Genomic DNA, 54,809 nt, shown 5'->3' with positions numbered 1-54,809 from the left:
TGAGTTCGATCAGTTCACGCGCCAGCTCGTAGGTTCCATCCTCGTCGTCGCCGGAGGCTTCGTCGATCATCTCGGCGGCGGCGCGATAGACTTCCCGCTCTTCTTCGGGAGAGAGCAGGCCCTTGTTGCCAAGCACGGAGATGAGCGAGTTTAAAACGGCAGCGGCCGATAGTGTCATTGCCTCGGATGTGAGACGCGTGGACTCTGAAGACATTTCTATTCCTCGATCGGTAGAACAACGCCTAAATAATACGTTGGGCCTTCAACAAGTTCCAAGTCGAGGTTACAGGTTCGGCCCACCGGTAGATCGGGTTGATCTTATCGCGACAATAATGCCTGCACCACCCCTGATGATTGCAAGAATTGGGCTAAGCCGTTTTGGTAGATTTTATCTTGAGGATACCATCATTCGGGCTATCCTGCCGGGGAGTTTCACTGGTATGCAACTTGACCTGCGCGGGAATGGCACAGTAGCTGACAGTGGATTTATGTCATGAATCCTGTGACATCCCTTGTGTCAGCGCGAGGGTACAGGAATCAAGGAAGTTGAGATTGACGGCGCCTCATCCGGATATCTGATCCAACCCTCATCCTCGACTCTGATCACCCGCCTGCCCGCCATCCAGCCCTCGCGCAAACGCCTCGAACCGCGCATCATACGCCCCGAACGCCCCCTCCCCATCGAAAATCCCCCAATATTTCCGGAACGACGGCTTCTCGATCTGCCGCTTGAGAAACGTCTCCCAGCCGGGCCAGAAATGCTCCGTTATCTCGGGCGTCTTGTGCCGCTCCAGATAGGCGCGCTCGAAGATCGAGATCATCATCTCGTAGAAAATGTCGCGCCTGACGAGGTCGTCGGGTGAGAGGTCGGCGGGTTCTTCCTGCCAGGGGAAGATGCCGAGGTGGGGATGTTCGACGGAGAGTTCGAGCAGCCGGTGATAGGCATCGCTGATCGTGAGGTACGAGCTGTTGAACTCCTGCTCCTTCTCCTTCACATGGGCGCGTCGCGCCTTGATGAGTTCGACGACGCCGGCGACGATCGCGACGAAGGTGCCGACGGCCGTCAGCAGCGAAATGAGATCGGCATATTCGATCAGCGCGTTGTGCATGGGCGCAGGCTACATCTTCGCCTTGGCAGGTCAATCGCCGGGGCGCCGGCATGGATCAAACGCGATTGAGGAACGCGAGCACCCGGATAGTGAGCAGCGCGGTTGCATCCGCGTCATAGGATGGGAGCGAGCTGTCGGCGAAGTAGTGCTGGTCGCCGGGATACAGGAAAAGCTCCGCGTCCTCGACCTTCTCGACGATCTCGCGGGCGGCGTCGATATCGCCCTCGCCGACGAAGACCGGGTCGTTATCCATACCGTGAATCTGGACCGGGACGCCGTCCGGCCAGGGTCCGAAGGCCCACGTGCCGCTGATCGGCAGGCAGGAGTAGAAAAGCAGGGCTCCGCGGGCTCCTGGCCGTGTCTGCGCGAGCTTCTGCGCCGGCAGCACGCCGAACGAGAACCCGGCATAGACGATCCCCGAGGGCAGTTCGTCGGCGAAGCGGACGCCGCGCTCCCGCATGTCGTCAAATCCGGTCTCACCGATATAGGCGAGACCCTGATCGATGCTCTGGAACGTGCGTCCGTCGAAGAGGTCAGGCGTGTGCACGATGTGGCCGGCGGCCCTGATGTCGTCGGCGAAGGCGCGCACGCCCGGGGTCAGCCCCTGTGCGTGGTGGAACAACAAGACCTCGGCCATAGCGAGCCTCCGGGTGAGATGGTCTGGCACACGTTCGGCCAGTTTACAGGGTCATCGCTTCGCCGGAAAGAGTGCGGACGCGGTACGGAAGGAACCCCGGCCGGCAAGATCGAGGCTTAGCCGACCTATTCGGCAAGGCGGCCGCTGCGCATAGGCGTCGAGTGCCAGGATCGCTTGACACCAGCATCTGCAAATTTAATCTCCGTTCGGTTGCAATAAACTGGGAGAATGCCGATGCTTCGTACCATCCTGCTTGCAGCGATCACCATCGCCATGACCTCCGCCAATCCCGCCTCTGCGGCAGCCTGCAGGAACGCCGCCGGCCACGCAGCCAAGTGTCCGGCCAAATCGGTGCAGCAGAGGTCGGTTGGGCAAAGCAGCAAGCTGCCGCGGGGAAAGGTGCGCACGCACACGTCGGATACGTCCGGCCGAGTGAGTTACAAATGGTGACGGCCGCCTAGAGCAATTCCAGCAAAAGTGCGCAGCGGTTTTGCGTCCGGAATTGCGTGAAAACAAAGAGTTAGAGAATTTCCGTGATTCGGAGAAGAACGGAAAGACTCTAGCGCCTCATCCCTGCCCGAGCTTGCCGGTGAAGAAATCAACCAGCCCATAGGGCGCGCGATCGCCGACGCAGAGATCCAGGATAAAGCGGGCGCCTTCCGCCTCCGTGGCGCTGCGGGTAAACATCGGCTCTTCATAGGCGGCAAGCGCTGCTTCGATATTGTCGGGCTGCGCGGCGATTGCCTTTGCGAGCTCCGCGCCGTCGAACATTGCAAGGTTTGCCCCCTCGCCCGATGGCGCCATCAGATGGGCGGCGTCGCCGATAAGCGTCACGCCAGGTAGACGCGGCCACCGGTGCGCATCCGGCAGCGCATGGATCAGGCGCGGGGCGAGCGCCGTATCGCTTTCGGTGATCAGTGCGGTGAGCGCCGGCGCCCAGCCTTCGAACTCCACGGCGATCCTGGCCTTTGCAGCGGTGGCATCGGAAAAGTCGATGCCGGCGATCCACTCGGGCGAGCGGTTCATCTGGATATAGGCGTGCAGCACGCCGCCCGCCTCGCGATGGGCGACGATGCCCTTGCCCGGCGAAAGCGCAAACATCGCGCCGCGGCCGACCACCTCCGCCGCGGCCGTGTGGCGGATATCGGCATCATAGAGATAGGCCTCGACAAAGGCCGTGCCGATATAGGCGGGCTTGGCATCCGAAAGCAGCGGCCGCACCTTCGACCACGCGCCATCGGCCCCGACAAGCAGATCGCTGACGACGCTGGTTCCGTCCGCAAAGCGCAGTTCATGCCGGCCGGCGCCAAGCGCCGCAACACCCGTGAGTTTCTTGCCCCACTGGATCATGCCCGCAGGCAGGGAGCTGATGAGGATGCGCCGCAGATCACCGCGCAATACTTCCGGGCGCGAGAGCGTACCATCATCGGCCTTCTCCAGCAGCACCGTACCATGCTGGTCGAGCGCGCGAGCGGCCTGGGCGCCGTGATGGATGATGGCGCGGAACGCCTCGGTGAGGCCGGCAGCCTCCAGCGCCCGCTGGCCGTTATGCGGGTGAATATCGAGCTGGCCGCCCTGTGTGCGTGCCTCGGCCGAAGGCTCCGCCTCGTAGATCGTGGCCTTTATGCCGTTGACGGCGAGGACGCGGGCAAGCGTGAGGCCGCCGAGGCCTGCCCCGACGATCGTGACTGTTACAGTCATTGTCTTCCTTTCCGAAGATGATTGGAACGACGTTCCATAGATAGTAATTGGAACGTCGTTCCATCCATGTCAAGATGAGGCCCATGAAAATCAAGATTCGGCAAATCAGGACTCAGCAAATCAAGGCTCAGCGGGCCAGAACCCGGAAAAGCGAGCGGCGCACCGACGCCCTCTCGAAGGAAAGGATCGTCGAAGCGGCGATCGGTATCCTCGATGCCGAGGGCGAAAATGCCCTGACCTTCCGCGCGCTTGCGGCGCGTCTCTCGACGGGCAGCGGGGCGATCTACTGGCATGTCGCCGACAAGAACGAATTGCTGACCGCCGCCACCGACGCCATCATCGGCCGCGTCCTGACCGATGTCGCTGATGATGCCGAGCCGGGCCAGGCGATCCGCACCTTTGCCCTCGGCCTGTTTGACGCCATCGACGCCCACCCCTGGGTCGGCACCCATCTTTTTCGCGAGCCGTGGCAGGCGGCGATGCTGGAGATCTTCGAAGCGATCGGCGGAAGGCTGCAGGCGCTCGGCGTTCCCGAGGAGGCGCTGTTTAATGCCGGATCGGCGCTCGTCAATTACATCCTCGGCGTTGCCGGACAGAATGCCGCCAATGCCCGCCTGCTGCCGCAAGGCACGGACAGGACGGCCGCCCTCGGCACTATTGCCGCAAGCTGGACCGAGCTCGACCCAGCGCGGTATCCCTTCGTGCATCATCTGGCGACGAAGCTCAGCGACCATGACGACCGCGAGCAATTCCTCGCCGGCATCGACCTGATCCTCGCCGGCATCGGCACGATCGGCCGGACAGATCAAGGGAGCTGAGACCGCGGAACGGGCGGCTCTCGCCCTATCGAGGTCTCAACGCAGCCTTGAACCGCATCAACGCCATGGCAAGGCCAGTTACTCCACGATCCCCGAGGCGCGCAGCACTGAAGACAGCATCGACCGAGCCCGGTCGCCCGCAGTCGCCAGCCAGGCTCCCGCCGCGGCAGGACCGGGCTTCTGTTTGGCCGCCTCGCCTGCGCAGGACCTGATGTCGCCGGCCAGGCGGGACACCGCTGAAGGTGGGCCTGTTCCGTCGCTCTGCGCCTTTTTGGGCGCGCCGCAGGGGACGAGATAGCCCTGCTCCGGATCGACCGCGTTCAGAAGGAAAAGGTAGGCGAGCGCGGGAGACATGCTACGGTCGGGGAAATAGGAGGCAAAGAGCGCCGTTGCCGTCGAGCGGTGGGAAAAGATCTGGTAGACGCGCGTCTGCACGAATTGCACCAGCGCCGGATCGCTTATGTTGACCAGCAGGGCATAGGGCTCATAGGTCAGATATTCGGCGCCGGTCGGCTGCTCCACGACGCATGGCGCATTCCTGGCGTTCCAGCTGCCGAGCTTGCCGAGGATAAGCTCCCGATCGCCCATGAAGATCGGCCGCACTCCGGGGTTCGGCGTGCAGAACCACTGGATGAGCTGCCCATAATCCTCCATGGGGCAGAAATGATATTCACGCCAGGACTTCTTGTCCTTGTCCTCCTCCCTGACCGCCTTCTTTTCAGCAGGCTTGGATGACGGACACAGGGGATCGGTAACGGCGGTTTCCAGCTTGGTCGGATCGGCCTTCAGCGCCTGTGCCGCATCACACATGGCGGTCGGCAGGTCTGCCTGCTCGCCCTCCTTCTTCGGCACGGGGGGACAGACCTTCTCCATCGTATCCAATAAATTCCGCGCCATCTCCTGGGACGGCAGGGGGAGAAACGTTGCGGCCTCTGCCGTCGACTGGATGCGGAGGCTCGCGAGAAGCCTGGCGCTCTGCAGCGCTTTCTCAAGCGACGCCTCGGCGGAAGCACGCAGCGCGGGATTGTCGGGAAGCATCTCGATCTTGCGCTTCACCGCAGCTGCCGCATCGAGAAAACGGCATCGCTCATAGATCGCCTTTCGCTGGGTCGGCGCAAGCGCCTTGAAAAGGTCGACCTGGCAGCTCTTCAGGGCGACATCGGCGGCGGTCGTCGCCGAGACATAACCGATCGCGACATCGCCGCTGCGCGTCGTCGCATCCCGCGAGGAACGGTCGAGATAGGAGACGCCGGACGCAAAGACGATGGGCGAGTAGATACTGTTCCAGTTGCGCTCGGACCGACCACCCGCACTATCGCTCGCATCGCCATTGGCGCTGAGCGACGACCCCGCAAAGCGCATCGTCACCGTATCGCAGAGAACCTCGACGGGTTTCTTGTCCCCGACCGCCTCCCCGTTCACAAGCTTGAAGCGCTCGGCGGCCGTGACCGACACTTCCTCGATCGTGTATTCCCCGCCCGAAAATATCTCGTGGCATAGATCGGCCAGGTAGCCGATATGGTGGGGCTTTCCGTGCCCGTCATCGACGAGATACGAAAACGGCTCGACATCGTCGCGGAAGCCGACGCGGACCTCCCTGGCGAAGACAGGTGTGCTGAGCGCAAAACTGGCGGCCATAAGGACGGCGCAGGCGAGCTCCACCCTCCTCCGGTCGATCTGCCGGCGCGTCCGGCTGAAGCCGGGCTGGCCGAGGTTCCAGCTTGCCAGGAAGGCCAGAACCGTCAGGATCAGACGACTGAGCGTGTCCGACCGCCGGCTGCATTCGGCGGTCGCAATCGTCGTCATCTTGAAACACGCGTCCGGCCAGCGCGGATCCCAGAACCAGCTATGGGCGATGGACAGCACCAGCACCGAGGCAGCGCAGAGCAAGGCATGACCAAGCACGGGCCTGTCATGAGCCCGCGCATCGGCTGCCGCCAGGCATATCGGCACCATGGGAAGAACGGTAACGGCAAGTGTGGGATAATAGAGAATGAAGGGGCTCGATCCGCCGACCAGCAGGGCATTGAAATAATTCGCGTTCTGCGCCACGGCGAAGGCGCGCAGCATCGCAACGCCGGTCAGTCCGATTGCCGATGCGGCAAGCGCAAGCGCAAGGCAGCCCATCATCTGCGACAGGCGCGAGGAGCTTCTATATTCCCGATCCTGCTGGGCGCCCACCCAATCCTTCGTGTCCCACCGGTATTGACGCAGTGAAAATGCCGCCAGAAGCGGCAGCCAGGTCAGCGACGCGATCTTTAGTGTTTCAAGAAGTGCGGTCAGCAGCACGCCGGCGAGATTCGTCGTTTCCACATATTGGCCGACAAGCTCCTGCACGCCCTGCCAGGCACTGGCGGCAAACAGGATGAAAACCGGAATGAGCGAGAGCAGAAGCCCCGCTTCCGGACCGCTGCCGACGGCATCCGGCCGGTCCGTTTCCAGCAGCAGATCGGCAAGCGCATCGATCGCGTGAGCCTGGCCGGGCTCGGGCGCCTTGTCAGGCCCGCGAAAATCCGGATCGCGCTCGAGGAAGATCGCAAGCAGCGTCACCAGTTCGAAACGAACGTCGGTCGCCTGCTTCATGGTCTGCGACAGGTAATCGTCAAACCGGGTTTCAATGGCATGACGATCAGGATTGGCGGGATCGGCGGCCGTGGGATCCGCGACTTCCTGCAACCTGCTCTGAAAGCCGTTCAGCAACGTATCTGCCCGATCAACGAACTTGTTTTCCGCCTCCCGCACGCGGGCTGAAACTTCCGCGCCCGGCCAGCTGCCGCGGGTAGTCTTCGCCCAGGCGATCAACAGTTCCAGTTCTGACAGGAGGCCAAACAGCTCCCTCTTTCGGGAGGTCCGGTTTTCCAAGAGCCGCTTGACGCGCGGATTTGCTTCAATCTGGGCCTTCCAGTTCCTGCGGTGGCGCTGCAGCATCTCGGCAAGCGCGCCCTTGCACTTGTTGCGCCAATGTTCCTCGACCTCGCCGACGGGGTGGGCCGGCGGTTCCTCCAGCGTGGTGATGAGGCTGCGTGTGGTCTGTTCGATCCGCACCGGGATGCCGGCCGCCCGGTAGGCGCGGTTGCGCAGCCACTCCTCGGCAATGCGCACCGGCGGCAGCAGATCCGCCAGCCCCGCGAAGGCAAAGGCAAGGGTCAGCGGCCATTGCGGGCTGTCGAATTTCAGTTCGGCAATATCGACGGAGATGCCGGCAACGGGGATCATCTGCGTTGCCTGGAAGATCAGCTTGCCGAAAAAGGTGAGCGACACATAGAGGATGAGCATCGCGCCGGCATAGATGAAATAGGCCCTGTGCAGCGAATTCTGACCGCCGAGGTCAGTGGGATCGAAATCGCGCAGCGCTTCCGATGTGGCGTTGATGTTCCTCCCCTTGGCCTTGAACCGCGGCCAAGAGAAGAAGACCACGAAAAGGCAGCCGAAGGCGAAGGCGTACAGGAAAGACGGATCGAACCTGACGCCCATCATGGGAAGCTGCGGCATGTCGCTGAGGCTCAGGCCCTGGTACTTCCACAGCGACCAGGGGATATCCGCCGGCCAAGGATTATCCATCCGCCCCTCCAGAAATCGTGGCGTTCGCAGGTTCTCAAGCGGAACCAGTCAGTGCCGGTGGATCCGGATTTCCTTGTTAGCAGCGGCTCACGTCGGGGTCGCACGGGCCCGCCACCGCGGCAGGCGGAACGACTACCATGGTCGATACGCTTAGGCCTATGGCGATGAGCAGAACGAAGATACGCATGTTACCCTCCCTAACTCCCTTTATAGTAGCATATTTGAAATAACGGGGAAAGAGCGCCTGCCGCGAGCGACAGTCGAGCGCAAAGAAAGACGCTGTGAAATAGAGATTTACAGCTTTGTTAGGCTGCCTTTTCACTTTGGCAGAATGCTATCTATCATTGAATTAGCATATTCGTAACTATAGGCGGCCCGCATTTCAGACCTGGCCGGAGGGCGGGTTCGGCGTCGCCCAGAACCCCAAAAAGCGCCGCCACCAGTTCGCATTTTTCTTCCTCTCGCCCCTAACCACCTGAAAATGAATAAGAATTTGGAATAGTGCGGCAAAAACGGCCAAAATTCAGGCTAAGTCATTGATCCTGAATAAGTGATCCACTTACCCCTAAAAATACGCGTAAAGAGATTCAAATCAGGAGAGAGCGCCAAATGACGGAGAAAAATATAAAAGTTTTTTCGCTTTCCTGGATCACTTATTCAGGATCAATGACTTAGCCCCGTTTGCAGCCGTGCCTGCAGCATCGGCCCCCTCATCGGGGCGCGGCTTCGACGGTCTGCCTGTCTCAGTGATGATGGCTGCGGGAGAAAAGCCGGGGGAAGGAAAAGTGGCGATGGGGTTCGTCGTCGTCGCGGGGGAAGGCGTCGCGGATGTGCTGCGTGTAATACCAGCCGGGCGATGGCGCGGTGATCAGATTCAGGACAACGGCGGGAGGCACGTTGAAATATCGGCGGCGGCGGTTCAGGCGGTGCTCGACCTCGAGGATCTGTGTCGCGGGATCATAGGTGATCTCCTTGATCAGCCGCGATGCGAGTTCCAGCGTCGCCACCCTCGGGCGGGTGCCGGGATCCCCGGAGATATCTTGAGACTGCGCCCCGCGCTGGCCGGGCGCGGCAGCAGCACCTGCCGCGTAGTCATGCCGCCCCCCGTGCTCGCCCCCTTGCCCGTGATGATTTGGGCTCATCTGCGCCCTGCACCTTCGGCTTCCAACGGGCGGTTCGACGGCTCGATCTGGGATTCGTAGAAATCCAGCTTGTCCTCGGCAATGCGCAGGCCGACAATGTGCCCTTCGATGACATCGACATGGGTGTGCAGGCTGCCGTCGGAAAATTCGACGACGAGCCTCGAAGGCTCTTCGCTATAGCCAATTCTGCTGATTTCCCTGTCTCGGCGCGCCTTTTCAGATGCACCGATAGCATTCTTAAGTTTCTCAAGCATCAGCAAGCTCCTCTATTCTAATAAATCGCTGGTCAATTCAATGCTTCACGCAACGAATATCTTGTCGTTCAAAAGATCAGGTGGTTAGGGTTTGGATTTACGCGTGACAAACGTATTCCGTGGGGAGTTTCTTACTTTGAGATAGGCAGATCGATCCATTTTCCTCCGGAATGGCGTGGCACGAAAAGCGGCTGAGGCACGAAACGCATAGGCTCCCGAAAGGTTCCCGCCCGCCGTTCACAATTCTCCGTTGCCTTTCCGTTCATTGCACCAACCATTATCAGGTTATCTCCTCGGCAAACCGAGGTGTGATGGCATGAGCGAACTGACAGCGCGGCAGCAGCGCTTTGTGGAGGAATATCTCGCCGATCCCATCGGCGCGCAGGCGGCGATAAGGGCGGGTTATTCGGCGCGCGGAGCGAAGGAGAGTGCCTGCAGGCTCTTAAAGAACCCTGATATCGCCGCAGCCATAGCAAGGGCGAAGGCGGAGCCCTCCGAGCGCACGAGGATCGATGCGGACTGGCTGCTGACGCGGCTCGCAGCGGAAGCGGAAGCCGATCTCGGCGATCTCTATGACGAGAATGGCGATCTCCTGCCGATCAAGGAATGGCCTGCCATCTGGCGGCAGGGGCTGGTGACGGATGTCGAAATCTCCGCGCTCTACGAGGGCACGGGCAAGGAGCGCCGCGAAATCGGCCATGTGAAAAAGGTGAAATTCGCCGAGCGGCTGCGCCGGCTGGAGCTGATCGGCAAGCATATCCGCATCAATGCCTTCAAGGAGATCGTCGAGCACAAGGGCTTGAGCGCGCTCGCCGAGCGGCTGGAGCGGGCGCAAAGGCGCAGCGAAGGGCGACATGAAGGGGGCAATGATGGCGAGGCGCAATAGGCCCATGATGCCGCGAAAGCCCCTGCCCTCATCCAACGAGAGCCGCGATCCCAATGACGAGATCATCGAGCTCGCCGCCGCCTGCCGCTTCAGCCCGAAGCGCTGGAGCCGGCTTGCCTGGGACTGGGGCATGGGCGAACTCTCAGGCTACGATGGCCCGCGCCCCTGGCAGGATGAGATCAACGAGGTGATCGGCGCCCATCTCGCCGACCCCGAAACCCGCTACCAGCCGCTGCAGATATCCGTCGCCTCCGGCCACGGCATCGGCAAATCGGCGGAAATGGGCATGCTCTCCAACTGGGCCATGTCCTGTTTTGCCGATTGCAAGATCGTGACAACAGCCAATACCGAGGGCCAGCTGCGCACCAAGACGGCGCCCGAGATCGGCAAATGGTTCCGGCTTTCGATCACCGCGCATTGGTTCGATGTGCAGGCCATGTCCATCAAGTCGCGCGACCCTGATCGCAGCGAAAGCTGGCGGCAGGATTTCATCTCCTGGAGCGAGCACAATACGGAAGCCTTCGCCGGCCTGCACAACAAGGGCAAGATCATCCTTTTGCTCTTCGACGAGGCTTCGAAGATCCATGACAAGGTCTGGGAAGTGGCCGAAGGCGCGCTGACGGATGAGGACACCGTCATCATCTGGATCGTCTTCGGCAACCCGACCAGAAACAGCGGCCGCTTCCGCGAATGCTTCCGCCGTTTCCGCCACCGCTGGACCGGACGGCAGATCGACAGCCGCTCGGTGCCGGGCACCAACAAACAGTTCCTTCAACGTCTCGTGGACGATCACGGCGAGGATAGCGATATCGTCAAGGTGCGCGTGCGCGGCCAGTTTCCGAGCCAGTCCGCCATGCAGTTCATCTCCGCCAACGATGCCGACCGGGCGCGCAGCGTCCATCTTCGCTCCGAGCAATATGCCTTCGCGCCCGTCATATTGGGCGTCGATCCGGCCTGGACGGGCGATGATCCGACGGTGATCATGCTGCGCCAGGGGCTTTATTCGAAGCGGCTCGCCACCATTGCCCGCAACGACAATGATATCGAGGTCGCCAATCTCATCGCCAGGCTGGAGGATGAGTATGAGGCCGATGCGGTCTTAGTGGATGCCGGCTACGGCACCGGCATCGCCAGCGCCGGCACGGTGATGGGCCGCTCCTGGCAGCTCGTCTGGTTCGGTTCCACCAAGGTGTTGGACCCCGGCTATTACAATATGCGCGCCTATATCTGGGGCCAGATGAAACGCTGGCTGAAGGCCGGCGGCGCGATCGATCCCGCCAATGAGGTTCTCTATCAGGATCTGGTAGGCCCGGAGACCGTGGCGCGGCTGGATGGCAAGATCCAGCTCGAAAGCAAGGAAGACATGAAGGACCGCGGCCTGCCCTCGCCCAACGAGGGCGATGCGCTGGCGCTGACATTCGCGCAACCGGTGGTCAAGAAGATTCGTCACCGGGCGGAGACAGGGGTGAAGGCTGCGGTGGATTATGATGTCTATGGATAGGTGGCGTGGCGGAGTGGTTGCGCATTTTGCGCGACATACTCAAGAGACTACTTCAGGGCTTCGTCATAGGAGCGACGATGCTCTTCGATGACGGGCAGATTGTCCCGGACCCACAGGTTGATGCTCTCAAGAGCGTGCAGAACGCCGGCGCCCATATCGGTCAGTTTATATTCGACGCGCGGCGGCACTTCGGGAAAATAATGACGCATCACCATGCCATCGCGCTCCAGGTTGCGCAGTGTCAGCGTCAGCATTCTCTGGGTGATACCGTCGATCTCTTTCCTGAGCGCTGAAAAGCGCAGCCGTTGCTCATCTGCCAGAGACAGCCGCCATAGAACATGCACAGTCCACTTATCGCCCAGCCGTGTGCAAATCCCGTTTGACGGGATCGGCCTGAATTGTGGTTTGTCCTCTGGTCCCTGAAGGGAACCGGGCCCGATACCATTGTCCAAGCGTATCATCCTTGTGCCTGACGCTGAAAAATGTGCCGTCTTCCGGCGATTTTCTACTCGTATATATGGACGGTCACTGTTCAACGCGAGGGTTCTCAATGACCAATGACAAGCATCCAATTCTCGTTTTCGGCGCCACCGGTCGTCAGGGCGGATCGGTCGCCAAAGCCTTGCTGAAAGCGAAGCGACCTGTACGCGCACTTGTATTGAATACCGGGGCCCCAGCCTCGATCGCCCTGCAGGACGCCGGCGTCGAAATCGTGCCCGGATCGTTCGAGGACGAGGATGCCATCCGAGCGGCGATGCAAGACGCATATGGCGTTTTCAGCGTGCTGCCGGCCAACCTGTCGGCAGAGGAGGAAGAACGCCTGGGGACTTCGATCGCCGACCTGGCCGTCGAAAGCGGCGTCACGCATCTCGTTTATTCCTCGGGCGCCAGCGTCGGCGACAAGCCGACGGGTGTGGCGCGTTTTGACGCCAAGCCTCGCATAGAGGCGCATATCCGCAAATCGCCTGTCACGGCCACGATCGTCAGGCCGATGATCTTCATGGAAATGCTGGTGCGGCCCGGATTCGGCCTGAACAAGGGGCAGTTGTTCTCGCTCATCAGGCCAGAGCATTCGATCCAGCTGACCGCTGTGGACGACATCGGGAAATTCGTTGCGGCCATGTTCGCCGATAAGGCCCGGTTCGGCGGCGTCACCTTGAAAATCGCAAGCGACAGGCTTACCGGCTACGAACTCGAAGCCGCCCTGAGCGAAATCGCCGGCCGCACGATCGCCTATGCGCGCTTTCCCGACGATGTTCTCGCAGCCAATGCCGACCTCGCGCACATGGCTAGCAGCCTGGAAGATGGTCCACTGGCAGAACGTGTGGATCTGGATCTCATGCGCGAGATCAATCCGGAAATCCTCACTTTCCGCGCCTGGCTTGCCGGGATCGGCCGCAAGGCGCTCGACGAAGCCTTGGGGTAGAATGCGGCAGACGACGACTTCTGATGTCTGCAACGGGCCGACGGCGGCGTTGGTGGCATTTACTCGCCGGCCGCATCAATTCACGCTTCGCGTCCTGCACCGATGGTAAAACACGCACATCACCGGGTGCGGACAGGGGTGAAGGCGGCGGTGGATTACGATCCGTATGGGTAGTGTGGCGATACCGGGGCGGGATTAACCAGTGGTCGCGGCAGGCTAATCACAATGCACGGTTCCAATTTTATCCACAGGTTTATTTTCGGCTTCCGGGCGAAAAAATCCCGCAGAAGCTGGGATTTTCAGGCTCGAACCGCCGAGTTAATCCAACTGGTCGAATTGCTGCGCGTCATGCGCAGGCGTCTAATCGCATTGTCACGGTGAAGGGCGCAGATGAGACAAGCACCGGGGCTGGGGCTCGTCTTGGTGCTGGGTGGCGAGCCCCGATGTCTTCACCAGCCATCTGACGAAACTGCGTCAGAACAGACTGCCTCGGGGGACGCTTAAGGATGAACTCCATCTTCAGAAGGTCCGCCAATGCCGCCCTTGCTCGATGCCGACGACCCGAACAGCCTCGATATTGTATGCGATGTCATCCTGGTTGACTGGTACAACGCAGGCGTAGACACCTTCGATATCAGAGACTTTCGGGAAGAAATGGAGCTGCATTACAAGGAGATGGGCAGACCCGTCCCTGCAGAGATTGCCGATCCCCAAAAGCTCGTCCCAACGCTGCGGCTGCTGCAGGCGCGCATGCACATCGTCAAGCCGACGCGCATTACCGGTATCGAGTGGCAATTCCAGCGAAATGGTAACAATGGTAACGGGGATTGAAGGCGCCAGGGCCATGCGCGGGCGGGTGCCCAAAGGACGGTCTGCCTCTTTGACGATCGCATCAGGCTGTCCGAGAATCGCCCGAAAATCGATTGCGATTTCCGGGCCGATGCTTGAGGCGCCGCGGGCCGTCTCTAAAGCGCGTCGCGATCTCCAAGATTCGCTTGTCGCGCTTTAGATTCTTGTTTTCGCATGTCGTTATCGCAAAACCGCTGCACACTTTTGCGCGACACGCTTTAGGCCTCGGACTTCAGCTTGCCGCCGACCGCCCAGGAATCCTTGCCGATCTCCGTTATCAGGATTTCCAGCGATTCAGGCGGGCACGCCAGGGTTTCGACGGCGGCCCTGGTGGCTTCGCGCACGAAGGCGCGTTTCTGATCGTCGGTGCGGCCGGGATGCATCTGCAGGTGAAGAATGGGCATGTTTTTTCCTTGGTCACGTTGGCAATGTCCCGTCGCCTTGGCTCGGGCATGACGACTATGTTGTAAATGCCGGGGTTGATAAATAAGCTGCAGGTATCGTCATTCGAAACCTGCAGGTAGGCAATCATGGACAAGCTGGCCGGCATGGCAATGTTCGTCAGGGTTATCGACGCCGGCAGTTTTGCGGCGGCGGCAGAGACCGCGCGCGTGTCGCCTGCCATGGTTGCCAAGCATATCAAGACGATCGAGGCCCGGCTCGGGGCGAAGCTCATCCATCGCACCACGCGGCGCCATCAGCTGACGGAGATTGGCCAGCTCTACTACGAGCGCTGCAAGCGCGCGCTTGCCGAAGTGGCGCTGGCCGAGGCTTCGGCAAGCGAGCTCCAATCGGCGCCGCGCGGCCGGCTTCGGCTGGTTGCGCCGGTGAGCTTCGGAACACAGAACCTCGTGCCGGCGCTGATCGACTATCAGAACGCCTATCCCGACGTCAGCATCGAGCTATCGCTCGACAACAACGTCCATGACCTCGTTGGCGAGGGTTTCGAGCTCGGCATCCACATCGGCCCGCTGTCGGACAGCAGCCTGGTCGCCCGCCCGCTGACCCCCTATCGGCGGATTCTCGCAGCCTCGCCTGATTACCTCGCCCGCCATGGCCGGCCGGCCTCGCCGGAGGATCTCGCGAACCATCTCTGCCTCGGCCACTCCTATTGGCGCATGCAGGATCGCTGGCACCTGATCGGGCCGGGAGACGAAATGCGCGATGTGCTGATTTCCGGAAAATTCTCGACCAACCAGGGCGCGGCGCTGCGCATGGCAGCGCTCAGCGGCGCGGGAGTGGCGCTTCAGCCGGAACTGCTGCTGGCCGCCGACATCGCCGAAGGGCGGCTTGAGCAGGTGCTTCCGGAATGGTCCTACCGGCCTGTCCCGATGTACCTCGTCTACGCGCCGAACCGGCGGCCGACGGCGATGTTGCGGACGGTGATCGATTTCCTGGTGGAACGGTTCGGCTAATGCAGCTCGGTCCTGGCCGGCATCGAAGATATGCGTGGCCCTGCCCTTCTCACGTTGCGACAGCGCCCTTCCCTGGCGACACCGCCTAACTCGGCGCGGCGTCATGCCCGCCGGCGGCTCTTTGAACCAGGCGGGCGACCACTTCGGTACGGTTCTGCGCCTGCAGCTTGCCCGTGATGTATGGAAAAATCTGCCACAGTCTCCTATCATTCGGAAACCCAACACGAATTTTGGAGAAAATCTTAATGCGTCCGCTCGTCGTAGTACCGACGCGCCTTGGCTCGACAAGGCTCCCTGGCAAAGCTCTGACTGATATCAATGGGCAACCAATGATCGCTCATGTCTGGCGCAGGGCAATCGAAGCTGATGTGGGGCCGGTTGTCGTCGCCTGTGGAGACCAAGAGATCGTTGATGTCATCAGGGACTTGGGAGGCGATGCTGTCTTGACCGACGCGGCGCTTCCAACTGGGTCGGATCGGGCTTTCGCAGCAACGAGCTTGGTCGATGCGGAAGGGAAATATGACGTTATCGTTGTTCTCCAGGGTGATTTGCCGACCATTGATCCTGCGACTGTGCGGGCTACGTTGACGCCTTTGGCGCGAGAGGCACATTGCGAGATTGCGACACTTGCCACAGAGATTGAGAATCCTCTTGAGCTCCACGCCCCCAAGTTGTGAAGATAGCTCTGGCCATCCACCCGGGTGAGACGATTGGGCGTGCCCTGTACTTTAGCCGTGCAGCAATTCCCGCCGGAGCCGGCAAACACTACCACCATGTTGGCATGTATACCTATCGGCGGGAGGCGCTTGCGCGGTATGTTCACCTTCCACGTGGCATTCTTGAACAGCGGGAGAGCCTGGAACAGCTCCGCGCCATAGAAGCGGGCATGCGGATCGACGCAACGGTTATTCAGACCGAACCGTTGGGCGTCGATACCTTGGCTGATCTGGAGCGGGCAAGGACCCTTCTGGCTCGATAGCCGCGACACGCTCGAGCTTTTGCGGTCAGCCACCGCAGACTTGGAGGCGTCCGCGTGTTTGGCCCCTCACACCGACCGTCTCCCTGATGGGTATAGAGGACGTGGCATACGCCGGCTTTGAGAGTGCGAATACGTTGCGACAGCGCCCTTCCCTGGCGACCTCGCCTAACTCGGCGCGGCGTCATGCCCGCCGGCGGCTCTTTGAACCAGGCGGGCAACCACTTCAGTACGGTTCTGCGCCTGCAGCTTGCGCATGATGTGCTGCAGATGCATCTTCACCGTATGCCCCGACAGATTGAGTTTTCCCGCAATCACCTTGTTTGAGCAGCCGCTTTGCAGCTCTGCCAGCACATCCGCTTCCCGCGGAGTGAATTCGGCAATCGCCAGGTACTGCATCCTGTCGTCCAGCCTTCTTTCGGCCTCGGTTCTGACCGGGATATGCTCGTTCGAGCCGTTTGTAACAGCTCCCATGAGCTGCGGGAAAAATGTTCCCCCTGCCAGAACAAGACGAAGACCGGCAAGGGCAATGTCAATGGGCAGTGAAGTCGTGAAAAAGCCGCGGATGCCCATCGTGAGCGCCTGACGGGCTATGAAGGCGTCATCCGTACCTGAGAGCAACGTGATAGGAGCCTCAGGAAAACGTGCAGCAATGGCCGCAAGGTCATCACGCAGGCTAATGCTCTCGATACTTCTGCCGGCCAAATCCAATGCAATCAAACGCACCTCAGCTCCAAGAGCTCGGTCGAGACTCTCGGTCGAGATCAAATCGATAAAGTTCCAACCGGCGAGTTCATGCTCAAGAAGCTTCACCACGGTGGTGCGCGCCAGTGTAGAATGCTCGATTATGATCACAGTTGGTGCAGTGCGCCCCATTCGGCGCTTAGTCTTGGCACTGTCGGACACTTGCGTGCTCCCCAGAAGATTTGCAACCCAACAGCTATTCACAATATTCCTGTTCTCGCTTCATGTCATGATAAAAAATGAGTGTATTACGGCCATCAATAGTCTGATCTCTCATGATAATTCTTATAGTCTATAAGAATCCGGTGAGAGACAACTGGACCCGTAGAGCAGTTTTGAAAGCTTATCTATGAGGCGCTGTTGAAGCGACTTGTCGCTGCAGACTTACCAGTCTTCGCCGAATTCACGTATGGCAAGCGCGTCAACAAAGCTTTCAAAGGCACTGAAAAGGCAGGCGATCTGCTACAGATCCATTCAGGAAAGAGCCGTTGGATATAGTGAGCTGCCGATCGGCCCGGCTTTGTGTCCATATCTCGGTTCAAATCACTCGCCGACCTCTCCAGCGAAACGACCAGCGCGAAAAGCAACAAAAGAACAAGATTACTGATAACTCGTTATGATTACTGAATAACTCGGCCCTATCGACGCATTCATGCCAGCGGGCATCTCAATCCAGATTGATAGGTCCTGAACTTAGCCGAAATAGACATGAATGGATGTTTCGCTCGCCGGTTTTGGCGACGCGTTGTCGGACCGGTCCGGTTTCAATCGTCTCTCGGATAGCACGCCAAAAGGAGACGACGATGACCCGCAGGATTGCCCCCACCATTACCGTCTTTGAACGGTCGCCTGATCGCGGCCAGGGACTGGCGCGTGACATGCCCGTTCGCTGGGCGCTCGAAGAAGTGGAACAGCCTTACGAGGTTCGCCTTGTTTCGTTCAAAGCGATGAAGGAGCCGGCGCACCGCGCGCGTCAGCCCTTCGGGCAGATCCCGACCTATGAGGAAGGCGATCTCGCCCTCTTCGAGTCCGGGGCGATCGTGTTCCATATCGCAGAGCGCCATACAGGCCTGCTGCCACACGATGCGAATGCCCGCGCACGCGCGATCACCTGGATGTTCGCTGCGCTCAACACGGTGGAGCCGCCGATCATCAACCGCGGCCTCGACGAGCCCTGGTACGAGCAGCGCCGGCCTCTCGTCGAGGAAAGCATCCGTGATCGATTGGGCGACCTTTCCAGCCGGCTTGGCGATGCCGACTGGCTTGAAGGTGCCTTCACCGCCGGCGACCTGATGATGGTGTCGGTGCTGCGCAGGTTGAAACGATCGGGCATTCTGGAGGAATATCCGAACCTCTCGGCCTATGTCGCCCGCGGCGAAGCGCGGCCCGCCTTCGAGCGTGCTTTCGATGCTCAGTTGGCGGTTTTCACCGCCGCATCGGCCGGCTGCCCATGACTGGCTGATCGAGATCCGTCGGAGGCTCGCAGTCGTCTTGCGAGATTTTGTTCGGTTGATGGGTCGTGATCCCTAACTATGCATGAAGCCCAGAATGTCGTCGACGAGAGCCGAATGGGCGTCCGTGAGGTTGCCCTCTCCGCCGTGGCCCCCGATGCCGGCCATCTGGAGCGCATGCTGGTCATAGAGAACATGATCGATCTGTTGGGCCTCCGCCGTCCCGCCGGCGGGAACGGCAATGTTGATGGGATGGAAATAGGCGAAATTGACGTCGACCATGTTGCCGGTTGACGATCCGACCCCGCCACCGCCGCCCGCATGGTTGCCGGTGAAAATCGTGTCCGACGACAGGTTGAAGCCACCGCCATTGCCGCCGATGCCTGCGATCTGCACAGCGCCCTGATCGAAAATGACATTGTTTGTCTGATGCGCCTCAGCCGAGCCGCCTGCGGCGCCGATCGCGATGTTGATCGGTGAGAATATGGCAATACTCACGTCGACGATGCTGCCGACGAAATATCCATTGCCGCCATGGCCCGCATAAAAGTCGCCGTTCAATGTAAGCGACGTTCCCGGGCTCAACGCGTCATGGCCCGCAGCATTATGGTCTCCGCCCGAGCCGCCCATGCCGCCGATCTGGGTTGCGCCCTGCAGGAACAGCGCGTTGTTCGTTTGCAGGGCGTGAGCTTCCGCGCCAGGGCCCACCGCCACGGCCGTATTGACGGGGACAAACACCGCGGTTTCGGTGCTGACGAGCCCACCATAGAAGAGACCATTGCCGCCGCTGCCGGCATGACCGGCGCCCTCGCCGCTGCCGATGGCAACATTACCGCTTCCACCATTCCCGCCTATCCCGGCCATTTCGGTGGGATGCTGATTGATGAACGCATCATTGCCCTGGACGGCGTCGGCACTCGAATGCGGTCCTGCAATAGCGGCATTGGACGGCATGAAGACGGCCAATGCATTGCTGCTGATCACGCCGTCGCTTATTCCATCACCGCCGCTGCCGGCTGAGCTATAGCCTGGACCGGAAGCAACATCCAATGGAAGCCAGGTCGGCACCAATGCCAGATGCCCCGCGGCCACGTTGGGGGCGAGGTGTTGATCGGAGCCTGACTTGGGCAGGTCTTCCGACAAGGGACGAGTTTCCGTCATTACCGTCTCCATTCCGCGGACAACCGCACGGCAACCGAGCGTGCAGCGGTATGCAGGCTGAATTGTTCAGGCATTGTGCATCTGAACGGACGAAAAGCAGAGCCTGCAATTCGGCTACATCCCCTCGGCTAGATCTGTAGCCATTTGGCTGTCATGGCCGCAGCGCCCGTTATGCGCGTTTGCGAGCGCTAAATCCGCCTTCGGGTTGGAGGCCTCACATCTTGCCCCCCCGTTCTCGCGGCGTGTCATGAGAGTCTTTCAGCCCCACGCAGGGTCTTCTTTGCCAGGCGCAGCCTGATCAGAACCCCGCAACAGAGCCGGTTCGCCTGGGCGGCCGTGCTTCGAAAAACGGCGTCGCTTCGGTGAGGTCGCAGACATGATCGTAACAATGCTATCCGACGCCAAACTACCAAAGAACAGTCCAAAACAACGCTCCGTCACTTCCAAGTATACAGCCAAAAGAACGTCACCGAATATCTAGATGGCTCAAAGATTAAATCAGAGGCAATATTCGCCCGCGGTTGTATTGGCTGGCGGTGGCATCCTGAATACCCACACCGTAGGGGGAAACACCGTAGAATAAACCCGGAAGAAACGAAGTAGAAGGAGCGACATCAATGCCTATTCCTCAAATGTCTGACACGATCTATCTCCACAACCCGGATGCAGGCGACGCCAATGCCGGCAACGGCGGCGATGGCATCAATCATGGCAATATCGACTACAACCCGGTTGCTTATGTGGACCCCACGCAAAAGGTCTACGGGGCAGATACTGATGTGCACAACGGCGATCACGTCTGGCAGGGGGCAGATTGGGAGGCCGGCGGCGGTGGACCCGGTGGCTTCAGCCAGGCCCAGAACGGCTTCCTGGCATCGCTCACCAGCGGCGCAGGCGGCGCAGGGGGAGCGGCTACCTCCAACGGCAGTCAAGGAAATACGAGCGGCGGCGACACGGCGACTGTGAATGCGGCTACGACCGCAACACAATACACCCAGCTCGTGGCTGACCAGCATGCCACCATCCTGGCAGGCGTCGGCGGCAACGGCGGCAACGGGAACAATGCTCTCGGCGGCGATATCTCGTCGGCAGTGGTTCACACCAATCCCGAAACCGAAACGACGACGGTGAACAATGCTCTCGATCATTTCATAAACGCCTTCGGCCATATCGACGTCAGCCATCTCGGCTCATGAACTCAGACCCTGAGGGTCGCCGGTTTCGGCTGGCGACCCTCCTGTATTGCTGAACCAGCAAGCGTCCTCTTCGTGTCAGTATCAAATGCAGTGAGATCTGATAATGGCAACGATTTCCATAAAACCATTGCACACCCAGACCCACCTCGTTGTTGCGCTCCGAGCCTGTGCCGGCGCCTTCGGGTTGGTCTTCCTCTATAGCTGCGGCTACAATCTCTTTCTCCTGGCGCCTTCCATCTATCTCCTGCAGATCTATGACCGGGTCCTGTCGAGCCGAAGCGCCGACACGCTCCTGATGCTGACGCTGATCATCGCTATCGCCGTCCTGGTCGGGTCCATGCTGGATATCGTGCGCAGGGCAGCCCTTTCGCGCATCGGCAGCTGGCTGGACCACAGGCTGCGGCCGATGGTGCTGACCGCATCATTCGAATATGCCACTCTTGCCGATACGGGAGCCGCCACGGAATGCTACAGGGACCTGTCCGCATTGCGCCAGTTTCTCGATTCACCGGCCAGTTCCCTCTTTTTTGACGTTCCCTGGGCGCCGGTATTCCTGCTCCTGCTCTTTCTCGTTCATCCACTGCTCGGGACCATCGGTCTTCTGAGCGCAGTTGCGCTTCTGCTGTTTGCGTTCCTGACGGAAGTGGCGACGAAAGAGCCGCTGACCCAGGCCAATTTTGCCCTTTCGAGCAGCTATATCCGATTTGCGACCGCCCTCAAGAACATCGAGGTCATCAGGGCGATGGGCATGCAGGATGGCGCAGCGCAGATCGTCTATCGCGATGCGGAAATGGCAAGAAAGGCGCAGGACGTCGCGATGCATCGCACGGAGATCATTCTTGGTTTCTCCAAATCGATCCGCACGCTCGCGCAGATCCTGATGATGGGATCGGCGACATGGCTGGTGCTCGTCAACAGCGGCAGTCCCGGCATCATCTTCGTTGCGAGCCTGCTGCTCGGGCGCGGGCTCGCGCCCATCGAGGGCGCAATAGGCGCATGGCGCTCCCTCATGTTTGCGCGCAATGCCTTCAATCGCCTGAACAGAATGCTGATAACAGTTGCATCGGAATATGACGGCCGAATAGTGCCTGTACCGGAACCCAATGGCCTCATTCTCGATAATGTCAGCTATGTCAGGCCGTCCGCCGATCGGCCGATATTGACTGATATCACCCTGCGCCTCGCGCCAGGCGATTGCGTGGCGCTGATCGGTCCGTCGGGATCGGGAAAATCGACGCTCGGTCGCGTCATAGCCGGCGTCGTGCCGGCCACGAGCGGATGTGTTCTTCTCGGCGGGGTCGATATCTCGGCTCTGCGCCTTTGCGGGGGAACCCGCCATGTCGGATACCTGCCGCAGGACATCGAACTCTTCGGCGGAGCGATCAAGGATGTGATCGGCCGGCTGGACGGAGGAGATCCCGGCAAGGCGATCGATGCCGCAAAGCTGGTCGGGCTGCACGAAGCGATCATGCGGCTCCCCAGGGGCTATGAGACGGATGTCGGCGAAGGGGGGAAACTGCTCCTTCGCGCTCAGCGCCAACAGCTGGGACTGGCACGGGCGGCCTATGGAAATCCATCTCTCATCGTTCTCGACGATCCGAATTCGAGCCTGGATTATGACGGCGAACGAATGCTGTTTACGGCAATCGAGCGCATGAAATCCAGGGGGATGACCGTCGTCATCATAACGCACCGGATGGGGATCCTGCCGGTCACCAACAAGATTGCCATCATGCGTAACGGGACGGTGGCTGCCTTCGGCGACAGTGACCGGATTTACGACACCTATCTTCAACCGCCGTCTCGAACAGGAACATAGGGAGGGACGCCGCCGTGACCCTTGTTCAATTGAACGTAGCGCTGGCGAAATTTTCAGATCTCTCAAGGACGGGTCTGCGGTTGGCTCGACGATCGACAGTGCCAGCCGTGCAACAGACAACCTATTTTCCGGTCATCGATCCGAAACAGCGCGGCCCCGCCCCCCCTTCGCCCATGCCGGGGCTCAGAGGCGTTGCCTGGACGGGCAACCTGCTGATCCTGGTCTTCATCGTCGGATTGGGGACCTGGTCGGCCCTGGCGCCGCTGAAGAGCGCCGCGGTCGCATCGGGCATTATCGAACCGGAAACCAGCCGCAAGACCATTCAGCATCTGGAAGGCGGGATCGTGCGGCGCATCCTCGTCAAGAACGGCGATGCGGTCATGGGCGGGCAGATCGTGATCGAGCTCGACGATACGAAGTCCCGCTCGGAGCGCGACAGCATTCAAGGGCAACTTTGGGACGCCGAAGGAAGCCGCGCCCGCCTGCTTGCGGAGCAGACGGGCAGCGACCATATCGCCTATCCTGACGACCTGAGGGCAGCCATGGACCGATATCCTTCGGTCAGCGCTATCATGACCGGGCAACAGAAAATCTTCGAAGCCCGCCGCCGGGTCATGCAGGCGGAAATTGGGATCATCAATGAAAAAATCGCGCAGGTGCGGCAGGAAATCGTCGGACTTGGCGCGCAGAAGGCATCACTGGCCGACAGGACCACGATTTCGGGCCAGGAAATGGATCAGGTTACGGCCCTCAACGCCAAAGGACTGGAAAAGAAGAGCAGACTTCTCAACCTCCAGCGGGAAAAAGCAGACCTTGATGGCCGGCAGGGTGAAGTGGAGGCGCAGATCTCTCGCGCCTATCAGGTGATCAGCGAGTCACAGGCCGATCTCGCAAAGCTCGAAAGCGACCGGTTGAGCGAAGTCGCCCAAGGCATGCGCGATACGGAAAGCCGGATCATGCAGCTGCGCGAGCGCTTGCGGGCGATCGACGACCAGGTTTCGAGGACCGATATCCGTGCTCCCGAAGATGGAACGATCATGAACCTGCGCATCCACACGATCGGCGGAGTGATCGGCGCGGGTGAACCGCTCGTCGATCTCTTGCCACGTGCCGATCGCCTTATCGTGTCTGCCCATGTCAGGCCTGAGGACATCAATCTCGTCCGCGCGGGGCTCGAGGCGCAGGTTCACCTCCTTCCATATAATCAGCGGCGCGTTCCACTCCTGAAAGGTCGGGTCGAATATGTTTCAGCGGACCGTCTCATCGATCAGCAGAGCGGCCAGCCCTACTATGCCGCGACAATCCGTGTAACGGACGAGCGGCTGGCGAAAATGAGAAATGTCGAACTGGTCGCGGGCATGCCCGCGCAGACACTGATCGAAACGGGCCAAAGCAGCGTGGCGCTCTATGCCATCAGACCACTCCTCGACAGTTTCAACAGGGCATTTCGCGAGGACTGAGACGGTGATGGGCAAGAGAAAATTCGACGACGACCAGATTACGGGCATCCTCAAGGAGCATCAGGCCGGGGTGACGGTGGCAGATGTTTGCCACAGGTACGGTATCAGCGAGCCGACCTTCTATCGGTGGCAATCCCTGCAGTTCGGAAGCGGCGGTCTCTCTGCCAAAAGGGTGAGAGCACTGGAGGAAGAAAACCAGAAGCTCAAGAAGCTTCTGGCCGAAGCCATGCTCTCGGCGGCAACGCTGAGCGAGATGCTGGCGAAGACATCGAAAGGGCGAAACTAACCTCTGAACAGAGGGGTGTCGGCCCCTCAATTAGATCTGACCGGCTGATCCGGTTGCAGGATCAGATCGGGATGGGTGGAGGAACCCCTTTGGGTACTCCGCACAACAAAAAGGGGGCACCTCATGGCACCCCCTTTCTGCCCCCCCAAAGCCGGCATCCCCTCCCCGGATACCGGCCCCCTCACAAACACCCCTCTCCTCCCTCACCTCTGTGTTCCCGGCCCAGTCCGAGTTATCTCACAGAGATTCGCGCCGCCCCTTTTGGGCGCAATGACATCTACGCGGCACATATGCACCATCACTGCGCAGAGGCGACGCCTGAATTCCTGTGACTTCCTTTGCGCCAGCACGCGGGCACAGGAATGAGGGAGGAAAGGGAATGCGCCTGGCAGATGGTGGCGAGAAGACACCGTCGCCGGGCCGCATTTCCGATACCGCCATTGAAAGAAGGGCTTCGTCCCTGAAGCCCCTCCTCCGGTTCAAGATGCTGGATTAGCCGGGGTTGTGTTCGCCATTGCCCTGGCCGTCATGACCGCCCTCGCCATGACCGCTCTCGTCTGAGCCGCCCTTGTCCGAGCCACCCTTGTCAGAGCCACCCTTGTCCGAGCCACCCTTGTCGGAACCGCCCTTGTCAGAGCCGCCCTTGTCGGAACCACCCTTGTCGGAGCCGCCCTTGTCAGAGCCGCCCTTGTCGGAACCACCCTTGTCAGAGCCGCCCTTGTCGGAACCACCCTTGTCGGAACCACCCTTGTCAGAGCCGCCCTTGTCAGAGCCGCCCTTGTCGGAACCGCCCTTGTCGGAACCGCCCTTGTCGGAACCACCCTTGTCGGAACCACCCTTGTCAGAGCCGCCCTTGTCAGAGCCGCCCTTATTGGAACCACCCTTGTCGGAGCCACCCTTGTCGGAGCCGCCCTTGTCAGAGCCGCCCTTATTGGAACCACCCTTGTCGGAGCCACCCTTGTCGGAGCCGCCCTTGTCAGAGCCGCCCTTGTCGGAACCGCCCTTGTCAGAGCCGCCCTTGTCAGAGCCGCCCTTATTGGAACCACCCTTGTCGGAGCCGCCCTTGTCCGAGCCACCCTTGTCCGAGCCACCCTTGTCCGAGCCACCCTTGTCGGAGCCGCCCTTGTCCGAGCCGCCCTTGTCGGAACCACCCTTGTCAGAGCCACCCTTGTCGGAGCCGCCCTTGTCCGAGCCGCCCTTGTCCGAGCCACCCTTGTCAGAGCCGCCCTTGTCCGAGCCGCCCTTGTCGTTGCGATCGTTGCCGCCCTTGTCATTGCGGTCCTTGCCACCATCGTGGTCGTGATCCTTGCCGCCGTCATGGTCGCGATCCTTGCCGCCGTCATGGTCGCGATCCTTGCCACCATCGTGGTCGCGATCCTTGCCACCATCGTGGTCGCGATCCTTGCCACCATCGTGGTCGCGATCCTTGCCACCATCGTGGTCGTGATCCTTGCCGCCGTCATGGTCGCGGTCCTTGCCACCATCGTGGTCGTGGTCCTTGCCACCGTGGTGGTCATGATCCTTGCCGCCGTGGTGATCGTGGTCCTTGCCGCCGTGATGGCCGCCGTGATCGCCGTCGCCCTCACCAGGGCCGGAGCCGCCGTTGTTGCCGTTGCCGTCATCGCCGCCGTTGTTCTGATCGCCGGAAGAGGTCTGGTTCGACGCCTGTTTGCCAGAGTCGGAGTTGCCGCCGGAGCGGTTGCCGAAGCGGTTGCCGCTGCTGTCGTCGTTGACCGTGCGGCTGTCTTTGTCGGTACGGATGGATTTCGTTGGCAGGCACAGCCTGGCCTCAATCGTACCCGGCGCTGCCTTGGCGCAGTTGACAACTGCCGGCGCGGCCATCGTGAGGCTGCTGCTTGCCAGAAGGTAAGCAACGGCGACGCTATACTTCGCTGCTTTGCTGATCATCTTTTTTCTCCCAAAGTTAACAAACCGTTAACTGGGAGAATTCTTATATTAGCGAACTGTTAATTCCAAGAATAAACTGTGGATAATGGCACAGCTCCTTAAGCTATAGTTAATTACGCAAGTAATAAATTTTATTAAAGTTTTAGTATAAACTATGTTACCTTCCCTGCGCACAATAAAGGGGTGATTCATGCGATGGCTTTTTTGTTTTGTTTCCCTCGTGTTTTTTCCTGCGCAATTTCAAGCATTTGCCGGACAGCCTCTGCCGGTTGGCAGGAATATCGGCGCGCCGGTGGGATTCGCTTCTGCTTGCGCCAGCTATCGCTGGCTTTGCCATCAGACATCCGCTGAGGGAGGCGGCCGGGCACCGGTTGAGCAGGCGGGCATGCCGCTTCTGCGCAAGGTCACCCGCGCCGTGAACCTGCGCGTCCACTCGACGGAGGATCGCTCCACTTCCGGAAACGGCGATGTCTGGACCCTGCCCGTCGGCGGCCGGGGCGACTGCGAGGATTACGCCCTGCAGAAGATGAAGGACCTGATCGACGCCGGATTTCCGGCAAACCGCCTGGCGCTCTCGGTAGTGATAGGCCCGCACGACGAGAACCACGTCGTGCTGATCGCCCGCATGGACGACGGCGACTACGTGCTCGACAATCTCAACAACACGGTCAAACCCTGGAGAGCCACGCCCTATACATTTCTGGCGACGCAGGATTTCCGGGCAAAATCGACCTGGCGCGTGACGCTTGCCGGGCCGCGGGCGAACGAGTTTTCGTAATCGGACCCTCCCTCCGACACACCGTGACTTGTCGACCACCAATTCGGTTCATTCTGTCAGGGATCAACCCGGTCTGTCCTCTCATCAAAATCCCTCCCCACAAGAGGGAGGGACTAAGACGCGGCACCGCCTCGCTCCCCCGAAACGTCGAGGATCCGTTATTATGTCGCAAATGCCACCAACTCGGTGTTAGGCAATTGGGTCGCTGGTTGATGACTCCAATCGGCCCGCAGTGATGATGACCGCTGTCGGCCCATTGCAGACGTGCACCCGCTGCTGTGGAAAGCGCAAAATGCGGACCATGGAGAATTTGCCACAAACCGTCGCGAGCGATTTAGCTCGGCGCGTTGCACGCTGGCTGTCAGGCCCCCTAGACTGGCGGGAACTCGGTCTTTCTCTTGATCAAGGGCGCTCGGCACTTTGAACTCATTCGGTCTGGTTTGTCGGATCAGGGTGTATCCGGCCCGACAACGGCACCGGCGTGACCGGCACCCGTGGCACTGACAGTCAAGCTGGCAAACGCGATCTCACCATCGGTAATGTAATGATTGACCTTTCCGGTGTTCAAACGTGAGCCAGATTGGTGCCGCGCGACCTCCCCGATTACTTGCTTTGCCCTCAGTTCATTGACTATGTAGTCGCGCTCGGCGTTCGTATCGGAATCGGTCTTATGTGTGACTTGGAATGTTAGCCAAGTCAGAGAAAGCCCGGTATCTCTCGTGCCCGCCCCAACCCATAGGACGCGCTCCTCGGGCGATGGCCTGTCGGTATTCAACCAGAAGCTCGCCGCGCTCATGTCGTCCTCGGAATGGGCAAGGCTAAGGGCCCAGAAACGGATGTGATGGCGCTTGCGGGGGCTATCGTCGATGGGCTCCTGGAATCCTATGTCCTGCCGTCGTCCAAAGAGATAGAAGGTGCTGAAAGGTGCGGTGGGATAGGCAGAGTTCATCAGGAAAGCGCGTATCATTCGCAACGAGCTTGCGATCCCCAAATTGTCGGCCGTGGACCAGCCCGCCGTTGCAAAGGCCTCCCGGAGTTGTTGAAGATTGCCGATGAGGGCGAAATTTATAGGATCGCCGGGCAGGCCATCGGCCGTGATCGTGTATCTGGGGATCAGCCCCCGATGAAGAACCTTCAGGGACAGTCGGACCACGCTCGGAAGAATGACGTAAGCAGCCAGGCCATATGTGAGGCACACCGCAGCGAGCCATGAAAACCTGTGGTCCGCAGTATCGAAAACAACGAAGACGATCAGCCAAACGCTGAGTACACCCAGACAGAAAACCAAAAACCTCCGGAAAAGGCGCGTCAGCAATCTCAAGACACAGTCTCCTAGTCTGGCGTCTGATGGGCTGGCAGTCGCCCTCGCTGTTCGTCACCGGGATTTTAGCACCCGAGAGTATGCAAATGATAGCGCCGCCGTCGCTCCTTGTCGGCCATATCGAGCGAGCCCCCACTACACGCTAGCGGAACCATGTGGCACTTGCTCCATAACGCCGCGATTTTGCCGCAAAACTTAGGATTCCTGCGACACGGCATTGCCCAATGTCGGAGACGCCGGTGAAAAACATGGATCGCGGAGACGGCGTCGGCAATCAGTGCGACGATGCCGCAGGTCTCGGGCAGTGTGGGCCAACGCCCATAGGCCCCGCGGGTGTTGGGATTGCGAATATTGGCGGTGAAGAATTCGAAGAAACGATACGAGACATGGTCACCAGCGGCGGCAACAATCGCAGGGGCGTGCTGCGCGGCGATGACGGCAGCTGGTTCATGACGCTACGTCTCCGGGCGTCTCAAATCGCTTCCGCAGAAAGATGAAGCTGTGTCCCGGTGGAAAATCATCCATGATCCCGAAGGCCTCATACCCAAGCCGTTCGTAAAACCCGCGCGCCTGGAAGCTATGGGTCGTGAGCCACGCGCCTCGGCAGCCGCGATCTATCGCCTCTTGCTCAGCGAGCGCCATGAGACGACGGCCAATACCACCATGGCGAAGCGCTTCCGGCACTACCAGTAGATCGACATGCAGGTGGTCATGAATCGTGCTGCCCCAAAGCCCACCAATGATATTTCCCGTTTCGGGCTCAGTGACAGTTAAGGCCAGCAGTTTATCTTCGGTCGGACGCCCGATACGAGACGCGTTGAACTCAATCAGCGACGCGGCAATGGCGGACCGTTCATGTGAACCCGGATCTCTGACGAGCTGGATCGTTACCTGCATGAGCATCCTCGCGAAAATCCCGATAAAAGCGACACTTGTTTTCCTAACTTTTGCCACGGCGCATAGTACGAAGTTCTGCGATAGCCGCAATGTCCGCTTGTGGCGCAAAGCTGCCAACGCCGCATCGTTATCGGTTGGTGGCATTTGCTCCATAATCCCGCGAGGATTCGGAAAGCGGGTGCAGCAGGTTAAGCCCCTCCCACCTGTGGGGGTCCGAAGGACGGGTCGAGACCCCTGGCTCGACCCGGCATCCGACAGGATGGGTTTGGGGCGGGGTCTTCTTTCAGCGCCGCAGCGGATACGGCAAGGCCCACCACGAACCTGATTCCCGTCAGCGGCCTTTGCGGATCGCCTCGCCACCCTACTTCTCTCCCGGTCAGCATTTGGCAACCCCGGCTCCATCCGGGCATTTCCCCATCGCAACCACAAGAGGAGGGTTTCCCCGTGGGCGTCTTCGACCGCATCAAGAACGCGATTTTCGGCAAAGCGCAGGCAGCACCCGTGCCAGAGCCGGCATCCGCCGCCCCGCAGGCCTCCAGCGCGCCCGCAGCTTCCCCTGCCACTCAGCCCACGGCAGCGACGAAGCCCGCGACCGGCGCGCCGGCGCCGGCTCAATCGAGCCCCGCCCAAGCCAGCAGTGCCGATATCGAGCAGATCCTGAACGCAGCCGTGAAGAAGTCCGGCCAGAAGCTCGATTGGCGCCATTCGATCGTCGACCTCATGAAGGCGCTCGGAATGGATGCGAGCCTTTCGGAACGCAAGGAACTCGCCGGCGAGCTCGGCTACACCGGCGATACGAATGACAGCGCCAAGATGAATATCTTCCTCCACAAGGCGCTCATGAAGAAACTGTCGGAAAACGGCGGCAAGGTGCCGGCCGATCTTCTGGATTGAGTGGCGGGCTGGATTGCGTGGCAGATGGCGCCGACGCTCAAGCACGGCGCCACCTGCTTCAAATCTGCCCGGCCCTCAGCTAGGTCGAATGTTCTGATGCCGATGCCTTGGCGATTGCCGTGGCAAGGTCTGGTTCCCTTTCAAGAACAAGCTCCGCCAAAAMCGGCTACGCCAGCCCGAAGGCCTTACGCGCCGTCAAACAGGAGTCGTCTCCGGGAAGGCATGTGCGGCAGACGTCCGGCCTGAGGCCGTAGATCACGCATGATACTTGCTTACCGATGGTGCCTGAGAGCGCCGAGCAACGCTCACCATCACAGCGCATGCCTGATTGATCCGCCGAGACGAACTGAGCCGGCAGCAAATCGAGGTCGGCATCGCTCTCGGTGGAGAATCTCGGCCATTCGCTCGAATAGGAACAGCACGCGCCGCAGGCCTGACAGTCTAGCTCTGTTGATAGGGTCATGGGCAGCTCTTAGCACTTTACCTGCCAAGGATGCAAAACCATCGGTGCAATGCCGGACCGGCCACCGGGAATATCTTGGTCTTCCGCGTGCCCAAGCGCGCGTCACCCTTCCAAAAACTCCCCCCAAAAAGACCTTCATCAAAACACACGCCATCAGCCTATATCCTCACCCTTGCAGGCCATATGCCGCCGTGGTTTCATTCATCACATTCTCAGGGGACGATATTTCATGACGGGATTTTCGAAGGCTCTGATGGTTTCGACCGATGTTGCCCATATCGTGCTCTTCCATCCCGATGATCTCGCCCATGCCGGTGACTGGCCGATCGCCTGGTATTCCGAGCCCTTCGTCTACCCGCTCGAAAGTGCCGCGGGCCGGCTGATTGCCTGGTCGACGCGCAGCGACGGCAGTTTTGCCGTGCGCCTCACCGATGGCGCGATGACCGAGCGGGAACAGTCCCATGCCGGCCCGAGCTGGACCTTTCCCTATGGCGTGCGGCATGGACGGGTGTTCATCGACAATACAGATGCGCTTCCCGGCGAACAGCAGATGACGCAGGCAGAAGATGATCCGGGCTCCTGGATCGATGTGCCCGGCGGAGACTACGCGGTCACGGTGACCGCCATCGAATGGAGCGCCGAGCTCGACGCGGCAGACAAGGGCGCGAGCAATAACGGCGCCGACAAGCTGCCCGATTATGTGGTGCAGTTTCAGCCCGCATCCGGCGAGCCGATCAAGCCGGCAAGACGCCCGCCCGATCTCGTCTGCCTGATGGAGGCGGTCGCAACCGACAAGATCTACGCCCATAACCCGAAACCGCCGGAGCCGATCGATTTCTCCCGTCCCTACCCGGCCTTCGCCTCGGCCAATGTGACCCGGCCCGGCGGGAATTTCTCAAGCCAGGGCGAAGCGCCGATCGAGGCCGCAGTGCCCGCCGATGGCGACAGGTTCGCGATCTTCGACGCGCCCTTTGTCGTGGCGGCCGAGCTCGTCCCCGGCGCTCCCGCCCTGATTGCCGAATGCCATGGCAGCGGCGGCAGCCCCGGCAAGGCGATGCGCTTTTCCTTCCGCGCCAGGCAGGCCGTGCAGATTGCCGAGGTTACCGGCACGTTCGCCAATGGCCGTTTTGAAAAATCAGGCATGACCGGCTTCTTCCGGCGCCAGCAGAAACCCGTGCCGCCGGAGGCGCTTGCGGCCGTGCGGATCGCCCCGCTTGCGATGGCGCAGGATATGGCGGCCCCGGCAGACGTCTCTGCATTGCGCGTGAGAGTCCTCGACGATTTGAGAGATGCGGGCATGCTCGGCAGGCAGCTGGGTGGCCTTGCGGAATACGAGGCCCTGAAGCTCGCCGCCTCCGATGATGCCGCAACCCTGATGAACTGGCTGATCGACCATCTGCCGCTCTCGGGCAGGGAGCGCCTGCGCATCGCCACGCTGCCGGAGAATGCGCAATGCGCCGCATTGCGTGAGGCCTATGAAAATACAAGGCGCGGGCCGTGACTGAGAAGACAGGCCAGGCGATGCCGGATCACGCACGATTGCCTGCCCTCCTTCTTGCCCTCTGCCTGACCGCCGCCCCGGCACTGGCCGACGAGCGGCAGCAGGACATCATCCTCTCCGTCACCGGCAACACGGTGCGCTGGGCTGCCGCCTACAAGCTGCTGCCGGAGCGCGCCGATGATCCCTATTTTCATGTGCGCGTGTTTGAGCGGCAGAAGGGCTGGGAGCCCTGGCGATACAGGGAACTCGTCTTCCATATAGCGGTTACGCCGAAGGCTCTGGCGGCAAGCCGGATCGACAGGAAGGCCAGGATTTATAATTACAAGGATGTGGAGATTTGGGCGGCCTATCACCGCTGGCTCGAGGATGCCTCGGCGCGGGCGGAAGTCCCGGTCTGCGAGACGGATATTCTGGACTGTGTGAGGAGGCTGGCGAGGAGATAGGGGCGAGAGGCTGCCCAGCAACGGGATCAGCGCATCATGACGGAGCCAGACCGACGATCGAACTGTAGGTACGGCGATCTGCATCGCTGACCGCAGACAGGAGATCATCGGGCATCTTGTCGCCGCAGATCTCGTTTGCGCCGAGGATGAGCAGCTTTGCCTCGTCGAGCGCCGGCGGCTTGCGGTCGAACCAGCCGGCCGGAAGGAAGCGGCTGACGATCCTGTCGAGAATATCCGGTCGGTGCGGATTTGCGTCCGCATCGAGGCGCGCGGCGAGGTAACGCATCCGGTTTTCAAACAGCTTGACCGCCCGTGGCGTCGGGTTCACCGCATGGACTGATGGAGTGACCTTTCGAAGCGTGTCGGCGAAGGCGGGGCTATCCTTCTCTATATCCATCCGCCGCCGCGCCAGGTCGACGAGCAGGAACAGGAGGATGAAGATCACCAGCAGCGCATCTCCGATCCACCATGCCAGGCGCGGCACCAGCTCGCGCTCGCCCTGCCACTCGGCCGGCTGGAATTTGAAGGGCTTTTCGACCGGCATGGGCGCAAGGCCCGGCTGGCCGGTCTCCCCATTTGCCGCCGGGGCGGCAGAGGTCGCATTCCCGGGCCGGCTGATGGTGGATGGGGCGGTCACGCCGCCAAGCTCGGGCGTTGCGAATGGCTGCAGCAGCAATGCGGCCGCGCCGCCGATCAGCGCGGCAATCGCCGCCGTGCGGCAGAAATCCAGGACGAAGGAGGCCGTTGCCTTGAAGTGAGCGAGCCAGCGCGGATCGGCGCCGGGCTCCGGCCCCTCCTCCACCAGCATACTGACGGCGGCATCGGGCTCGAGCGGCGGGACTGAGGTCTCGATATTGATCAACTTTTCGAGGTAACGCCGGGCAAAGGCCCGCCGCCTTGCCACCGTGCGAGCGGCGGGATCGCCGGCATCCTCGGCCGGCAGCACCACGCTCCCGAGTTCGCGATCGGGCATTCCGTCGACGATATCCTTGAAACCCAGGCCGACCGCATGTTCGATCTGCTTGCGGTCGATACCCAGCACGACGAAGCAGGAACCGGCGGAAACGAGGTAGTTCACTGCTTCGAGCACGGCGAGTACGGCATCGGCCGGGCAGCGGTCGAGATCGTCGATGATGATGATGATGCCGGGATTTCTCGATGTTCGCACCGTGTAGCAGACATCGCTGAAGGCGCTAGCAAACTGGCTACGGAAGCTGAGCTTGTCACGGTAATCGGTGACGGATGCGCGATTGCGCAGCTGGCTCAGCAATTTTGCCGGTTCCACGGGAAAGGCGATCAGCTTGCTGCGCACGAACAGCAGGGCGGCGAAGGCCAGGATCGCGCCGATACCCGTCTTCGGGTCTAGGCCCAGCCAGGCAAGCGGCTTTTCCAGCCAGTGCGCCACATCGCCGGTCGCACTCTCTGCGGTCTTCTGAGCGGCGGCGCCATTACCGCCAGTATCAGCCGCATCGGCGCTCTTCTCGCCCGCCTGGGGGCTTGCGGCCTTCTCCGCCGGCGCCGGTCCGGCAGCACCGCCCGTCGATTGCGTCTGCGAGATACCTGTGACGAGATCGCTCAGGGCTGAGCCTAACCTGCCCTGCAACCCCATGTCGGCGACAAGGAACACGATCAACAGCAGCACGCCGGTCGCAGCCACGCTCTGCAGCGGCTCGCGCAGCCTGAGGATCAGCAGGCGTATCCGGAAGGCCATGCCGCTCCCGGTATACCAGTGCGGTACTACCGTACTGCGGACTGCCTCGAGCAGCGCTGCCAGCAGCGAGACCTCCTCGCGGTGGTGCCAGGCATTGAACCAGACCGGGCGCGCGCCGTAGCGGCGCAGGTCCTCGCGCAGCAGGTTCATCAGCGAACTCTTGCCGCTGCCCCACCCTCCGGTCACCGCGATCGTCAGCGGCGGTCTGGTATCGATATTGCGGATGAAGCGCGACATGGCGAGCGCGATCGGCTTCAGCTTGAGGGCATCGCGGTCCTGCCAGCCGATCGGGCTGTCCGAACCCGGCGCATTCCTGATGCCTTGCCGCTCGACGGTAACGCCGCGCGCGAAGGCGACACCGGCATAACCCAGCATCAGAAGGACGACAGGGGCAGCCGCAAAGGTCCAGGGCGCCGGAAAGCTCTTGAGCTCCTGAAAGGGCTCGGCAAGCGGATGCCGCGCATAGAGCACGAAGCTCTCTTTGACCGGCATGTTACGCGAGAACGGCCAGATGGAGAACGGCTGCCGCAGTCGCTCGCCCGCCACCCAGGCTGCCTTGTCGCCGTCGAAGCGGATCCCCGTCAATGTCTCGCCTTGTGTCAGGCGCAGCTGCCGGAACGTGGCCACCTCGGGTGTGAGCTGCTCGGCTGCTATGATCAGACCATCGCCACCGACCACGAACAGCGTCGTGGCATCGAGAAAGGCCAGCGCCCGGAAGGTGGCGCTCGCCGGCAGATCGACCGGCAGGCTCAGTTGGGCGGGTGGCGGAGGATTCAGCTCCCGCTGCTGGTCCGGTTGCTGTTGCTGCTGCTGTATCGGCTGTTGTTGCTGCTTCTGCTGCTCTTGCGGCTGGGGCAGCTGCAATTGTTGCTGCAGTTGATTTTGAACGTCCTGTGTTTGCTGCAGGATCTGCTGCTGTTTGATCTGCGGGCCTTTCTCGTCGACCGTGCCATCCGGTCCGCCGGAATCGGTGAAAGGAGCAAGCGGCCCGCCCCTGGCGTGCTCGTTCATTCGTAGGCTGAGCAGCACCGAACGGAACGCTGAATCGGAGGAACAATTCCACGAGGCGGCACTCGCGGTCCAGCAGACGGTGCCATCCGGCAGCCGGACGCCCGCCGAAGGCACTGAACCCCGCCTGATGCTATAGACCCGCACGGTCCCGTCATCCGAGGCCGTGACGATACGGCTGCCATCAGGAGAAAACGCGGCACTGTTCGCTCCTATCCCCGGCATCTCCACGGTCTCACGCTGTTGTCCAGCGGCGGTCACCCAGATCCGCACCGTACCATCAGCGGAAGCCGTGAGCATATCCCCGCCGTCCGGCGAGAAAGCGGCCGTATAGACTGCCTCGGCATAACCGCCCAGCAAGTCGGTATTTTTCCCGTCGGAATTGTTCCAGATCCGGACGGTGCGATCTGCCGAGGCCGTGACGATGCTTCTGCCGTCAGGAGAATACATGGCGCTGGCGATCGGCCCTTCGTGGCCGGTCAGTGCCTCGATTTCCTTTCCGGTCGCAGCGTCCCAGACCGGTACGGTTGTCTGTTCCGAAGTGGTGACGACGCGCTTTCCGTCGGGCGAGAAAGCGGCGCTAAACATGAATTGATTGTGGCCGGTCAGCAGAAGAAGCTGCTTCCCGGTAGCGGCGTCCCAGATCCGCGCGGTGCCCTCGATCGAAGCCGTCACGATACGGGTTCCATCAGCCGAGAAAGAGGCGCTCATGACCGGCTGTTCGTGACCGCGTAGCACCCTGAGTTCGCTGCCGGTGACAGCGTCCCAGATCCGCGCGGTAGTATCGTCCGAGGCCGTGACGATGAGAGTCCCGTCGGGCGAGAAAGCGGCGCTCTGCACCACTCCCGTATGGCCGCTGAGTTCATTGAGCCTGCGCCCGTTGGCTGCGTTCCAGATCCGCGCCGTGCCGTCGGCCGAAGCCGTCACGATGCGCGTCCCGTCCGGCGAGAAGGCGGCACTGGCCACCTTCTCTTCATGAGCCTTGAATTCCAGGATCTGGATTGGGCTTCTGTCAGTCCTTGCGGGCTCGCGCGGCGGCTGATCGCGAAGATAGATACGCCCGTCGGCTCCAACGATCGCGCCCGTCTCGTCACTCCAAAGAACAAGAGCGGGATAACGCCCCTCCGGGCGGAGCTGCAGAGCGCCCTCACCGATCCAGGCCGCCTGCGTTTCACCAAGCGCTCTGGGCGCCCAGCCGGTGCCGGGGCTGCCGAGCGGGCGTTGCCCGAGACCATTTATCTCGGCCGCGGGCAGCGGATGGAGGAACCAGTCGATCCAGTTTGCCGGTTTTGCAAACGGATCCTGCCGCGCCGGCTGCCAGAAGAAACCGTAGAGGACCAGAACCAGTCCGGCGAGTGCAACCGCAAGAGCCCAGTAGGGATTGACCGCCTGCGTCACGACCGAACGCCGCGTGCGCACCGTTCCCGATGCTTCCGATGCCGGGTCCCTGCTGTCCATGCGATGCCCCCACATGCCGCCGACACGCCCTCAGGTTGCCATCCTATCACGAATGCCAGCTGCATAAAATTGCGCAGCAGCCTCACTTCGCTTTCAGTGGCACCGGAAAATCGTTCATCAGGTCGAGCATGCAGAGGGAAAAATCGAGCTCCGTTTCGTTCGAGCGCATCCGTTCCCCATTTGGCTTGATATTTGTCACGTCGTGTTCGATCGGAACGGTGATCATCCTGTCCCCGTAAAACCAGATGCGCCCACCCATGCGGGTGATATCCATGCGATTACCCGAGGCGTAAACTTTTCTCCGGCTCTGATGTCCAGAGCAGCAAGAGGAGGACGCAATGCCGACCATCCTGGCTCATCACGACGTCAAGGACGTCAAACACTGGCTCGCCTCGCCCCGTCGCAAGGAAATTTTCGAACCGATCGGCTGCACGAACATTCGCACCTTCGTCGATCCGCAATCGTCCAACAAGGTTGGCCTCATCATGGACGTCGCCGACATGGGCCGCCTGGCGGAATTCATGAAGACCAAGCAAGCGGCCGATGCGATGGAATATGACGGCGTATTGCCCGAGACCCTGGTGATCCTCGTTCAATCCTAGCCAAGCAACTGAGTTCAATCTGTCAGGGATCAACCCGTTCTGTCGGCGCACCGCGCCGGCAATCAATCCCCGCCGCCCATGCATCCTTTTTCCGCCTCGAACGTTTGAACTCCGTCAGCGAACGAGGAGACCGCAATGGCGAGCACGATAGGCAAGGACGCCATCGAAGGCATGGAAGAGCTCAGAGACACGAGCGAGCTTACGCCAGCCCCCGAACGTGAAAAAACCCCCGAACAGGAAAAGGCCGATCAGCACGCAAATGCCGAGGGTTTTGCGAGTGAGGCGGCCTTTCAAGACTATCTGCATGCGGTCGCCGAGGATGCGCAGATAGAGGAGATCGTCGTCGATGTCGAGCGCGCCGCCGCGCGCGAGGAGCTCGAACGGCAGATCGAGGATGTGCGTTACGAGATCGATAATCTGCGCGCCCGGCTGCATATCATCCGCCATCAGGCGAGCAGCGTGGTGGAAGAAAATATTCGCTGGGCGGATGCGAGCGCCCATGCGCAGCTTGGCGATTATCCCTGGCTGAAACTGTCAGGCGCTATGGCGGCTGCCTTCCTCGTGGGCAAGGCCTTGCAGCGACTGCCCTTCGGTCCGCTCGCCACGGCCGTGGCGCCGCTCATTCTGGCGGCGGCGGCGCGCGAAAGAGGCCGGTAAGAGCGCCCTTCCCTCCAATGCCCTTTTCCCGATGCTTGCCGTCACCCTGCCCTGACTGGCAGAGTTTCGCTCGTTGCCAGCAGGGCGATCTTCTTGCAATCACGGCGCGCTTTTTCTATCTTTGATTTGGGCATTTGAACCAAAAGGAGGTTGCCTATGACACCGCGGGACGCCTGATCCAGGACTATCGTGACTACTGCCTTTCCAAAGGCATCGACTACGCATGCATTCAATCCGTACGGCCGCACGACGATACCACGCTCTTCTGCAGCGCCGGTATGCAGCAGTACAAGCCTCTCTTCTCCGATCCATCCCACAAGGGAACCGTCGCAAACAGCCAGGCCTGCCTGCGCATGGGCGACCTCGATGAGATCGGCGACGGCACGCATTTCCTGCACTTCACCATGCTCGGACTATTCTCCTTCCGTCAGATGACAGTCGGTGAAGCGATCGATTTCTGGCTGGATTTCCTTGGCACGCTTGGGGGCACGCTCGGGCTCATGCCTGACCATGTCACCATCCATCCCGACAGGCTGAAGGAATGGACGCCGCTCTATCGCGGCCGCGTGCCCATCATTCCCGATCCCGAATGCATCTGGAGCGACGGCAGCATCAGCGGATACTGCACGGAGTTCTACAAGGACGGGATCGAGATCGGGAATATCGTCAATCCGTTGGGAACTTGCATCGACGTCGGCTTCGGCGCCGAGCGGCTGGACATGATCGTCAACGGCACGGCCCCCGAAAACGCCCTGGAGACGCTCAAAACCGCGATCATGACGATCGTGGAGAGCGGCTACCGCCCCGGCAACAAGGAACAGGGCTATGTGCTGCGAAAGCTCCTGCGGCGCGTCCATGCAGCTGGAGGAGTGCTCGACCATCCCTTCTTCAGACAGGAGGTTGAACGGCAGAACCGCCTTGTCGAAAAATACGAGCGGCTTCGCCACAAGCATCCCGACAAATCCCCGGAATGGTGGTTTGACACGCATGGCGTGGACCTGGAGAGCATGCCGTCTTCAGAACGCTGACAGCGAAACCGGTAGCGCGCTTCGGTGCGCCGCCATGATGAATATTCCCTGCCGCCCCGGTATCGAGGCGGCAGTTTTCGCTTAGCGGCGGAACTTGCGCCTTGCGGCGCGCGTGACACTTTCGGCGAGGATCGCCAGACAGCCGGCGAAGAGCAGCACGGCGCCGGCCATGGCGCCGATCAGGGCGGATTTTACCGCAAGGCCGACACCGAGGATCAGCAGCAAACTCAGCAGCGCCAGCGCGCCGTCATCGATGAACATGCCGATCAATTCCTTGATGGCGATCTTGAGAATATTCATCGGGCAGGCTCCATATGCGTGTCGTGATAGTTGCGCAGCATCTTGACTGCGATGAAGGAGAAGAGCGCCAGCACAGCGAGGATCGGCAGCAGCGACAGATCGGCGCCCGGCCATTCGGTGCCGATGCCTTCTCCGACCCAGAAGATGCCGAAGGCGCTGAGCAGCAGGCCGACGGCGAATTTCAGGCTGTTTTCCGGCACTGATGACAGCGGCTTGTGAACGAAGAGGCCGATGATGATGACCAGCGCGCAGGCAGCGAGCGCGCCAAGACTGGCATAGCCGATCATCCCCTGCCCGGCCCCGGTGGCGATGACGATGAAGACCACCTCGATGCCCTCGAGCAGCACCGCCTTGAAGGCGGCCGTGCCGGCCAGGAAGTCGGCGCGCTTTTCGGCCGCCTGCCGGCGCAGGCTGTCGGTCTCGGCGGCGAAGGCCTTTTCCTCGTCATGCAGCGCAATGAAGCCGGAGGCGCGCAGGATCGCTTTTCTCAGCCATCGCAGGCCGAAGAGAATGAGCAGCGTGCCGATGACGAACTGCATGATGTCGATCGGGATCAGCCCCAGCAGCGGGCCGAAGATCAGCACCAGAAGGGCGAGTACGGCAAGCGCCAGGCCCGTGCCGATGAAGGCCGGCCGCCAGCTCTGCGTGACGCCGACGGCAAGGATGATGGTGAAGGCTTCGACGACTTCCACGAAGGAGCCGAGGAAGGAAGCCGTCACGGTGGAGGCGATGCTTGTTATTGTTGTCATGATACGTGTCCGTGATCAGTTCGAAGGGGCAATTCAAAAGGCATTTCAGGCCGGCAGGATTGTGCAGCGCTTCGGCGGCAGCGAGAAGGCGAGTGCGGCACCCGGCAGCTCCCGCTGCGGCCAGTCGAGCCGCACGAGATCGCCGCCGATCTTCACCTGCAGGCGCCAGCAGCGGCCGTGGAAGGCGCTGTCCACCACCTCGCCGGTCAGATTGTTGTCGGGATATTCCGAAGGCGGGCGGCCATCCTCCGGGCGCACGATCAGCATGGCCGAGCCATCCAACCGCCCGGAACAATGGCTGAGCGTGCTGCCATTGCCCGTGACGCTGAAGCGATCCTCGCGGGCAGTGCCCGAAATCAGCGAGAAACCGCCGAGAAAGCGGGCGACGAAGGCATTGGCGGGTGCGGCATAGATCGCCTGCGGCGAAGCGAACTGGACGATCGAGCCGCGGTCCATCACCGCGAGCCGGTCGGAAACGGCCATCGCCTCCACCTGATCATGGGTGACATAGACGGCCGTCATGCCCTCGGCGCGGATGAGCCGCATCATTTCCGAGCGCAGGTCGTCACGCAGCGCCGCATCGAGATTGCTCAAGGGCTCGTCGAGCAGCAGTAGGCGCGGCCGCATGGCGAGACAGCGGGCGATCGCCACGCGCTGCTGCTGGCCGCCGGAGAGTTCGCTGGGCCGCCGCGCGCCGAGCGCCCCGAGCTGGGTGATTTCCAATGCGTGGTCGACGCGCCCAGCGATCTCGTCGCGCTTGAGCCCGCGCACTTCCAGCCCGAAGCTCAGGTTCTGCCGCACCGTCATATGCGGCCAGAGCGCATAATCCTGAAACACCAGCCCGACATTGCGGTCTTCGGCCGGCACGGCCTTTTTCTGCGACCAGACGGTTTCGTTCTGGATGCGGATCTCTCCGGCATCGGGCGTCAGCAGGCCGGCGATCGAGCGCAGCAGTGTCGATTTTCCCGAACCGCTGGCACCGACCAGCGCCACAACTTCACCCGGCTCGACCAGGACGTCGAGATCCCTCAGCACCGTCTTGCCGCCGAGGGATTTGGTGAGGGAAAAACATTCTAGCGCGGGTTGCGTCATGATCCGGCCTCCGGTGACGGGTTGCTTGAATTGCGAAAGAGCGAACCGGCTGCGGCTATGATACCGACGATGCAGAGCGCTGTCAGCGCCAGCGCGCAGGCCACCGCATCGCGGTCCTGGGTGAAATCGTTGACGATCAGCGCAGGCAGCGCCGGGCCGCTGCTCGGCATCAGGAATTGCGACATGGGCAGCTCGAAGAGCGAGCGGATCATCGTCACCCCGAAGGCAACGACAATCGCCCTTCGCACCAGCGGCAACACGATGCGCCTGAGATGCTGCATCGGCGCAGCACCCGCAAGCCGCGATGCCTCGCCGAGCGAGGCGCCCAGCCGGTCGAGGGCAGCCCAGAGGAAGATCAGGCAATAGGGAAGCGCGGCGGCCACATAACCGACGACCAGCAGCAGCCGCGAGCCGTAAAGCCCGACATCGCGGAAGCCGGCGAGCCGGTTGTAGAGAAGGATATAGCCGAAGGCGAGAATGATGCCGGGAATAGCGACGATGACCATCGCAAGCCCTGCCGAAAACAGCCGCGTGCTGCGCGAGGCAAGCGATATGCGATAGGCAAACAGCGTGGCAAAGGCGACCGCCAGCAGGGCCGCGAAGAAGGCATAGACGAAGCTCGAGACCAGCGCCTGGCCGGCGACATCGCTCATGTCGAAGACCGTGCGCATGGCCGCCAGCGAGAAATTGCCCGGCGACAGCGCATCCGACAGCGACACGGTGAAGGCCCGCACGACGATTGCAAACAGCGGCAGCAGGGCCGCACCTGTCAGAACCAGCCCGAGACAGAGAAGCACCAGCGGCTGCCAGCCGCCGAGCCGGTATTTGGCAAGCTGGCGGTTGCGCCCAGAGATGAAGCGCGTCTCGCGGGCGGCACCGCTGAGTGCCGTGGCCGCCACCGATCCCGAGACGAGCACCACGAGCAGCAGCGCCTGCGCGCCGGCAGCGGCGAAATCGACCGGGAAACTCGCCGTCGCGGCATAGATATTATAGGTCAGCAGGCCGAAATTCATCGAGCGGGCAATGGTGTTCGCCATGCCGAAATCGCCGACGATCTCCGCAAATGTCGTCAGCAGCGACAGGCCGATCGCCGGCAACAGCATCGGTATGACGATGCGCCTGACGGTCTGGCCCGGCCGGGCCGACGCCATGCGCGCCGCATCGATGAACTCGCCGCCGAGCCCCTGCAGCCGCGAGCGGACGATGAAATAGGGAACCGGGAAGAGCGCAAAGGCCATGACCATCAGCAGGCCGGGCGGCCCGAAGAAACTGGAGGCGCTTTCGGGCGTCAGCAGCCCGAGATAGACGAGATAGCCGCCCTGCGACATCAAAAGCACCCAGGCAAGACCTTTCAGGTAACTCGGCGTTGCGAAGACCACCCAGGGCAGCGCCAGCCAGACGCGCCGCAGCCGCACATCGCTCAGCGCCAGAACCAGTGCCAGCGCCGTGCCGAGCGCCGTCGACGTGACCGCGCCGACAAGCCCGAGAAGGATCGTATTGAGGATGCCGCGGAAGAGCCGCGGTGAACTGACGAGCCGCGTCAGCGCTGTCAGGTCTGGCGCAAAGCTCTGGGCGGTGGGATCGAAAAGCTTCGGCAGCACCGCCTGCACCAGCACCAGCGTGAGCGGCAGCCCGATCAGGACAAAGGCGACCAGCCACAGGAGAGGCGCACTCCCCCGCCAGTTCCGGCGGCCGATAGCAAGGGCGACTGTCATTCCAACACCGATCAAACCTGTATTCTCGTTAAAGGAAGCGCGGCGGACATGCCGCGCCTCCGCTGTCGTCAAAGCGAAATCAGGGCCGGATCAGGGAACAAACTGGTCCCGGAACCACTGCTTCCATTCCGTCTCGTTGTCCGACGCTGTCTTGTCGTCGAGGATCTGCCAGCTGGCGGTGTTGTCGACGCGGGCGCCATTGCCCTTCACGCCCTTGATGACAGGCGCGAAGAAGCCATCGCCGCCTTTCGTGTTCAGCATCGCCGTCTCGGCTTCCTTGGTCAGCAGGAACTGCACGAAGGCCTTGGCCTGATCCTCATGACTGGAGTTGCTGGCAATGCCGGCGCTGGAGGGAATGGCGACGACGCCTTCGGAGGGATAGACGACCGTAACAGGCTCCTTCTGCGCGATCAGCGCATAGATCGACGTATCCTGCTGGATGGCGAGCGCGGCATCGCCCGTGATCAGCGACTTGTTGACGGCGCCGCCGCTCGGAATGCCGCTGATCGCCCTGTTGGTGAGGATCTTGGCAAGCTCGGCCTTGCCTGCATCGACGCCCTTGTCGGCAAAATAGCCGGCAAGCCACTGGAAGGCCGGACCGGAGAGGTTCGGATCCTTGGCGGCCACCTTCCCGGCAAAGTTTTCAAGATCGCTCCAGCTCTTCGGCAGTGCTGCATCGCCGGTCTTCTTGGTGTTGACGGCAATCGCCGTGGTCGAAACCGTGACCGGGAAATAGGCCTGGCTTGATGGTACGAGGCGACGGCCGAGATCGGTATAGTCAGCCTTGTCGGCAAGACCGGGTTCCGGCTTCAGGATGCCCTGCCCGGCAAGACGGCTCATGACGGCCGAACCCTCGACCCAGAGCACATCGAACTGCGGATTGCTGCCCTCGGCCGCGACCTTGCCGAGCAGCTCGCCCGTCGACAGGCGGACGAGATCGACCGCGATGCCGCTCTTTTCCGTAAACGCCTTGCTGGCGGCATCAACCGTATCGAGCGCCGAATAGACAACAAGATGATCTGCAGCGTAGGAAGGAACGATCGCACAGAGCAAAGTGGAGGCGAGCGCGCCTGCAAATAAAGATTTGTTCATTTCTCTATCCCTTGGAGATGGATTGTTTCGGGGGCAAAATATGCTCCGCAATCCTACCATTTTAATATTTCATTAATATTACAGAAGGAGAGAAACTCATGATTCTATTCTTTATTTCTTGACGCCTCGCTTCAGCCAGAGCTTGTCGATCGCGCCGCGCAGCGCCCCGAATTTTGCCAGCGACGCCAGCGCCGCGTCACGATCCCGAGCGGCAAGTGCAACGATCATCGCCTCGATGAGAACCATGGTCGCGCCGTGGAGCGAAAGGTGATCCGCCCTGCCCCGCGGCACCGGCAGCATCTCGACGACCCGCTTGCGAATGAAGGGCACCAGGCTGTCGCCGATCAGCGCCACCGGCGCACCGCATGCCTCGGCATGGTCGAGCACCACGGTCACCTCGCGATAGACCGGCGCATAGGCGATCATCAGAATTACGTCGCCTTCGCCGACGCCGAGCAGCTGGTCGGCAAGGCCGATGCCGCTGTCCGACAATGCCGTAGTCGGCAGGCCGAGCCGGTTGAACTGCAACGCCGTATATTCCGCGACGCTGCCCGAGGGGCCGATGCCGAAGATGAACCGGCGCCGCGCCGAAAACAGCAATTGCACCGTGCGCTTGAAAGCCTCGGAAAACTCCGCGCTCGCCATGACATCGAGGCTCTCGCGATGCGCCTTCAGCACATGGCCGAGCGCGCCCTCGGGATCGCCACCCAGATCTTCGAGCGTGCGCTTGAGGCGACCTTCGGGTCCGCCGCCGGTCAAATCGGCAAGGATCGCTTCACGCAGGCTCAGCAACCCTTCGAAGCCGAGCGAACGGGCGGTCCGCACGACGGTCGCGTCGCTCGTGCCCGCCTTCTCGGCGATCTCGGCTGCGGAATTCAGAAGCACGGCTTCCTTCTGGCTGCGGAAGAAGCTCGCCATCTTCTGCTCGGCCGGAGACATGCCAGGCAACGCCGCCTCGATTCTCTCGTCGAGCGTCGCTTCCGCTGTCGTCACCAGATCCGTCATATCGCGTTTCCTTTGTCGAATTCACTACAGGATACGTTATCCGAAATATTTATTTCGAGAACATGACAGAAGATCGACAACGAAAAAACTTTCGTGATCAGGCGCCGTCGATTCAGTTAAACTATTATTTTACATAGGATATCGAGGCCGCAAACCGGCATCAAAAAGACCACTTCCGCCCTACTTTTTACGTTTGAAATGGATCCAACTTGTCATAAAAACAAACTTGACAACACCAGTCATGTAAAAATAGATGCCCTCACGCTTCGAAAACGAAGCCTTTGCGCCAAGGAGGGTAGAGATGAAAATTTCCGCAAAACACCGGTCCGCATTCGCATTCGCGGCCATGCTTCTGACAGCCACCGCACTGGCCGGCGGCCGTGCGAGCGCTGAGGAAGCCGAGGGTCTGGTGATCTACAACGCCCAGCACGAAAGCCTGACGAACGGCTGGGTGGAAGGCTTCACCAAGGAAACCGGCATCAAGGTGACCGTCCGCAAGGGCAGCGACATGCAGTTCGCCAATCAGCTCATCCAGGAAGGCTCCGCCTCCCCGGCTGACGTCTTCCTGACCGAGAACTCGCCGGCCATGTCGCTTGTCGATGGTGCCGGTCTGTTTGCGCCCGTCGATAAGGAAACGTTGGACCAGGTTCCGGAGCAGTATCGCCCGGCTGATGGCATGTGGACCGGCATTGCCGCGCGCACGACCGTTTTTGCCTATGACAAGACGAAGCTTTCCGAAGACAAGCTGCCGAAGTCGATGCTCGACCTGCAGGATCCGGCCTGGAAGGGTCGCTGGGGTGCCGCTCCCGCCGGCGCTGACTTCCAGGCCATCGTTGCAGCTTTCCTGCAGCTGAAGGGTGAAGACGCTACCAAGACCTGGCTGAAGGGTCTCAAGGACAACGCCACCCCCTACAAGGGCAACAGCGTTGCCATGAAGGCAGTGAACGCCGGCGAAGTCGAAGGCGCGATCATCTATCACTATTACTGGTTCGGCGATCAGGCCAAGACCGGCGAAAACAGCAAGAATGTCGCCCTGCACTATTTCAAGAACCAGGATCCGGGCGCTTTCGTTTCCGTTTCGGGCGGCGGCATCCTGAAGTCCAGCAAGCATCCGAAGGAAGCCCAGGCCTTCCTGAAGTGGGTTGCCGGCAAGGGCGGCCAGGCTGTTCTGCGCGACGGCGATTCCTTCGAATATGCTGTTAACGGCGATGCCAACCCGAAGCTCGTGCCGCTGGCTGAACTTCACGCGCCGAAGGTCGAAGCTTCGACGCTCGACAGCAAGAAGGTCGTCGAACTGATGACGGCTGCCGGCCTGCTGTAAGGCTCTGAAACCGATCGGCCACGCGGAAACCTGCGTGGCCGGCTGCATTCGTCAACGGGTCAGGAATGCCGCGGCAAGTTCCGCGCGGGCGTTGTCGAGCAACGGCTTGAACTTCGGATCGTGCAGCAGCAGGGTGCCGAGCGTCGTGCCGAGAACGGCGCTTGCCCGGATATCGCTACGCGAATGCACGCCACAATACATGCGGCTGACGGCGAAATCCTCGGCCCGGGCCATGATGACCTGCCCCTTGGCCGGCATCAGGTGAGCGAGGATGATGCCCTGCGCGTAGGACAGCGTGCCGTGGCCGCTCGGATAGGAGCGCACCTGCGAACCATTCTTTCCTGCAGCTTCGCAGACCTGGATATTGGTATCGAACGTCCAGGGGCGGCGGCGGCCGTAATAGACCTTGACCACATCGGCGGCCGCATCACGCTCGCGCATCACTGCGTCAAGCATTTCGGCGGTTGCCGGAAGTTTCGTGAGATCGAAACCGACAGGGCCGAGTGTCGGAAGCCACAGCTCCGAACTCTCGTGACGATCATCCCAGACGGCCTGATCGAGGCGTTCCTTCGAAGCCGTCTGCTGCAGATGCAGCACCTCGGCAACCTCAGCCTTCTGCTGATCCGAACCATCGGCCGGAGGCGGCGCCAGAAGCGTCACCGGATCGAGGTCTTCAGGGGACAGATATTTCAGGATATGGGCGGGCTTCTGCGGCAGTGCTGCGGCGGCGGCAGGCTGCGCGACCGGGTCTGCAGGAAAGGCGACAGAGGTCACGGTCTGGGCAAACGAGGGCGTGGCAAGGCCGACCGCCATCGCAAACGCGAGGCAAGCGTAACGAGACATGACAATTTCTCCTAGGGGCTAAACGCCTGGGGGGTTAGCGTTCAAATGGGCAAGCCGCCGCGTCGCTTTCGTAGCAAACGCGACAGATCAGAAAATATGTTGTAAGCATTACACGGCGATGACAGCAGGGCCGCAAGGCGAAGCGATCGATCACACTGCGGCAATTTGCGCAAATGGTGACAGTGATCACGAGGCGGCACTGGCAGGCCGTGCGGCCGTTTCCGTATTAAGCCTCGCTTACCGAATAGTAAGTTGCCGGCAATCACGGCGCAAAGCGCAGCCTTCATAAGGTTCCCGTTCAATGATGAACCAACGTATGGAGAGCATTATGACGAGCTACCACACCTTGAAAGCCGCAATGGCAGCCCTGATCGCGACAAGCCCGGTCGGCATCGCCGCAACCACGATGGCCCAGCCGGCGATGGCGGCGGAACAAAGCGCCGGCAAGGACGATGCGTCCGAATATGCCAAGCTTGGCGGCGCAAAACTGAGCCTTGCCGATGCGGTGGCCGCCGCCGAAAAACAGTTCGGCGGCAAGGCGGTGAATGCCGCGCTTGACAATGAACAGGCGAGCGCCGCCTTCGAGGTGGAACTGATGACGCACACCGGATCGCAGACGGTCGCCGTGGACGGCCAGACCGGCGAGGTCAAGCATGTCACAGATAGCGGTGATAGCAGCAAGGATGGCGAGGACGTTGAATAGGGCGTAGCCTTTCTCGATCCGAAAATATGAAAAACCTGCGTGTGTGGCCCCCCTCACCCTAACCCCTGCGGGGGCGACGGAACGGGGCTCACGACGCCTTTTTAGGGTGCGTAGACGCCGCGGCAAACCCCTTCTCCCCGGCGGGGAGAAGGTGGCCCGAAGGGTCGGATGAGGGGGCTCCGGATGATGGGTTATCATATTGATAGATAATTATATTTTTATCAAACCGCTCGACCGGCAATGGCATATCTCGAGCGTGGAACCCCTCACCCTAACCCTCTCCCCGCTGGGTAGAGGGGACGAGGCATGCGGCGCCTATGAGTGTAGGGAGACCGTGCGGCTAATCCTTCTCTCAACCCGCCTGCCCTAATGCGCCAGCACTCTCACGGCCGCATAGCCAATCACAACAACCACACCTGCAACCAGCACGATCTGACCCAGCCGCTTCTCGACGAAATGCGCAATCCGCTCGCCATAGCGCCGCAACAGCAGCGCCAGCAGAAAGAACCGCCCGCCCCTCGCAATCACAGCCGAGACCGCGAAAAGCGCAAGGTTCATGTGCACGACGCCTGAGAGGATCGTCACGACCTTGATCGGCGGCAGATGCGCAAGGCCCGATGTAACGAGCAGGATCAGGATCCAGCTATCGTCCATGCCTGATTTCATCTGCTCGAAAGCATCGAGCTTGCCGTAGAAGGCGAGCACGGGTCTCGCCACGCTCTCATAGGCGAAATAACCGAGCGCCCAGCCGGCCACGCCGCCGAGCACGGAGGCCACGGTCGCGATCAGCGCGTAGCGGTAGCTGCGCTGCGGCATTGCCAGGCACATCGGCAGGAACAGCACATCGGCTGGCACGAGGAAAACAGAGCTTTCCACAAAGGCGATGACGGCAAGCCACACCGCCGCAGATCTGCGTGCGGCAAGCGACAGGACCCAATCATAGAGGCGCTTCAGCATGGCCGCTCAGCCAATCGTCGCAAGCAGAGCCATGCTGACGAGGCCGACGACGATCCGCCACCAGGCAAAGGGCGCATAGCCCCGGTTCGATACGAAATCGAGCAGGCGCCGCACCACCAGCAACGCGGTGAAAAAGGCCGTGACGAAACCGATTGCTATCATGATGCCCTGATCGGCGCTGAGCTCGTTGCGGCTCTTGTAGAGATCGAGTGCGAAGGCGCCGACCATGGTCGGCATGGCCAGGAAGAAGGAGAATTCTGCCGCCGCCCGCTTGTCGGCCCCGAGCAGCAGCGCACCAACGATCGTCGAGCCGGAGCGCGAGGTGCCGGGCACCATCGCCAGGCACTGGAAGAAGCCGATGGCGATTGCCGCCGGCCAGGAAATATCCATTGCATCGTGATAGCGGGGCGTAAGCGTCAGCCGGTCGACGATCAGCAGGCCGATGCCGCCGAGCACCAGCACGATGGAAATCAGCATGGGCGTTTCGAACAGCACACCCTTGATGAAATCATGGGCGAAGGCGCCGATGACGGCCGCCGGCAGGAAGGCGAAGAGCACAGCAAGCACGAAATGCCGGGCGCGCTGACTGCGCGGCAGCGCCATGACGATCTCCACCAGCTTGCGGAAATAGACGAGCAGGATGGCAAGGATGGCGCCGAGCTGGATCAGCACGTCGAAGGTTGCGACCGACTTCAGCCCGAGGAAATGCCCGATGAGGATGAGATGGCCGGTGGAGGAAACCGGAATGAATTCGGTCAGGCCCTCGACGGCGCCCAACAGCACCGCGCTTGCGTAGTCCGGCATGTCTGTCGCCCTTGTTGCTGCGCCGGCGGACGCCGGGCCAAGTGGGATGGATTGCCGCCGTGCGGGAAGGATTGCATTTGGCGGGCGGGGGTCGTGTCACAGGCTGTAGGCCAAGGACCTGTCCGGCGCTTTTCCGCGATCTTACAAATCCGTAAGCGCTCGCCTCGCCCCTCATGGGTGACCCATGACAGGGCGAGGCGAGCACGTCGGGCAGCCCTTAACGCAATGGCTCTTCCGGGCTGCCTTCGATCTCTGTTTCGTAGTTGAAACTCATGTAGATGACGATGAAGGCGATGATCGCGAGGAACATCAGGCTCGTATAGATCGTGCCGAGCCCGAGGCCGCCATAGTCCGATGGCTGTGAAAGATAGTCGCCGAGCGAGGCGCCGAGCGGCCGGGTGAAGATATAGGCGAGCCAGAAGGACAGGATGCCGTCGAGCCTGAGCGCGAAATGCGCGAAGGCGATGACGGCGATGATCGCGCCGAAGATGAGGCCCGTGGTGATGTAGCCGAAGCCGAAGACCTCGGAGATCAGGTCACCGACCGCGGTCCCCAGCGCGAAGGTGAAGAGCACTACCAGCCAGTAGAAGGCTTCCCGTCGTGTCGTGAAGATCGAGTGGATCGACAGCGTCCCCTCCTTCGCCTTCCAGAGGATGAAGGTGACGATCAGCGCGATCGAAAAGGCGATGGTCGAGGTCAGCAGCGGCACGCCGAAATTGTCGGTGAGATTATCTGTCACCAGCGTGCCGACGACGCTGATCAGCACCACTGCCAGCCAGTAGACCCAGGGAACGTAACGCCTCTGGGTAAACTGCAGCACGATTGCGCCGATGAGGATCGCCGTCATGATGATGGAGGTCACCGTCAGGCCGAGGCCCATATTGACCGCCAGATAATCGGCCGCCGTCTCGCCCATCGTCACCGCCATCAGCTTGATCAGCCAGAAATCGACGGTGACGCGCGGCACGCGGTTGATGTCATCAGCCGGCATGTTCGCCAGCCTGCCCGATGGATTGTTTACCATTGGCTCTCTCCTCGCTTGCTGCAATCACTTGCCGATCAGCGTCATGGCTTCGGTCAGGAACTTGTCCGAGCGGGTGTCGTCATCAGCATTGCAGCGCTCGACGGCTTTCGCTTCGAGATCGTTGACCTTGGCCATGTCGGCATCGCTGAGCTTGGCCTTCGCCTTGGCCGCCCGCATATCCTTCAGCATGTCTTCGCAGGGCACGGTGGCGGCATGAGCGGGCATGGCGACGGCGATGAAACCGGCCATGACGAGGGCATTGAGGAGGGCTGAGGCGGCGAGAGTCGTGGGGAGTGTCTTCATGGGATATCTCCTTGAATGCGGCGCCCGGCGCCGGCGTTTGAACAGCGGTGGCGTTCGCGTTTTCCGCCACCGTGTCTCAGCTTCTAGCCGCCGGTCCATACACAGCCTTTGCCGGGAAGATACGCTTTCGTAAGAAAGGTCAGGTTGCAGGAAAAGCCGGGATCGGACCGGCCCCGCCGCCTTACGAATCCGTAAGAATTCGACAAGGCGGAGGACACAATTTTGCGCGAATTGTGCCGCGTGACAGCAAGAGCATTTCCAGTAAAAGTGTGAAGCGGTTTTGCGTCTGGAATTGCGGAAGACAAAGAGAGCAATTCCAGCAGAAGTGTGCCGCGGTTTTGCGTCCGGAATTGCGGAAGACAAAGATAGAACTCAGGTGAAGGGTTTGGACCGGCCATGCGCATTCTCGTCGTCGAGGACGATAAAAAGACGGCCGATTTTGTCGCTCGCGGCATGATCGAGGCGGGCCACGTCTGCGACGTCATCGACGACGGGCGCGACGCGCTTTTCCAGGCGACACGTGAGCAATATGACGTGCTGGTCGTCGACAGGATGGTGCCCGGCCTCGACGGGCTGTCGCTGATCAAGGCGGTGCGCGCCGCAAGGATCGGCACGCCGGCGATTTTCCTCACCTCGGTCAGCGGCGTCGACGACCGCGTCGAAGGGCTGGAGGCCGGCGGCGACGACTACCTCACCAAGCCCTTCGCCTTTTCCGAGCTGCTCGCCCGTGTCAATGCACTCGCACGCCGCCCGCCCGTGCAGGACCAGAAGACGGTGCTGCGTGTGGCCGATCTCGAACTCGACCTGGTGCGCCGGCAGGTGACGCGACAGGGCCAGACGATCGAACTGCAGCCGCGCGAATTCACCCTGCTTGAAGTGCTGATGCGCGGCGAAGGCCGGGTGCTGACCCGCACCATGCTGCTCGAACGCGTCTGGGATTTTCACTTCGACCCGAAGACCAGCGTCGTCGAAACCCATGTCAGCCGCCTGCGCGCCAAGATCGACAGGCCTTTCGACATCCCGCTGCTTCATACCGTGCGCAATACCGGATACAGCCTGCATGCGCCGCGCTAGAGCATCGGACCGAAAAGTGTGTAGCGGTTTTCGGATAATCCGATGCTTGAACAAAAGAACATCGGACCGAAAAGTGCGCAGCGATTTTCGGATAATCCGATGCTGAAGGAAAAAGCCGCTTCCAGGAAAAGCTCCAGGCTGCTGCGCAGCACGCCCTTCCGGCTGGCGCTGGCCTTCGGCCTGCTCTTCATCCTGGCCTTTCTGGTGGCCGGCATCATCACCTACCAGCTCCTGAAACGCGATCTGGCTGAGGCGCTCGACGATTCCGTGCGCGAGACCTATTCGGTCGTCGCCTCCACCTATTCACCGGCCGACATCGAAGACCTCGTTGCCGCTGTCTCAGCCTATGCCCGCCTCAACAATTCCGAAGACAGCATCTTCCTGCTTTCGGGCGAAAAGGGTAAGCGGCTTGCCGGCAATGTCTCGCCGTTTGCGGCAGAGGATGGCCTTTCGACCATCGAGGCCGGCGACATCGGGCAGAAGGGCGACGACCGCATCCGCATTCTGGCAGGCACCGTCGGCGGCAACCGGCTGATCGTCGGCGAGAGCTTTGCCGAAACCGAGGATCTGGAACATATCGCGCTGATGAGTTTCGGCTGGGCCACCGGCGGCATCATCATTCTCGCCTGCGGCGGCGGTGCTTTTCTCGCCGCCCGCGCCCAGCGGCGGCTCGACGGCATCGAGCGGGCGATGAGCGATGTTTCGGGCGGCGATCTGGCGCGGCGCATTCCGCTCGAAGGCAATGGCGATGATATCGATGTCGTCGCAACCCATATGAACCAGGCGCTGGACCGGCTGTCGGCCCTGGTCGAAGGCATGCGGCAGGTGAGCGCCGATATCGCCCACGACCTGAAGACGCCGCTCAACCGCCTCAAGATGACCGTCGAGCAGGCAATAGAACAGGGCGGGCGCGGCGAGGATGTCCAGACCCTGCTGATCGACGCCCGCGAGGAAAGCGACCGCATCAACGCCACGTTCGAGGCGCTGTTGCGCATCTCGCAGATCGAGGCCGGCGCCCGCAAGGCGCGCTTCCGGCCGGTCGATATCAGCGACATCATGGGTTCGGTTGCGGAAATCTACAGCAGCGTTGCAGAGGATAACGGCCAGTCGCTCGACTTCACCACCAGGCCCGCCTCCCCCTGCATGGTCAATGGCGACCGCGAACTGCTGACCCAACTCTTCGTCAACCTCGTGGAAAATGCCATCAACCATTGCCCGCCGATGACCAGGATCACGCTTGCCCTGCAGGCTGACGATGACGGCTTTTCGGCCAGTATTTCCGATGACGGCCCCGGCATTCCCGAAGCGGAGCGCGAACTGGTCTTCCGCCGCCTCTACCGTCTCGACAAGAGCCGCACGACCTCAGGCAGCGGGCTGGGCCTTAGCCTCGTCAAGGCGATCGCCGATCTGCACGCCGCCCACATCACGCTCGCCGACCGGCATCCCGGCCTCGGCATCACCCTCCTCTTTCCCGCCCAATCCCAAGGATAAAAATGAAACGACGTTGGAAAATCCCCGCCGCTTTCGGCATCGCCTCATTGTTGTTTGGCGGCTATCTCGGTGCGCTGCAGCTATCGGGCAATTTCCATGAAGTGCTGCCGGGCGAACTCTACCGCTCCGCCCAACCCTCCGGCGCCGATATCGACACCTATGCCGCCCGCTACGGCATCAAGACGATCCTCAACCTGCGCGGCGAAAACACCGCCAACTGGTACATGCAGGAAACCGAGGCAGCGAAGAAAGACGGCATCACCCATATCGACTACGGGCTTTCCGCCTCCACGGAGGTGACGGCCGAGCAGGCGCACGAACTGCTGACCCTGCTGCGCGATGCGCCAAAGCCGATCCTCATCCACTGCCAGGCCGGCGCCGACCGCACCGGCCTCGTCTCCGTCCTCTACCTGCAACAGATCGCAGGCCTCGACGAGGAAAGCGCCGAGAGGCAGCTTTCGGTCCGCTACGGCCATATCGGCATCCCCTATCTCTCGGCGGCCTTCGCCATGGATGTGAGCTGGGAAAAGCTCGAGAAGGTTTTCGGGATCGATAGCTAGGGCTTGCTCTCTTGGGTGGAGTGCCAACAAGCCCGGGCCTGAAAAGGACGACCATGCGGCGGGACAGCTATTCAAATTTCCGGACACGCGGGAGTTTTCGGGGACGCATTACGTCTTCAACAACACCCGCGTCGTGAGTAAACCTGTCTCGGAACTCAAGAAGCTAAAACCGGCAAGACGATCTTCATTTTCGGCAGCGCGGAACTGGCGGATTCACTTCTGAGGGAAGACCTAGTGGACGAAATCCGAATCCGCCTTGTGGCCGTCATCCTCGGCGGCGGCAACCCGCATTTCAAACCGGCGGGCCGGCAGCTTCCACTGAAGCTACTCGACAGCACGACGACCGCAGCCGGCGCAGTTATCCTGCGCTATGAGCCGGTCAAGGCGTAACCCCCGCTGGCTTGGATTATTCCTTCGGCGGCCCGCCCCGCCGCTCCAGCGCCGTCTTGCGGATGGTCTCCGCGATCTCCGGACTACTGTTCGACAACATCTGGAAATCCACGACGTAGAGCGACAGCAGCGATACCTCGGTTGCTGCGCTGACCGTCGCTGAGCGCGGTTCGCCGCTGATCAGCGCCATCTCGCCAAAGAAGTTTCCGGCACCGAGTTCCACTGGATGGTCGGGTGTCGCCACGGTGACCCGCCCCTCGACAATGAAGAACATCTGATCGCCAACATCGCCCTTGCGGCAGATCACGGCACCTGCGGGGACAAT

53 protein-coding genes and 3 pseudogenes (1 of these 56 running past the window's edge) are annotated in these 54,809 nt (G+C 61.2%); 27 read left to right on the top strand and 29 right to left on the bottom strand.

Annotated elements, in window-relative coordinates:
- From AC1DM5_RS31465 to AC1DM5_RS31455, 3 genes are all read right to left on the bottom strand, one after another.
- Nucleotides 1-214: the 5' portion of a hypothetical protein gene (locus tag AC1DM5_RS31465; RefSeq protein ID WP_477823525.1), read on the bottom strand. Its footprint begins 17 nt before the window's first position; only the first 214 of its 231 coding nucleotides appear in the window; it begins with the start codon at nt 212-214; its stop codon lies off the left edge, out of view.
- A 373-nt stretch (nt 215-587) separates the two neighbouring features.
- Nucleotides 588-1,109, bottom strand: a complete 522-nt coding sequence (locus tag AC1DM5_RS31460; RefSeq protein ID WP_477823524.1) for a hypothetical protein — start codon at nt 1,107-1,109, stop codon at nt 588-590.
- Nucleotides 1,110-1,164: 55 nt separating this feature from the next.
- Nucleotides 1,165-1,746, bottom strand: coding sequence for a dienelactone hydrolase family protein (locus tag AC1DM5_RS31455; protein WP_477823523.1), 582 nt, complete (start codon nt 1,744-1,746; stop codon nt 1,165-1,167).
- A 234-nt stretch (nt 1,747-1,980) separates the two neighbouring features.
- On the opposite strand from AC1DM5_RS31455, the gene AC1DM5_RS31450 reads away from it, so the two are divergent.
- Nucleotides 1,981-2,196, top strand: coding sequence for a hypothetical protein (locus tag AC1DM5_RS31450; protein ID WP_477823522.1), 216 nt, complete (start codon nt 1,981-1,983; stop codon nt 2,194-2,196).
- 117 nt (nt 2,197-2,313) lie between these two features.
- On the opposite strand, the gene AC1DM5_RS31445 is transcribed toward AC1DM5_RS31450, so the two are convergent.
- A complete protein-coding gene (locus AC1DM5_RS31445) occupies nt 2,314-3,447 on the bottom strand; it encodes an FAD-dependent oxidoreductase (RefSeq protein WP_477823521.1) in 1,134 nt (377 codons plus the stop codon).
- A gap of 83 nt (nt 3,448-3,530) precedes the next feature.
- On the opposite strand from AC1DM5_RS31445, the gene AC1DM5_RS31440 reads away from it, so the two are divergent.
- A complete protein-coding gene (locus AC1DM5_RS31440) occupies nt 3,531-4,265 on the top strand; it encodes a TetR/AcrR family transcriptional regulator (RefSeq protein ID WP_477823520.1) in 735 nt (244 codons plus the stop codon).
- Nucleotides 4,266-4,343: 78 nt separating this feature from the next.
- Here the strand turns inward: AC1DM5_RS31440 and AC1DM5_RS31435 are convergent, their stop codons facing one another.
- The 3 genes from AC1DM5_RS31435 to AC1DM5_RS31425 all read right to left on the bottom strand — a co-directional run bounded on the left by AC1DM5_RS31435 (nt 4,344) and on the right by AC1DM5_RS31425 (nt 9,222).
- Nucleotides 4,344-7,826, bottom strand: a complete 3,483-nt coding sequence (locus AC1DM5_RS31435) for a type 2 periplasmic-binding domain-containing protein (protein WP_477823519.1) — start codon at nt 7,824-7,826, stop codon at nt 4,344-4,346.
- 743 nt (nt 7,827-8,569) lie between these two features.
- On the bottom strand, nt 8,570-8,968 hold the full coding sequence (locus tag AC1DM5_RS31430) for a KTSC domain-containing protein (protein ID WP_477823518.1): 399 nt from the start codon (nt 8,966-8,968) through the stop codon (nt 8,570-8,572).
- Nucleotides 8,965-9,222, bottom strand: a complete 258-nt coding sequence (locus tag AC1DM5_RS31425; RefSeq protein ID WP_113324987.1) for a KTSC domain-containing protein — start codon at nt 9,220-9,222, stop codon at nt 8,965-8,967. The genes AC1DM5_RS31430 and AC1DM5_RS31425 overlap by 4 nt, the downstream gene beginning before the upstream one ends.
- A gap of 316 nt (nt 9,223-9,538) precedes the next feature.
- On the opposite strand from AC1DM5_RS31425, the gene AC1DM5_RS31420 reads away from it, so the two are divergent.
- Both AC1DM5_RS31420 and AC1DM5_RS31415 read left to right on the top strand, forming a co-directional pair.
- Nucleotides 9,539-10,108, top strand: coding sequence for a terminase small subunit (locus tag AC1DM5_RS31420; protein ID WP_477823517.1), 570 nt, complete (start codon nt 9,539-9,541; stop codon nt 10,106-10,108).
- Nucleotides 10,092-11,609 carry a terminase gene (locus AC1DM5_RS31415; protein WP_477823516.1) on the top strand — a complete coding sequence of 506 codons (1,518 nt, stop codon included), beginning with the start codon at nt 10,092-10,094 and terminating at the stop codon, nt 11,607-11,609. The genes AC1DM5_RS31420 and AC1DM5_RS31415 overlap by 17 nt, the downstream gene beginning before the upstream one ends.
- 47 nt (nt 11,610-11,656) lie before the next feature.
- Here AC1DM5_RS31415 and AC1DM5_RS31410 read toward each other — a convergent pair whose 3' ends face one another.
- A complete protein-coding gene (locus tag AC1DM5_RS31410; protein ID WP_477976547.1) occupies nt 11,657-12,070 on the bottom strand; it encodes a winged helix-turn-helix transcriptional regulator in 414 nt (137 codons plus the stop codon).
- 89 nt (nt 12,071-12,159) lie between these two features.
- On the opposite strand from AC1DM5_RS31410, the gene AC1DM5_RS31405 reads away from it, so the two are divergent.
- Nucleotides 12,160-13,035: an NmrA/HSCARG family protein gene (locus AC1DM5_RS31405; RefSeq protein WP_477823515.1), complete on the top strand. Its 876-nt coding sequence runs from the start codon at nt 12,160-12,162 to the stop codon at nt 13,033-13,035.
- Between the two features lie 534 nt (nt 13,036-13,569).
- Nucleotides 13,570-13,866, top strand: a complete 297-nt coding sequence (locus tag AC1DM5_RS31400; RefSeq protein ID WP_477823514.1) for a hypothetical protein — start codon at nt 13,570-13,572, stop codon at nt 13,864-13,866.
- 236 nt (nt 13,867-14,102) lie between these two features.
- Here the strand turns inward: AC1DM5_RS31400 and AC1DM5_RS31395 are convergent, their stop codons facing one another.
- Nucleotides 14,103-14,372, bottom strand: coding sequence for a 4-oxalocrotonate tautomerase (locus AC1DM5_RS31395; protein WP_442205894.1), 270 nt, complete (start codon nt 14,370-14,372; stop codon nt 14,103-14,105).
- Between the two features lie 42 nt (nt 14,373-14,414).
- Between AC1DM5_RS31395 and AC1DM5_RS31390 the strand changes: the two genes are divergently transcribed.
- Complete coding sequence (locus tag AC1DM5_RS31390) at nt 14,415-15,299, top strand: LysR family transcriptional regulator (protein ID WP_477823513.1); 885 nt, start codon at nt 14,415-14,417, stop codon at nt 15,297-15,299.
- An 85-nt stretch (nt 15,300-15,384) separates the two neighbouring features.
- Here the strand turns inward: AC1DM5_RS31390 and AC1DM5_RS31385 are convergent.
- Nucleotides 15,385-15,480, bottom strand: a pseudogene (locus AC1DM5_RS31385) (DNA-binding response regulator); the annotation flags it as partial.
- 64 nt (nt 15,481-15,544) lie between these two features.
- Between AC1DM5_RS31385 and AC1DM5_RS31380 the strand changes: the two are divergent.
- Nucleotides 15,545-16,278: pseudogene (locus AC1DM5_RS31380) on the top strand (3-deoxy-manno-octulosonate cytidylyltransferase).
- A gap of 165 nt (nt 16,279-16,443) precedes the next feature.
- On the opposite strand, the gene AC1DM5_RS31375 reads toward AC1DM5_RS31380, so the two are convergent.
- Nucleotides 16,444-17,151: a response regulator transcription factor gene (locus AC1DM5_RS31375; protein WP_477823537.1), complete on the bottom strand. Its 708-nt coding sequence runs from the start codon at nt 17,149-17,151 to the stop codon at nt 16,444-16,446.
- A 683-nt stretch (nt 17,152-17,834) separates the two neighbouring features.
- Here AC1DM5_RS31375 and AC1DM5_RS31370 point away from each other — a divergent pair.
- A complete protein-coding gene (locus tag AC1DM5_RS31370; RefSeq protein WP_477823536.1) occupies nt 17,835-18,473 on the top strand; it encodes a glutathione S-transferase family protein in 639 nt (212 codons plus the stop codon).
- A 72-nt stretch (nt 18,474-18,545) separates the two neighbouring features.
- Here AC1DM5_RS31370 and AC1DM5_RS31365 read toward each other — a convergent pair whose 3' ends face one another.
- Nucleotides 18,546-19,631: a hypothetical protein gene (locus AC1DM5_RS31365; RefSeq protein ID WP_477823512.1), complete on the bottom strand. Its 1,086-nt coding sequence runs from the start codon at nt 19,629-19,631 to the stop codon at nt 18,546-18,548.
- A gap of 617 nt (nt 19,632-20,248) precedes the next feature.
- Between AC1DM5_RS31365 and AC1DM5_RS31360 the strand changes: the two genes are divergently transcribed.
- From AC1DM5_RS31360 to AC1DM5_RS31335, 6 genes are all read left to right on the top strand, one after another.
- A complete protein-coding gene (locus tag AC1DM5_RS31360) occupies nt 20,249-20,827 on the top strand; it encodes a PE-PGRS family protein (RefSeq protein ID WP_477823511.1) in 579 nt (192 codons plus the stop codon).
- Nucleotides 20,828-20,930: 103 nt separating this feature from the next.
- Nucleotides 20,931-22,646 carry a type I secretion system permease/ATPase gene (locus tag AC1DM5_RS31355; protein ID WP_477823510.1) on the top strand — a complete coding sequence of 572 codons (1,716 nt, stop codon included), beginning with the start codon at nt 20,931-20,933 and terminating at the stop codon, nt 22,644-22,646.
- 14 nt (nt 22,647-22,660) lie between these two features.
- Nucleotides 22,661-24,106, top strand: coding sequence for an HlyD family type I secretion periplasmic adaptor subunit (locus AC1DM5_RS31350; RefSeq protein ID WP_477823509.1), 1,446 nt, complete (start codon nt 22,661-22,663; stop codon nt 24,104-24,106).
- A gap of 7 nt (nt 24,107-24,113) precedes the next feature.
- Nucleotides 24,114-24,392, top strand: a complete 279-nt coding sequence (locus AC1DM5_RS31345; RefSeq protein WP_007827499.1) for a transposase — start codon at nt 24,114-24,116, stop codon at nt 24,390-24,392.
- An 870-nt stretch (nt 24,393-25,262) separates the two neighbouring features.
- Nucleotides 25,263-26,363 (top strand): pentapeptide repeat-containing protein, encoded by a 1,101-nt coding sequence (locus AC1DM5_RS31340; RefSeq protein ID WP_477976553.1) that lies wholly within the window; start codon nt 25,263-25,265, stop codon nt 26,361-26,363.
- 127 nt (nt 26,364-26,490) lie between these two features.
- Nucleotides 26,491-27,078: a transglutaminase-like cysteine peptidase gene (locus AC1DM5_RS31335; RefSeq protein ID WP_477823990.1), complete on the top strand. Its 588-nt coding sequence runs from the start codon at nt 26,491-26,493 to the stop codon at nt 27,076-27,078.
- Between the two features lie 448 nt (nt 27,079-27,526).
- Here AC1DM5_RS31335 and AC1DM5_RS31330 read toward each other — a convergent pair whose 3' ends face one another.
- Entirely contained in the window at nt 27,527-28,399 is an 873-nt protein-coding gene (locus AC1DM5_RS31330) for an LssY C-terminal domain-containing protein (protein WP_477823989.1), read from the bottom strand.
- Between the two features lie 447 nt (nt 28,400-28,846).
- Nucleotides 28,847-29,440, bottom strand: a complete 594-nt coding sequence (locus AC1DM5_RS31325) for a GNAT family N-acetyltransferase (protein WP_477823988.1) — start codon at nt 29,438-29,440, stop codon at nt 28,847-28,849.
- Between the two features lie 300 nt (nt 29,441-29,740).
- On the opposite strand from AC1DM5_RS31325, the gene AC1DM5_RS31320 reads away from it, so the two are divergent.
- Nucleotides 29,741-30,190: a DUF3597 domain-containing protein gene (locus AC1DM5_RS31320; protein WP_477823987.1), complete on the top strand. Its 450-nt coding sequence runs from the start codon at nt 29,741-29,743 to the stop codon at nt 30,188-30,190.
- A 166-nt stretch (nt 30,191-30,356) separates the two neighbouring features.
- Here the strand turns inward: AC1DM5_RS31320 and AC1DM5_RS31315 are convergent, their stop codons facing one another.
- Nucleotides 30,357-30,653 carry a YkgJ family cysteine cluster protein gene (locus AC1DM5_RS31315; RefSeq protein ID WP_477823986.1) on the bottom strand — a complete coding sequence of 99 codons (297 nt, stop codon included), beginning with the start codon at nt 30,651-30,653 and terminating at the stop codon, nt 30,357-30,359.
- Nucleotides 30,654-30,882: 229 nt separating this feature from the next.
- On the opposite strand from AC1DM5_RS31315, the gene AC1DM5_RS31310 reads away from it, so the two are divergent.
- On the top strand, nt 30,883-32,154 hold the full coding sequence (locus AC1DM5_RS31310) for a hypothetical protein (protein ID WP_477823985.1): 1,272 nt from the start codon (nt 30,883-30,885) through the stop codon (nt 32,152-32,154).
- Entirely contained in the window at nt 32,151-32,597 is a 447-nt protein-coding gene (locus tag AC1DM5_RS31305) for a DUF5086 family protein (protein WP_477823984.1), read from the top strand. Before AC1DM5_RS31310 ends, AC1DM5_RS31305 begins: the two co-directional genes overlap by 4 nt.
- 34 nt (nt 32,598-32,631) lie before the next feature.
- Here AC1DM5_RS31305 and AC1DM5_RS31300 read toward each other — a convergent pair whose 3' ends face one another.
- A complete protein-coding gene (locus tag AC1DM5_RS31300) occupies nt 32,632-36,774 on the bottom strand; it encodes a P-loop NTPase fold protein (protein WP_477823983.1) in 4,143 nt (1,380 codons plus the stop codon).
- 82 nt (nt 36,775-36,856) lie between these two features.
- A complete protein-coding gene (locus AC1DM5_RS31295) occupies nt 36,857-37,048 on the bottom strand; it encodes a hypothetical protein (protein WP_477823982.1) in 192 nt (63 codons plus the stop codon).
- Nucleotides 37,049-37,112: 64 nt separating this feature from the next.
- Between AC1DM5_RS31295 and AC1DM5_RS31290 the strand changes: the two genes are divergently transcribed.
- From AC1DM5_RS31290 to AC1DM5_RS31280, 3 genes are all read left to right on the top strand, one after another.
- Nucleotides 37,113-37,376 carry a hypothetical protein gene (locus tag AC1DM5_RS31290; protein WP_477823981.1) on the top strand — a complete coding sequence of 88 codons (264 nt, stop codon included), beginning with the start codon at nt 37,113-37,115 and terminating at the stop codon, nt 37,374-37,376.
- A gap of 135 nt (nt 37,377-37,511) precedes the next feature.
- The gene (locus AC1DM5_RS31285; protein ID WP_477823980.1) at nt 37,512-38,033 is read left to right on the top strand and encodes a hypothetical protein; all 522 of its coding nucleotides are present in this window, start codon (nt 37,512-37,514) and stop codon (nt 38,031-38,033) included.
- Between the two features lie 134 nt (nt 38,034-38,167).
- Nucleotides 38,168-39,061: an alanine--tRNA ligase-related protein gene (locus AC1DM5_RS31280; protein WP_477823979.1), complete on the top strand. Its 894-nt coding sequence runs from the start codon at nt 38,168-38,170 to the stop codon at nt 39,059-39,061.
- Nucleotides 39,062-39,142: 81 nt separating this feature from the next.
- Here AC1DM5_RS31280 and AC1DM5_RS31275 read toward each other — a convergent pair whose 3' ends face one another.
- From AC1DM5_RS31275 to AC1DM5_RS31250, 6 genes are all read right to left on the bottom strand, one after another.
- Nucleotides 39,143-39,361, bottom strand: coding sequence for a hypothetical protein (locus AC1DM5_RS31275; RefSeq protein ID WP_477823978.1), 219 nt, complete (start codon nt 39,359-39,361; stop codon nt 39,143-39,145).
- Nucleotides 39,358-40,110, bottom strand: a complete 753-nt coding sequence (locus AC1DM5_RS31270) for a COG4280 domain-containing protein (RefSeq protein ID WP_477823977.1) — start codon at nt 40,108-40,110, stop codon at nt 39,358-39,360. The genes AC1DM5_RS31275 and AC1DM5_RS31270 overlap by 4 nt, the downstream gene beginning before the upstream one ends.
- Before the next feature lie 45 nt (nt 40,111-40,155).
- A complete protein-coding gene (locus AC1DM5_RS31265) occupies nt 40,156-41,202 on the bottom strand; it encodes an ABC transporter ATP-binding protein (RefSeq protein ID WP_477823976.1) in 1,047 nt (348 codons plus the stop codon).
- Nucleotides 41,199-42,917 carry an ABC transporter permease gene (locus AC1DM5_RS31260; protein WP_477823975.1) on the bottom strand — a complete coding sequence of 573 codons (1,719 nt, stop codon included), beginning with the start codon at nt 42,915-42,917 and terminating at the stop codon, nt 41,199-41,201. The genes AC1DM5_RS31265 and AC1DM5_RS31260 overlap by 4 nt, the downstream gene beginning before the upstream one ends.
- Nucleotides 42,918-43,007: 90 nt before the next feature.
- The gene (locus AC1DM5_RS31255) at nt 43,008-44,009 is read right to left on the bottom strand and encodes an ABC transporter substrate-binding protein (protein ID WP_477823974.1); all 1,002 of its coding nucleotides are present in this window, start codon (nt 44,007-44,009) and stop codon (nt 43,008-43,010) included.
- Nucleotides 44,010-44,120: 111 nt separating this feature from the next.
- Nucleotides 44,121-45,014: a MurR/RpiR family transcriptional regulator gene (locus tag AC1DM5_RS31250; protein WP_477823973.1), complete on the bottom strand. Its 894-nt coding sequence runs from the start codon at nt 45,012-45,014 to the stop codon at nt 44,121-44,123.
- A 301-nt stretch (nt 45,015-45,315) separates the two neighbouring features.
- Between AC1DM5_RS31250 and AC1DM5_RS31245 the strand changes: the two genes are divergently transcribed.
- Entirely contained in the window at nt 45,316-46,335 is a 1,020-nt protein-coding gene (locus AC1DM5_RS31245) for an iron ABC transporter substrate-binding protein (RefSeq protein WP_477823972.1), read from the top strand.
- Nucleotides 46,336-46,386: 51 nt separating this feature from the next.
- On the opposite strand, the gene AC1DM5_RS31240 is transcribed toward AC1DM5_RS31245, so the two are convergent.
- Nucleotides 46,387-47,178: a phosphatase PAP2 family protein gene (locus tag AC1DM5_RS31240; protein WP_477823971.1), complete on the bottom strand. Its 792-nt coding sequence runs from the start codon at nt 47,176-47,178 to the stop codon at nt 46,387-46,389.
- 328 nt (nt 47,179-47,506) lie between these two features.
- On the opposite strand from AC1DM5_RS31240, the gene AC1DM5_RS31235 reads away from it, so the two are divergent.
- Complete coding sequence (locus AC1DM5_RS31235; protein ID WP_477823970.1) at nt 47,507-47,881, top strand: PepSY domain-containing protein; 375 nt, start codon at nt 47,507-47,509, stop codon at nt 47,879-47,881.
- Nucleotides 47,882-48,247: 366 nt separating this feature from the next.
- Here AC1DM5_RS31235 and AC1DM5_RS31230 read toward each other — a convergent pair whose 3' ends face one another.
- The 4 genes from AC1DM5_RS31230 to AC1DM5_RS31215 all read right to left on the bottom strand — a co-directional run bounded on the left by AC1DM5_RS31230 (nt 48,248) and on the right by AC1DM5_RS31215 (nt 50,969).
- The gene (locus tag AC1DM5_RS31230; protein ID WP_477823969.1) at nt 48,248-48,838 is read right to left on the bottom strand and encodes a YqaA family protein; all 591 of its coding nucleotides are present in this window, start codon (nt 48,836-48,838) and stop codon (nt 48,248-48,250) included.
- Between the two features lie 6 nt (nt 48,839-48,844).
- The gene (locus AC1DM5_RS31225; RefSeq protein WP_477823968.1) at nt 48,845-49,642 is read right to left on the bottom strand and encodes an undecaprenyl-diphosphate phosphatase; all 798 of its coding nucleotides are present in this window, start codon (nt 49,640-49,642) and stop codon (nt 48,845-48,847) included.
- A gap of 217 nt (nt 49,643-49,859) precedes the next feature.
- On the bottom strand, nt 49,860-50,666 hold the full coding sequence (locus AC1DM5_RS31220; protein WP_477823967.1) for a COG4705 family protein: 807 nt from the start codon (nt 50,664-50,666) through the stop codon (nt 49,860-49,862).
- A gap of 24 nt (nt 50,667-50,690) precedes the next feature.
- Nucleotides 50,691-50,969, bottom strand: coding sequence for a hypothetical protein (locus AC1DM5_RS31215; RefSeq protein ID WP_477823966.1), 279 nt, complete (start codon nt 50,967-50,969; stop codon nt 50,691-50,693).
- Nucleotides 50,970-51,365: 396 nt separating this feature from the next.
- On the opposite strand from AC1DM5_RS31215, the gene AC1DM5_RS31210 reads away from it, so the two are divergent.
- The 4 genes and pseudogenes from AC1DM5_RS31210 to AC1DM5_RS31195 all read left to right on the top strand — a co-directional run.
- Nucleotides 51,366-52,043 carry a winged helix-turn-helix domain-containing protein gene (locus AC1DM5_RS31210; RefSeq protein ID WP_037109214.1) on the top strand — a complete coding sequence of 226 codons (678 nt, stop codon included), beginning with the start codon at nt 51,366-51,368 and terminating at the stop codon, nt 52,041-52,043.
- Nucleotides 52,044-52,142: 99 nt separating this feature from the next.
- Nucleotides 52,143-53,534 carry a HAMP domain-containing sensor histidine kinase gene (locus tag AC1DM5_RS31205; RefSeq protein WP_477823965.1) on the top strand — a complete coding sequence of 464 codons (1,392 nt, stop codon included), beginning with the start codon at nt 52,143-52,145 and terminating at the stop codon, nt 53,532-53,534.
- Nucleotides 53,535-53,536: 2 nt separating this feature from the next.
- Nucleotides 53,537-54,094: a dual specificity protein phosphatase family protein gene (locus AC1DM5_RS31200; RefSeq protein ID WP_477823964.1), complete on the top strand. Its 558-nt coding sequence runs from the start codon at nt 53,537-53,539 to the stop codon at nt 54,092-54,094.
- 115 nt (nt 54,095-54,209) lie between these two features.
- Nucleotides 54,210-54,484: pseudogene (locus AC1DM5_RS31195) on the top strand (dihydrofolate reductase family protein); the annotation flags it as partial.
- 16 nt (nt 54,485-54,500) lie between these two features.
- Here AC1DM5_RS31195 and AC1DM5_RS31190 read toward each other — a convergent pair.
- Nucleotides 54,501-54,809, bottom strand: a 309-nt coding sequence (locus AC1DM5_RS31190) for a cyclic nucleotide-binding domain-containing protein (protein WP_477976545.1), incomplete at its 5' end; no start/stop codon positions are given.

The organism is Rhizobium sp. 01T437 (assembly GCF_056398505.1).
The sequence above is the reverse complement of the archived record's forward strand: the minus strand, read 5'-3'. Positions and strand labels throughout refer to the sequence as shown.

Bases quoted from the DNA above. Each gene is read 5' to 3' on its own strand.
- AC1DM5_RS31310 (WP_477823985.1), top strand. From the start codon at position 30,883: ATGACGGGATTTTCGAAGGCTCTGATGGTTTCGACCGATGTTGCCCAT.
- AC1DM5_RS31200 (WP_477823964.1), top strand. From the start codon at position 53,537: ATGAAACGACGTTGGAAAATCCCCGCCGCTTTCGGCATCGCCTCATTG.
- AC1DM5_RS31205 (WP_477823965.1), top strand. From the start codon at position 52,143: ATGCTGAAGGAAAAAGCCGCTTCCAGGAAAAGCTCCAGGCTGCTGCGC.
- AC1DM5_RS31410 (WP_477976547.1), bottom strand. From the start codon at position 12,070: ATGATACGCTTGGACAATGGTATCGGGCCCGGTTCCCTTCAGGGACCA.
- AC1DM5_RS31325 (WP_477823988.1), bottom strand. From the start codon at position 29,440: ATGCCACCAACCGATAACGATGCGGCGTTGGCAGCTTTGCGCCACAAG.
- AC1DM5_RS31375 (WP_477823537.1), bottom strand. From the start codon at position 17,151: ATGGGGCGCACTGCACCAACTGTGATCATAATCGAGCATTCTACACTG.
- AC1DM5_RS31295 (WP_477823982.1), bottom strand. From the start codon at position 37,048: ATGGATATCACCCGCATGGGTGGGCGCATCTGGTTTTACGGGGACAGG.
- AC1DM5_RS31275 (WP_477823978.1), bottom strand. From the start codon at position 39,361: ATGAATATTCTCAAGATCGCCATCAAGGAATTGATCGGCATGTTCATC.
- AC1DM5_RS31415 (WP_477823516.1), top strand. From the start codon at position 10,092: ATGGCGAGGCGCAATAGGCCCATGATGCCGCGAAAGCCCCTGCCCTCA.
- AC1DM5_RS31460 (WP_477823524.1), bottom strand. From the start codon at position 1,109: ATGCACAACGCGCTGATCGAATATGCCGATCTCATTTCGCTGCTGACG.
- AC1DM5_RS31430 (WP_477823518.1), bottom strand. From the start codon at position 8,968: ATGAGCCCAAATCATCACGGGCAAGGGGGCGAGCACGGGGGGCGGCAT.
- AC1DM5_RS31405 (WP_477823515.1), top strand. From the start codon at position 12,160: ATGACCAATGACAAGCATCCAATTCTCGTTTTCGGCGCCACCGGTCGT.
- AC1DM5_RS31215 (WP_477823966.1), bottom strand. From the start codon at position 50,969: ATGAAGACACTCCCCACGACTCTCGCCGCCTCAGCCCTCCTCAATGCC.
- AC1DM5_RS31210 (WP_037109214.1), top strand. From the start codon at position 51,366: ATGCGCATTCTCGTCGTCGAGGACGATAAAAAGACGGCCGATTTTGTC.
- AC1DM5_RS31225 (WP_477823968.1), bottom strand. From the start codon at position 49,642: ATGCCGGACTACGCAAGCGCGGTGCTGTTGGGCGCCGTCGAGGGCCTG.
- AC1DM5_RS31455 (WP_477823523.1), bottom strand. From the start codon at position 1,746: ATGGCCGAGGTCTTGTTGTTCCACCACGCACAGGGGCTGACCCCGGGC.
- AC1DM5_RS31360 (WP_477823511.1), top strand. From the start codon at position 20,249: ATGCCTATTCCTCAAATGTCTGACACGATCTATCTCCACAACCCGGAT.
- AC1DM5_RS31355 (WP_477823510.1), top strand. From the start codon at position 20,931: ATGGCAACGATTTCCATAAAACCATTGCACACCCAGACCCACCTCGTT.
- AC1DM5_RS31400 (WP_477823514.1), top strand. From the start codon at position 13,570: ATGCCGCCCTTGCTCGATGCCGACGACCCGAACAGCCTCGATATTGTA.
- AC1DM5_RS31420 (WP_477823517.1), top strand. From the start codon at position 9,539: ATGAGCGAACTGACAGCGCGGCAGCAGCGCTTTGTGGAGGAATATCTC.
- AC1DM5_RS31265 (WP_477823976.1), bottom strand. From the start codon at position 41,202: ATGACGCAACCCGCGCTAGAATGTTTTTCCCTCACCAAATCCCTCGGC.
- AC1DM5_RS31230 (WP_477823969.1), bottom strand. From the start codon at position 48,838: ATGCTGAAGCGCCTCTATGATTGGGTCCTGTCGCTTGCCGCACGCAGA.
- AC1DM5_RS31245 (WP_477823972.1), top strand. From the start codon at position 45,316: ATGAAAATTTCCGCAAAACACCGGTCCGCATTCGCATTCGCGGCCATG.
- AC1DM5_RS31290 (WP_477823981.1), top strand. From the start codon at position 37,113: ATGCCGACCATCCTGGCTCATCACGACGTCAAGGACGTCAAACACTGG.
- AC1DM5_RS31425 (WP_113324987.1), bottom strand. From the start codon at position 9,222: ATGCTTGAGAAACTTAAGAATGCTATCGGTGCATCTGAAAAGGCGCGC.
- AC1DM5_RS31270 (WP_477823977.1), bottom strand. From the start codon at position 40,110: ATGACAACAATAACAAGCATCGCCTCCACCGTGACGGCTTCCTTCCTC.
- AC1DM5_RS31345 (WP_007827499.1), top strand. From the start codon at position 24,114: ATGGGCAAGAGAAAATTCGACGACGACCAGATTACGGGCATCCTCAAG.
- AC1DM5_RS31315 (WP_477823986.1), bottom strand. From the start codon at position 30,653: ATGACCCTATCAACAGAGCTAGACTGTCAGGCCTGCGGCGCGTGCTGT.
- AC1DM5_RS31260 (WP_477823975.1), bottom strand. From the start codon at position 42,917: ATGACAGTCGCCCTTGCTATCGGCCGCCGGAACTGGCGGGGGAGTGCG.
- AC1DM5_RS31250 (WP_477823973.1), bottom strand. From the start codon at position 45,014: ATGACGGATCTGGTGACGACAGCGGAAGCGACGCTCGACGAGAGAATC.
- AC1DM5_RS31365 (WP_477823512.1), bottom strand. From the start codon at position 19,631: ATGACGGAAACTCGTCCCTTGTCGGAAGACCTGCCCAAGTCAGGCTCC.
- AC1DM5_RS31220 (WP_477823967.1), bottom strand. From the start codon at position 50,666: ATGGTAAACAATCCATCGGGCAGGCTGGCGAACATGCCGGCTGATGAC.
- AC1DM5_RS31235 (WP_477823970.1), top strand. From the start codon at position 47,507: ATGACGAGCTACCACACCTTGAAAGCCGCAATGGCAGCCCTGATCGCG.
- AC1DM5_RS31335 (WP_477823990.1), top strand. From the start codon at position 26,491: ATGCGATGGCTTTTTTGTTTTGTTTCCCTCGTGTTTTTTCCTGCGCAA.
- AC1DM5_RS31450 (WP_477823522.1), top strand. From the start codon at position 1,981: ATGCTTCGTACCATCCTGCTTGCAGCGATCACCATCGCCATGACCTCC.
- AC1DM5_RS31435 (WP_477823519.1), bottom strand. From the start codon at position 7,826: ATGGATAATCCTTGGCCGGCGGATATCCCCTGGTCGCTGTGGAAGTAC.
- AC1DM5_RS31300 (WP_477823983.1), bottom strand. From the start codon at position 36,774: ATGGACAGCAGGGACCCGGCATCGGAAGCATCGGGAACGGTGCGCACG.
- AC1DM5_RS31255 (WP_477823974.1), bottom strand. From the start codon at position 44,009: ATGAACAAATCTTTATTTGCAGGCGCGCTCGCCTCCACTTTGCTCTGT.
- AC1DM5_RS31240 (WP_477823971.1), bottom strand. From the start codon at position 47,178: ATGTCTCGTTACGCTTGCCTCGCGTTTGCGATGGCGGTCGGCCTTGCC.
- AC1DM5_RS31440 (WP_477823520.1), top strand. From the start codon at position 3,531: ATGAAAATCAAGATTCGGCAAATCAGGACTCAGCAAATCAAGGCTCAG.
- AC1DM5_RS31285 (WP_477823980.1), top strand. From the start codon at position 37,512: ATGGCGAGCACGATAGGCAAGGACGCCATCGAAGGCATGGAAGAGCTC.
- AC1DM5_RS31390 (WP_477823513.1), top strand. From the start codon at position 14,415: ATGGACAAGCTGGCCGGCATGGCAATGTTCGTCAGGGTTATCGACGCC.
- AC1DM5_RS31445 (WP_477823521.1), bottom strand. From the start codon at position 3,447: ATGACTGTAACAGTCACGATCGTCGGGGCAGGCCTCGGCGGCCTCACG.